General features: G+C 44.5%; 49 protein-coding genes. 45 read left to right on the top strand and 4 right to left on the bottom strand.

What is annotated here, in order from left to right; translation table 11 throughout:
* The first annotated feature begins 168 nt into the window (after window positions 1–168).
* The 19 genes from asnS to WKT01_RS12135 all read left to right on the top strand — a co-directional run bounded on the left by asnS (window position 169) and on the right by WKT01_RS12135 (window position 20,088).
* Window positions 169–1,560 carry an asparagine--tRNA ligase gene (gene asnS, locus WKT01_RS12225; RefSeq protein WP_340312539.1) on the top strand — a complete coding sequence of 464 codons (1,392 nt, stop codon included), beginning with the start codon at window positions 169–171 and terminating at the stop codon, window positions 1,558–1,560.
* Between the two features lie 90 nt (window positions 1,561–1,650).
* Window positions 1,651–2,748, top strand: a complete 1,098-nt coding sequence (locus WKT01_RS12220; protein ID WP_340312537.1) for a metallophosphoesterase family protein — start codon at window positions 1,651–1,653, stop codon at window positions 2,746–2,748.
* Window positions 2,745–4,382 (top strand): ATP-binding protein, encoded by a 1,638-nt coding sequence (locus tag WKT01_RS12215; protein WP_340312535.1) that lies wholly within the window; start codon window positions 2,745–2,747, stop codon window positions 4,380–4,382. The genes WKT01_RS12220 and WKT01_RS12215 overlap by 4 nt, the downstream gene beginning before the upstream one ends.
* A gap of 3 nt (window positions 4,383–4,385) precedes the next feature.
* Entirely contained in the window at window positions 4,386–5,720 is a 1,335-nt protein-coding gene (locus tag WKT01_RS12210; RefSeq protein ID WP_059066313.1) for a CCA tRNA nucleotidyltransferase, read from the top strand.
* A gap of 65 nt (window positions 5,721–5,785) precedes the next feature.
* On the top strand, window positions 5,786–6,793 hold the full coding sequence (locus tag WKT01_RS12205) for a CotS family spore coat protein (protein WP_340312540.1): 1,008 nt from the start codon (window positions 5,786–5,788) through the stop codon (window positions 6,791–6,793).
* A 51-nt stretch (window positions 6,794–6,844) separates the two neighbouring features.
* The gene (locus tag WKT01_RS12200) at window positions 6,845–8,575 is read left to right on the top strand and encodes a phospho-sugar mutase (RefSeq protein WP_340312534.1); all 1,731 of its coding nucleotides are present in this window, start codon (window positions 6,845–6,847) and stop codon (window positions 8,573–8,575) included.
* A 179-nt stretch (window positions 8,576–8,754) separates the two neighbouring features.
* Window positions 8,755–9,027, top strand: a complete 273-nt coding sequence (locus WKT01_RS12195) for an HU family DNA-binding protein (RefSeq protein WP_059066316.1) — start codon at window positions 8,755–8,757, stop codon at window positions 9,025–9,027.
* 134 nt (window positions 9,028–9,161) lie between these two features.
* Window positions 9,162–9,401, top strand: a complete 240-nt coding sequence (locus WKT01_RS12190; RefSeq protein WP_059066317.1) for an RNA-binding S4 domain-containing protein — start codon at window positions 9,162–9,164, stop codon at window positions 9,399–9,401.
* 64 nt (window positions 9,402–9,465) lie between these two features.
* Window positions 9,466–9,750, top strand: coding sequence for a sporulation protein YabP (gene yabP, locus WKT01_RS12185; protein WP_059066318.1), 285 nt, complete (start codon window positions 9,466–9,468; stop codon window positions 9,748–9,750).
* Between the two features lie 10 nt (window positions 9,751–9,760).
* Window positions 9,761–10,093: a spore cortex biosynthesis protein YabQ gene (gene yabQ, locus WKT01_RS12180; protein WP_059066319.1), complete on the top strand. Its 333-nt coding sequence runs from the start codon at window positions 9,761–9,763 to the stop codon at window positions 10,091–10,093.
* 49 nt (window positions 10,094–10,142) lie between these two features.
* The gene (locus tag WKT01_RS12175) at window positions 10,143–10,478 is read left to right on the top strand and encodes an FtsB family cell division protein (RefSeq protein ID WP_059066320.1); all 336 of its coding nucleotides are present in this window, start codon (window positions 10,143–10,145) and stop codon (window positions 10,476–10,478) included.
* Between the two features lie 93 nt (window positions 10,479–10,571).
* Window positions 10,572–11,969 carry a SpoIIE family protein phosphatase gene (locus WKT01_RS12170; RefSeq protein ID WP_117975164.1) on the top strand — a complete coding sequence of 466 codons (1,398 nt, stop codon included), beginning with the start codon at window positions 10,572–10,574 and terminating at the stop codon, window positions 11,967–11,969.
* A 46-nt stretch (window positions 11,970–12,015) separates the two neighbouring features.
* Window positions 12,016–13,452, top strand: a complete 1,437-nt coding sequence (gene tilS, locus WKT01_RS12165; protein ID WP_340312529.1) for a tRNA lysidine(34) synthetase TilS — start codon at window positions 12,016–12,018, stop codon at window positions 13,450–13,452.
* On the top strand, window positions 13,421–13,948 hold the full coding sequence (gene hpt, locus WKT01_RS12160) for a hypoxanthine phosphoribosyltransferase (protein WP_059066850.1): 528 nt from the start codon (window positions 13,421–13,423) through the stop codon (window positions 13,946–13,948). The genes tilS and hpt overlap by 32 nt, the downstream gene beginning before the upstream one ends.
* Window positions 13,949–14,011: 63 nt before the next feature.
* A complete protein-coding gene (ftsH, locus tag WKT01_RS12155) occupies window positions 14,012–15,832 on the top strand; it encodes an ATP-dependent zinc metalloprotease FtsH (RefSeq protein ID WP_205408515.1) in 1,821 nt (606 codons plus the stop codon).
* Between the two features lie 36 nt (window positions 15,833–15,868).
* Window positions 15,869–17,932, top strand: coding sequence for a glycoside hydrolase family 13 protein (locus tag WKT01_RS12150; protein ID WP_117975138.1), 2,064 nt, complete (start codon window positions 15,869–15,871; stop codon window positions 17,930–17,932).
* Window positions 17,933–18,079: 147 nt separating this feature from the next.
* Complete coding sequence (locus WKT01_RS12145) at window positions 18,080–18,943, top strand: pyridoxamine kinase (RefSeq protein WP_059066324.1); 864 nt, start codon at window positions 18,080–18,082, stop codon at window positions 18,941–18,943.
* Window positions 18,940–19,461 carry a TIGR04002 family protein gene (locus WKT01_RS12140; protein ID WP_059066325.1) on the top strand — a complete coding sequence of 174 codons (522 nt, stop codon included), beginning with the start codon at window positions 18,940–18,942 and terminating at the stop codon, window positions 19,459–19,461. The genes WKT01_RS12145 and WKT01_RS12140 overlap by 4 nt, the downstream gene beginning before the upstream one ends.
* Before the next feature lie 30 nt (window positions 19,462–19,491).
* Window positions 19,492–20,088 carry a TIGR04100 family radical SAM protein gene (locus WKT01_RS12135; RefSeq protein WP_059066326.1) on the top strand — a complete coding sequence of 199 codons (597 nt, stop codon included), beginning with the start codon at window positions 19,492–19,494 and terminating at the stop codon, window positions 20,086–20,088.
* A 51-nt stretch (window positions 20,089–20,139) separates the two neighbouring features.
* Here WKT01_RS12135 and hydA read toward each other — a convergent pair whose 3' ends face one another.
* Window positions 20,140–21,525, bottom strand: coding sequence for a dihydropyrimidinase (gene hydA / locus WKT01_RS12130; RefSeq protein WP_059066327.1), 1,386 nt, complete (start codon window positions 21,523–21,525; stop codon window positions 20,140–20,142).
* 151 nt (window positions 21,526–21,676) lie between these two features.
* Between hydA and WKT01_RS12125 the strand changes: the two genes are divergently transcribed.
* The 23 genes from WKT01_RS12125 (at window position 21,677) to WKT01_RS12015 (ending at window position 49,579) form a co-directional block, all read left to right on the top strand.
* Window positions 21,677–25,258, top strand: coding sequence for an ABC transporter ATP-binding protein/permease (locus tag WKT01_RS12125; RefSeq protein ID WP_059066328.1), 3,582 nt, complete (start codon window positions 21,677–21,679; stop codon window positions 25,256–25,258).
* A 32-nt stretch (window positions 25,259–25,290) separates the two neighbouring features.
* Window positions 25,291–26,247: a leucine-rich repeat domain-containing protein gene (locus WKT01_RS12120; protein WP_059066329.1), complete on the top strand. Its 957-nt coding sequence runs from the start codon at window positions 25,291–25,293 to the stop codon at window positions 26,245–26,247.
* 14 nt (window positions 26,248–26,261) lie between these two features.
* Window positions 26,262–27,596 carry a vWA domain-containing protein gene (locus WKT01_RS12115; protein WP_059066330.1) on the top strand — a complete coding sequence of 445 codons (1,335 nt, stop codon included), beginning with the start codon at window positions 26,262–26,264 and terminating at the stop codon, window positions 27,594–27,596.
* Window positions 27,597–27,611: 15 nt separating this feature from the next.
* On the top strand, window positions 27,612–29,123 hold the full coding sequence (locus WKT01_RS12110; protein ID WP_270395744.1) for an ATP-binding protein: 1,512 nt from the start codon (window positions 27,612–27,614) through the stop codon (window positions 29,121–29,123).
* Between the two features lie 118 nt (window positions 29,124–29,241).
* On the top strand, window positions 29,242–29,877 hold the full coding sequence (locus WKT01_RS12105) for a lactate utilization protein (protein WP_059066332.1): 636 nt from the start codon (window positions 29,242–29,244) through the stop codon (window positions 29,875–29,877).
* A gap of 15 nt (window positions 29,878–29,892) precedes the next feature.
* Complete coding sequence (srtB, locus tag WKT01_RS12100) at window positions 29,893–30,732, top strand: class B sortase (RefSeq protein WP_082667419.1); 840 nt, start codon at window positions 29,893–29,895, stop codon at window positions 30,730–30,732.
* A gap of 20 nt (window positions 30,733–30,752) precedes the next feature.
* On the top strand, window positions 30,753–30,950 hold the full coding sequence (locus WKT01_RS12095; RefSeq protein WP_059066333.1) for a DUF951 domain-containing protein: 198 nt from the start codon (window positions 30,753–30,755) through the stop codon (window positions 30,948–30,950).
* Window positions 30,951–31,074: 124 nt separating this feature from the next.
* Window positions 31,075–31,362: a 30S ribosomal protein S6 gene (gene rpsF, locus WKT01_RS12090; protein ID WP_059066334.1), complete on the top strand. Its 288-nt coding sequence runs from the start codon at window positions 31,075–31,077 to the stop codon at window positions 31,360–31,362.
* Between the two features lie 14 nt (window positions 31,363–31,376).
* On the top strand, window positions 31,377–31,820 hold the full coding sequence (locus WKT01_RS12085) for a single-stranded DNA-binding protein (protein WP_340312527.1): 444 nt from the start codon (window positions 31,377–31,379) through the stop codon (window positions 31,818–31,820).
* A 25-nt stretch (window positions 31,821–31,845) separates the two neighbouring features.
* Window positions 31,846–32,112, top strand: coding sequence for a 30S ribosomal protein S18 (gene rpsR, locus WKT01_RS12080; RefSeq protein WP_015527519.1), 267 nt, complete (start codon window positions 31,846–31,848; stop codon window positions 32,110–32,112).
* Between the two features lie 141 nt (window positions 32,113–32,253).
* Window positions 32,254–33,975 (top strand): hypothetical protein, encoded by a 1,722-nt coding sequence (locus WKT01_RS12075; RefSeq protein WP_340312523.1) that lies wholly within the window; start codon window positions 32,254–32,256, stop codon window positions 33,973–33,975.
* A 261-nt stretch (window positions 33,976–34,236) separates the two neighbouring features.
* A complete protein-coding gene (locus WKT01_RS12070; RefSeq protein WP_340312522.1) occupies window positions 34,237–34,947 on the top strand; it encodes a FadR/GntR family transcriptional regulator in 711 nt (236 codons plus the stop codon).
* A gap of 274 nt (window positions 34,948–35,221) precedes the next feature.
* Window positions 35,222–36,301, top strand: coding sequence for a Gfo/Idh/MocA family protein (locus WKT01_RS12065; protein ID WP_340312521.1), 1,080 nt, complete (start codon window positions 35,222–35,224; stop codon window positions 36,299–36,301).
* Window positions 36,302–36,317: 16 nt separating this feature from the next.
* Window positions 36,318–37,178: a sugar phosphate isomerase/epimerase family protein gene (locus tag WKT01_RS12060; protein ID WP_340312520.1), complete on the top strand. Its 861-nt coding sequence runs from the start codon at window positions 36,318–36,320 to the stop codon at window positions 37,176–37,178.
* A gap of 45 nt (window positions 37,179–37,223) precedes the next feature.
* On the top strand, window positions 37,224–38,657 hold the full coding sequence (locus WKT01_RS12055) for a GntP family permease (protein WP_059066340.1): 1,434 nt from the start codon (window positions 37,224–37,226) through the stop codon (window positions 38,655–38,657).
* A 36-nt stretch (window positions 38,658–38,693) separates the two neighbouring features.
* Window positions 38,694–40,442 carry a dihydroxy-acid dehydratase gene (ilvD, locus tag WKT01_RS12050; protein ID WP_340312518.1) on the top strand — a complete coding sequence of 583 codons (1,749 nt, stop codon included), beginning with the start codon at window positions 38,694–38,696 and terminating at the stop codon, window positions 40,440–40,442.
* A gap of 369 nt (window positions 40,443–40,811) precedes the next feature.
* A complete protein-coding gene (locus tag WKT01_RS12045; protein WP_059066342.1) occupies window positions 40,812–42,857 on the top strand; it encodes a DHH family phosphoesterase in 2,046 nt (681 codons plus the stop codon).
* A 1-nt stretch (window position 42,858) separates the two neighbouring features.
* The gene (gene rplI, locus WKT01_RS12040; protein WP_059066343.1) at window positions 42,859–43,308 is read left to right on the top strand and encodes a 50S ribosomal protein L9; all 450 of its coding nucleotides are present in this window, start codon (window positions 42,859–42,861) and stop codon (window positions 43,306–43,308) included.
* A 24-nt stretch (window positions 43,309–43,332) separates the two neighbouring features.
* Window positions 43,333–44,682 (top strand): replicative DNA helicase, encoded by a 1,350-nt coding sequence (gene dnaB, locus WKT01_RS12035; RefSeq protein ID WP_059066344.1) that lies wholly within the window; start codon window positions 43,333–43,335, stop codon window positions 44,680–44,682.
* Between the two features lie 221 nt (window positions 44,683–44,903).
* On the top strand, window positions 44,904–46,829 hold the full coding sequence (locus tag WKT01_RS12030) for a PfkB family carbohydrate kinase (RefSeq protein WP_340312516.1): 1,926 nt from the start codon (window positions 44,904–44,906) through the stop codon (window positions 46,827–46,829).
* A gap of 2 nt (window positions 46,830–46,831) precedes the next feature.
* Window positions 46,832–47,749, top strand: a complete 918-nt coding sequence (rbsK, locus tag WKT01_RS12025; protein ID WP_340312514.1) for a ribokinase — start codon at window positions 46,832–46,834, stop codon at window positions 47,747–47,749.
* Complete coding sequence (locus tag WKT01_RS12020; protein WP_340312512.1) at window positions 47,742–48,458, top strand: BCCT family transporter; 717 nt, start codon at window positions 47,742–47,744, stop codon at window positions 48,456–48,458. The genes rbsK and WKT01_RS12020 overlap by 8 nt, the downstream gene beginning before the upstream one ends.
* Complete coding sequence (locus WKT01_RS12015) at window positions 48,458–49,579, top strand: MFS transporter (RefSeq protein WP_340312511.1); 1,122 nt, start codon at window positions 48,458–48,460, stop codon at window positions 49,577–49,579. Before WKT01_RS12020 ends, WKT01_RS12015 begins: the two co-directional genes overlap by 1 nt.
* Before the next feature lie 109 nt (window positions 49,580–49,688).
* Here the strand turns inward: WKT01_RS12015 and WKT01_RS12010 are convergent, their stop codons facing one another.
* On the bottom strand, window positions 49,689–50,291 hold the full coding sequence (locus WKT01_RS12010; RefSeq protein WP_117975839.1) for a helix-turn-helix domain-containing protein: 603 nt from the start codon (window positions 50,289–50,291) through the stop codon (window positions 49,689–49,691).
* A 185-nt stretch (window positions 50,292–50,476) separates the two neighbouring features.
* Window positions 50,477–51,418: a hypothetical protein gene (locus WKT01_RS12005; RefSeq protein ID WP_117975840.1), complete on the bottom strand. Its 942-nt coding sequence runs from the start codon at window positions 51,416–51,418 to the stop codon at window positions 50,477–50,479.
* Between the two features lie 152 nt (window positions 51,419–51,570).
* Here WKT01_RS12005 and WKT01_RS12000 point away from each other — a divergent pair, with 152 nt between their 5' ends.
* The 3 genes from WKT01_RS12000 (at window position 51,571) to WKT01_RS11990 (ending at window position 54,228) form a co-directional block, all read left to right on the top strand.
* Window positions 51,571–52,374 carry a hypothetical protein gene (locus WKT01_RS12000; RefSeq protein ID WP_270395089.1) on the top strand — a complete coding sequence of 268 codons (804 nt, stop codon included), beginning with the start codon at window positions 51,571–51,573 and terminating at the stop codon, window positions 52,372–52,374.
* Window positions 52,375–52,511: 137 nt separating this feature from the next.
* A complete protein-coding gene (locus WKT01_RS11995; RefSeq protein ID WP_270395088.1) occupies window positions 52,512–53,186 on the top strand; it encodes a hypothetical protein in 675 nt (224 codons plus the stop codon).
* On the top strand, window positions 53,149–54,228 hold the full coding sequence (locus WKT01_RS11990) for a hypothetical protein (RefSeq protein ID WP_147337207.1): 1,080 nt from the start codon (window positions 53,149–53,151) through the stop codon (window positions 54,226–54,228). Before WKT01_RS11995 ends, WKT01_RS11990 begins: the two co-directional genes overlap by 38 nt.
* Before the next feature lie 100 nt (window positions 54,229–54,328).
* Here WKT01_RS11990 and WKT01_RS11985 read toward each other — a convergent pair whose 3' ends face one another.
* Window positions 54,329–55,099: a MurR/RpiR family transcriptional regulator gene (locus tag WKT01_RS11985; RefSeq protein WP_117975844.1), complete on the bottom strand. Its 771-nt coding sequence runs from the start codon at window positions 55,097–55,099 to the stop codon at window positions 54,329–54,331.
* Window positions 55,100–55,190: the final 91 nt, after the last annotated feature.

Below are 55,190 nucleotides of genomic sequence, written 5' to 3'. Positions count from 1 at the left end.
TCTATTTGCCTACTATGAGAGTATCCGGTAATACGAAAAATCCGATTCGGCAGGTTTTGCCAGTTTTTAGGTTTATAGTTGTATTTCATGCGGGTTCAGTGTTATAATAATACCATTACCCAAAACAGCCGTTCTTGGGCAGCTTAAAAAGAAGAAGGAGTATTGGTTATGGAATTGGTAACGATTCGGGAGTTATTTAAAAACAGAGAGAAGTATCTGGACCAGAAAGTGACCGTAGGAGGATGGATACGCAGTATCCGCGACTCGAAAACTTTTGGCTTTATCGTAGTAAATGACGGTTCTTATTTTGAGCCGCTTCAGATCGTATATCATGATAAAATGGAGAATTTCGGCGAGATCTCGAAACAGAATGTAGGCGCGGCGATCATCGTGACAGGTACGTTGGTAGCGACACCGCAGGCAAAACAGCCTTTTGAGATCCAGGCGGATGAGGTGACGGTAGAGGGAACTTCCGCGCCGGATTATCCGCTGCAGAAGAAACGCCATAGTTTCGAATATCTTAGAACAATTTCGCATCTTCGTCCTAGAACAAATACATTCCAGGCGGTGTTCCGTGTTCGGTCGCTGGCCGCATATGCGATCCATAAGTTTTTCCAGGAGAGAGGCTTCGTCTATGTGCACACTCCGCTGATCACAGGGAGCGACTGTGAAGGCGCCGGAGAGATGTTCCGTGTGACAACACTGGATATGGGAAACGTGCCGAAGAATGAGGACGGAACGGTTGATTACACGAAAGACTTTTTCGGAAAAGAGACAAGCTTGACTGTAAGCGGTCAGTTAAATGGCGAGACATATGCGCAGGCATTCCGCAGTATTTATACCTTTGGTCCGACTTTCCGCGCGGAGAATTCGAACACGACAAGACATGCGGCGGAATTCTGGATGATCGAGCCGGAGATTGCGTTTGCTGATCTGGAGGATAATATGGATCTGGCAGAGGCAATGCTGAAGTATATTATTTCCTATGTGTTAGAAGAAGCGCCGGAGGAGATGAATTTCTTTAATTCTTTCGTGGATAAGGGTCTGCTGGAGCGTCTGCACAACGTGGTGCATTCAGATTTTGCCCGCGTGACATATACAGAAGCCGTAGAGATCCTTGAGAAGAATAATGATAAATTTGAATATAAAGTATCCTGGGGCTGCGATCTGCAGACAGAGCATGAGCGTTATCTGACTGAGCAGGTATATAAACGTCCGGTATTTGTCACGGATTATCCAAAGGAGATCAAGGCATTTTATATGAAGCTGAATGAAGACGGAAAGACGGTCGCTGCGGTAGACTGTCTCGTACCGGGGATCGGAGAGATCATCGGGGGCAGCCAGAGAGAAGACGACTATGAGAAATTAAGAGCCAGAATGCAGGAATTAGATCTGTGCGAGGAGGATTATAAATTTTATCTTGACCTTCGAAAATATGGTTCTACGAGACATGCAGGATATGGACTTGGATTTGAAAGATGTGTCATGTATCTGACAGGTATGTCCAATATCCGTGATGTCCTTCCGTTTCCGAGAACGGTCAATAACTGTGAGTTATAAGCAGAAATATAAAAAGCAGGAAGTACAGAAACGACCAGAGAGGCGCGGCGGATTGCCGCGCCTTACGTGTATAAGAAAGGAAAAAGAGCAATGCGGTTTATTCATATAGCAGATATACATCTGGGGGCGACCCCGGACGCGGGAAAGGCATACAGCGCAATACGTCCAAAAGAACTTTGGGATACATTTGAATATGTCATAGAAGTCTGTGAAAGAGAAAAAATAGATTTGCTGCTCATCGCCGGGGATTTATTTCACCGTCAGCCGCTGCTTCGCGAACTGAAAGAAGTGAATTTTTTATTTTCCAGCCTTTCCCATACAAAAGTGGTGCTGATCGCAGGCAATCACGATTATATCGGAAGAGATTCTTATTATCGTACATTTCAATGGAGCGAAAATGTATATCCGTTGTTTGGAGAAGAGATGGAATATGTTGCATTTCCGGAGTTTCAGACAGCAGTGTACGGCTTTAGTTATTACAGTAGGGAGATTTTGGAGGCGAAATATGATACGGCGGTAGCATGCGGCGTACAGCCCTTTGAGATCCTGCTGGCACACGGAGGAGATGAGAAGCACATTCCTATACACAGAGAGAAACTGGAAAAAAGTGGTTTTGCCTATGTGGCGTTAGGGCATATCCACCAGACAGCGGAAAAACAGGAGAGAGGCTCTGGCTTTCTGAAACGACAGCGGATCTTGTATGCTGGTTCATTGGAACCTATCGATAGAAATGATATAGGCATACATGGTTTTGTCGAAGGCGAGATACGACAGGAAGGGGTATGCTGCCGCAGGGTGCCATGTGCAAAGAGGCAGTATATACATATGCAGATCCCAGTCGATGAGAGACAGACGGCAGGAAGCCTGTACAGGCTTATGAAGCAGGTGGTAGAAGAGACAGGCGTGGAAAATATATACAAGATCACCCTTAGGGGCAGCCGGGATGCGGACATCGTATTTGACACGGCAAATATGGATGCATATGGAAATATTCTGGAGATCCTGGATGAAACACATCCAGTATACGACTTTGCCCGCCTGGCTGAAGAAAATTCCCATAACCTTTTGGGAGTATACATCCGCATGCTGCAGGGCTGTCCCGAAAACAGTGTGGAATATAAAGCACTCTGTGAGGGCGTAGAGGCCATTTTGACAAATATGCATGGAGAAAAGGAAAAGCAGATATGATCATCAAAGAAGTGTACATACAAAATTTTGGAAAATTTTCAGAACAGCATTTTTGGTTTGAACCCGGAGTGAATATCATCTATGGGGAGAATGAATTTGGGAAAAGTACGCTCTGCGCTTTTATACGTGCCATCTTGTTTGGCTTGGAGAGAGGAAGGGGAAAAGCGGCGGCAAGAGATGATTTCAGCAGGTATGAGCCGTGGGATAACCCGAATCACTATGCGGGGAGCATGCGGTTTACCTGTGGTGGGAGGAATTTCCTGCTGGAGAGAAATTTTGACAGATATAGAAGATCTGCTGTTTTGATCTGCGAGGATGATGGGGAGGAATTGTCTGTAGAACAAGGAGACTTGGAAATCCTTTTGGGAGAGATGACGCCGGCTGTGTTTGACAACACTGTCCTAATCCGACAGATGTCGGCAAAGCCAGGACAGGAGTTAGCGGATAGTCTGCGGAATTATGCGGCCAACTATTATGAAACCGGAAGTGGAGAGGTCGATCTGCAGGGGGTGCTTAAATGCCTGAAGGAGAAACAAAAAGAGGCAGAGAGAAAGGTACAATATATAAGCAAAGAAGAGGAGCAAAAAAAAGAAAAGATCCGGCAGGAATGTAGATATATCGAGCAGGATATGGAAAAGATCCGGCAGGATTTCGCGGAAAATCAAAGCAGATATAATGTACAAGTCCGGATCGAAGCAAGCTTGCGTACCCGGCAGGAGCAGGCTGCAAAAAGCCGGGAAGAGGAGGTGCCAGGTGCTGAAGATCCTAAGAAAGGACAGGAAAACAGGACTCTTCTTGCAGAAGGAGCTGCCGGGATCCTGGTCGGACTGATAGCAGTGATGGCAGGCTACTTTCTCAAACAGCAGGAGTGGTTTCCGGGCAGTGTGCCGCTCATGGTGCTGTCCAGCGTGATCCTGGTGATCGGCATAATCCTGCTTGGTGTGGGGCTGGTAAGAGAGATATATGCAGATAGATCTGCCGGACGCCAGAAGATGCAGGATATACAAAGGCAAGAGCAGGCTGAGGAAGAAAAAAGAGAGGTAAAGCAGGAGTTAAGCAAGGCGGAAGAAGAGAAGAAGAAACTGATGTGGCAGCGGGAAAAGCTGCAGTCTGACTGGAAAGAAAAAGAAATACGTCTGGAAAATCTGCGTGAGGAAGCCATGGATTTTTCTGTGCCGGAAGAATTGGCCCTGTCAGAAGAAAGTGTAAGAGCATTGAAATTGGCGGAGGAGACGATGCTTACAGCGTCGAAAAAACTGCGATACAGCATAGATGAGAGGATGAATGACAAGGCTTCTGAAATTTTAAGCATTGTGACAGGCGGACGTTATAAAGAATTGAAAATAACAGAAACGTTTGACATATCTGTGTGGGACGGAAAGCAGAGGATCCCTCTGTATCGTCTGAGCAGAGGGACGGTGGAACAGATCTACTTTTCTATAAGAATGGCAGCCTCTGCATTCTTAGGAGAAGAGGAGATGCCAGTCATTTTAGATGACGTATTTGCGTTTTATGATGAGAAAAGAGTAAAAAGTGCATTAAAATGGTTGAGGGATACGAAAAAGCAGGCTATAATATTTACTTGCCAAAAGAGAGAACAAGAAATTTTTTATAGACATATGGAAGGAAGATAGTAGATGAAAATAGCATTGCCGAAAAAGGTGCAAATGATCATTCAGAATCTGCAGCTGCATGGATATGAAGCGTATGCGGTTGGCGGCTGTGTGAGGGATTCTATCTTGGCACGGCGGCCGGAGGATTGGGATATTACGACGTCTGCTAGACCGGAAGAAATCAAACGTCTGTTTAGAAGAACAGTAGATACGGGGATCGAGCATGGGACAGTTACTGTGCTTATCGGAAAAGACAGTTTTGAAGTTACAACATATCGGATAGACGGGCTGTATGAAGACAGCCGTCATCCTAAAGAGGTCATTTTCACTAACCAATTAGAAGAAGACTTGCGCAGACGAGATTTTACGATCAATGCCATGGCATATAATGATGAAGTACGCCTGGTGGATGTGTTTGGAGGAATGCAGGATTTAAACCGCCATCTGATACGCTGTGTGGGAAATCCTAAGGAACGATTTTCAGAAGACGCGCTCAGAATATTGCGGGCAGTCCGGTTTTCTGCGCAGCTTGGGTTTCCGATCGAGGATAATACGGCAGAGGCGGTAAAAGAACTGGCGCCTACGCTTAAAAACATCAGCGCGGAGCGTATCCAGGTAGAATTAGTCAAACTTTTGACCTCGAATCATCCGGAAAAAATAAAAGATGCGTATGAACTAGGGATCACCAGGGTAGTTTTGCCGGAATGGGACGCAATGGTCGGTGTAAAGCAGAATACGCCGCATCATAAATACGATGTAGCAGAGCATACGCTGCATGCTTTAAAAAATGTAAAAAGAGATAAGATATTAAGGCTTACAATGTTGTTCCATGATATGGGCAAGCCCTCCATGAAAACGACCGATGAAAAGGGAATCGATCATTTTAAGGGACATGCGTTGGTGAGTGAAGAGATCGCGCGGAAAATACTGCGTCGTTTGAAATTCGATAACGATACAGTGAAAAAGGTGACCCGTCTGGTGTGCTACCACGATTACCGTATCGAGGCGACGCCTAAGAATGTTCGGCGCGCCATGAACCGGATAGGGGTGGAACTGTTCCCATATTATCTGGCAGTGCGGATGGCAGATGCGAAAGCCCAAAGTCCATATAAGAGAAGAGAAAAGATTGAGAATATTGTCGCCATGCGAGAAGTATATCAGGAGGTACTTCTTAATCAAGAGTGTGTTACACTCAGAGATCTGGCGGTAAGTGGAAGAGATCTGATGGCGCTTGGCATGCAGCCGGGAAGAGAACTGGGCAGCATGCTCTCAGAACTTTTGGAATGGGTCATCGATGATCCAGAGTGCAACAAAAAAGAGATTTTGTGTGAATATGTGAAAGAAAAACTTGGTTTATAGCATACTTGGGCTGTTCCCTTCATAGATTAGAAAGAACTATGAATCGTATAATGCAGGGGGCAGCCATGAAGGAGTATGAATTAGAAGTATTGGAACAATATGACATGGAAGTGAGAAGCACCCGCAGGATCAGGGGTGCGTTTTTTTGCGAAACAAATGAGGGGACGATGTTGCTGAAGGAGACAAAGATATCTGCGCGTCGTGCTCCTCTTTTGTATAAGTTGTTAAGCCGTCTGGAAGAGGAATCAAAGCTTAAAGTAGATACGCCGGTTTTTACAAAAAATGGCGAGCTGTTATGTTTGGGCAGAGACGGTACAAAATATATGCTGAAAAAGTGGTTCTCCGGGCGAGAGTGTGAGGTGAAACGAGAAGCAGATATTTTAGAAGCAGTCCGACAGTTGGCACGCTTGCATGAAGTGTTAAACTGGGATGAAAATTTTGGAGTTTCAAAAGAATGTATTCCGTTTACAAGCCGCGTGCCCGAAGAGGAAGTAAAAAGACACAATAGAGAATTAAAAAAAGTACGCGCCTTTATCAGAGGCAGAGTAACAAAAAATGAATTTGAATATTTGTTTCTGGAGCATTTTGAGCGGATGTATGAACTGGCAGAGAAAGTGACTGTCCGGCTGGGAAGTGAAACGTGCAGAAAGCTGTATGAGAAGTGTATAGAGAAAAAATATCTCATACACGGTGACTATAATTATCACAATGTTTTACTGCCCGGAACGGGCATGCCTGCAGTGACAAATTTTGAACATTTCCGGATGGATGTCCAGGCACAGGATCTATACTATTTTCTGAGAAAAGTGATGGAAAAGCATCAGTGGAATGAACGGCTTGGCAGGAAAATGTTGGATTGCTATCAGGCGGTAAGACCCCTGTGCAAAGGAGAGAAGGAGTATATTGCTCTACATCTTGCGTACCCGGAAAAATTTTGGAAAACAGCGAGCGGATATTATCATTCTAATAAAGCATGGATACCGGAAAAGAGTGTTGAAAAATTGCAGTTGTCTGTTTTGCAGGCAGAAGAAAAGTTGGAATTTATAGAAAATATATTTACTTTAAATTTATAAAGGCCTGTTGTATAATAAAAATAGATTTATTATATGTCAGGAGGTACCAGTATGGACTACAGAAAAGGCTATGAGCAGTGGCTTTCCGATTCTTATTTTGACGATGAGACAAAGGCAGAATTAGAAGCTATCAAAGAAGATGATAAGGAGATCAAAGAGCGTTTCTATACGGAACTGGAATTTGGAACAGCCGGGCTGCGCGGCGTGATCGGCGCAGGAACGAACCGGATGAATATTTATACAGTGAGAAAGGCTACACAGGGGCTGGCAAACTATATTTTGAAAAAGAACGGGGAGAAAAAAGGTGTGGCGATTGCTTTTGATTCCCGCCGGATGTCGCCGGAATTTGCGCAGGAAGCAGCCTTATGCCTGGCGGCAAACGGAATCAAGGCATATGTGTTTGAGTCTCTGCGTCCTACGCCGGAACTTTCGTATGCTGTGAGAAAATTAGCGTGTATTGCCGGTATTAATATAACGGCAAGTCATAATCCGCCTGAATATAACGGATATAAGGTATACTGGGAAGATGGCGCGCAGATCACCCCGCCTCATGATAAAGGGATCATGGATGAGGTGAAAGCGGTAGAAAGTTATACAGAAGTAAAGACGATGTCACTGGAAGCGGCGAAAGAAGCCGGACTTTATGAGACGATCGGGGCACAGATAGACGATGCTTATATTGCGGAACTCAAAAAGCAAGTATTGCATCAAGATGCGATAGACGCAGCAGGAAAAGAACTGAAGATCGTATACACGCCGCTTCACGGAACCGGAAATATTCCTGCGCGCCGTATTTTGCAAGAACTCGGTTTTGAAAATGTCTATGTAGTGAAAGAACAGGAACTTCCAGATGGAGAATTCCCAACCGTATCCTATCCGAATCCGGAAGCGGAAGAGGCATTTGATCTGGGATTGAAACTGGCAAAAGAGGTGGACGCGGATATCGTCCTTGCGACAGATCCAGACGCAGACCGTCTGGGTGTACGTGTGAAGGATAAAAATGGCGAATACCATACGCTGACCGGTAATATGTCGGGATGCCTGCTTGCAGATTATGAGATCGGACAGAGAAAGGCGATCAAAGGACTGCCGGAGGACGGTTTCCTGATCAAAACGATTGTAACGACGAATATGGCAGACGCGATTGCAGACGACTATCACGTAGGGCTGATCGAGTGTCTGACAGGATTTAAATATATAGGACAACAGATCCTGGGATTTGAGACGAGCGGAAAAGGTGAGTACGTATTTGGTTTTGAGGAAAGCTATGGCTGTCTGATCGGAACACATGCAAGAGACAAAGACGCGATCGTTGCCACAATGGCGCTGTGTGAGGCGGCAGCATATTATAAGACAAAGAATATGACACTGTGGGATGCGATGATCGATCTCTTTGAACGTTATGGATATTACAAAGATGATATCAAATCTATCACGTTGAAGGGGATTGAAGGGATCGCGAAGATCCAGGAGATCTTGGAGACTCTCCGAAAGGATCCGCCTACAGCGATCGCAGGCTTAAAAGTATTAAAAGTAAGAGATTATAAGGCAGATACGATCAAGGATATGCAGACAGGAGAGGTGACAGGAACAGGGCTGCCGAATTCCAACGTACTTTACTATGATCTTGCAGATGGAGCATGGGTGTGTGTAAGACCTTCCGGAACAGAGCCAAAGGTAAAATTCTACTATGGAATAAAAGGAAATTCCCTTGCAGATGCAGATGAAAAGGCGGAAAAGATGGGAAAAGAAATCCTTGCTATGATCGATACCATTATGTAAATGTTTATTATTGCGAAAAACAGTTTAAAAAGGCGCAAAAACAGTAAAACTTCTTGACAAAGAAGAACGAAACCGTTATAACATACATAAGGGTGCTTCGTGTGGCCGTTTATACACGAAACCTTTATAAAAGGGCAGAATATTTGTATTCTAGTACAATTAAGAGGAGGACATGATCCATGAACAAAACAGAATTAGTAGCAGCGATCGCTGAGACAGCAGAAATTTCTAAAAAAGACTCTGAAAAAGCATTGAAGGCTTTTATCGATGTAGTAACAGAACAGATGAAAAAAGGAGATAAAGTACAGTTAGTAGGTTTCGGAACATTTGAAGTAAGCGAAAGAGCTGCAAGAGAGGGAAGGAATCCTCAGACAGGCAAGACAATGAAGATCGCTGCTTGCAAGGCTCCGAAATTCAAAGCAGGAAAGGCATTAAAAGACGCTTTGAACTAATGAGTGTATAAAAAGAGGACAGGTTGTTGTCCCCTATAAGAAAGATATAAGAGCACTTATGATGTACGGCATTGTAAGTGCTCTTTATTATGACAGCGACAGAGTTGTCCGATTGGTTTTAAGGGAGGAGAAAGATGCGACTTGATAAATTCTTGAAAGTATCCCGTCTGATCAAAAGAAGGACGGTAGCCAATGAGGCTTGTGACGCAGGCAGGGTGTTGGTAAATGGGAAATCTGCAAAGGCATCCGTAAAGGTAAAACCGGGAGATGTCATAGAAATCCAGTTTGGAACAAGATCTGTGAAAGTGGAAGTTCTGGCTATACAGGATACAACAAAAAAGGAAGAAGCAAAAGAACTGTTCAAATATCTGTAAATTACAGACATAATCGAACATAACCCCTCATATATATAAAAAAGCACAGGAAGGGGGCGTCTGTATGGAAGAACAACGGATCATGAAAGCACATAAATTGATCATAAATAACCGAAAAACCAGTATGGTGACAGGAGTACTGGATGTCCTTTCATTTGATTTGAACGAGATATTGCTGGAGACAGAGATGGGAATGCTAATGGTAAAAGGAACAGACCTGCATGTGAACCGGCTGAGCGTAGAAAAGGGAGAGGTGGATCTGTCCGGGAATATTGACAGTGTCGCATATTCCAATGCAAATCAGGCGAGCAGACAGAATGAGAACTTTTTTGCGAAATTGTTTAAGTAGGTGAGCGCCTATGATGCTGGGAATAGAGACAGAAGCAATGATCTTTCTTTTTGCCGGGTTGTCTGGGATCACGGTGATGCTTGTGTATGATATACTTGTGTTATTCCGCAAACTGATCCGGCACAGATATTGGGCAGTCAGTGTGGAGGATTTCCTTTTCTGGTTTTTTGTCAGTATTTATCTTTTTTATCAGATGTATAGGACAACGTATGGCAGTATACGCTGGTTCTTTATTTTAGGGATCGTGTCAGGATGTCTGTTTGTATATTTTTTTCGTATGTTTTTAAAAAAAATATGGATGAAAGAACAGAAAAATCTTGAAAAGTATAAAAAAAACAGATAGAATATTTTTTATAACAAGGGGAAAATATTTTTAAATAGGGTGAGTATAAATGACGAAAAAGAAAAGCGGAAAAGTGGACAGGCAGCGTTCCAAGAAGATGTCACAGCTTCGCCATCATAAGAGAAGTATGATCGGGATCGGTTTTATTCTTTTGCTTTTAGCAGGGGTACTGACAGTCAATTCTTTCATGCTGCAGGCGAAAAATAAAGAATACAAATCGCAGGAAGCGGAATTGGAAGCAGAGATCCAAAAGGAAAAGGAACGTTCCGAGGAAATTGAAGATTACGAAGAATACGTGAAGTCAGACGAATATATAAAAGAGACGGCGGAAGAAAAATTGGGGCTTGTCGACCCTGATGAAGTGATTTTTAAGCCGGCGGAATAAGAACAAGTACGAAAGAAAACTCCAGGAGAAATTCTCCTGGAGTTTTTGCGTGCATGTGCAGGCGACAGGCCAAGAGGAAGGAGTATGAATACAATGAATGAAGGACAAGTATTACACAACAGCCCGTATGTTGCCCAGATAGAGAAATTTGCGGATTCTTTGAAACAGCTGTCTCGTACTTTTCTGGAACTGGAAGAAAAAAAGCAGGCATTTTCCAACGAAGAGATCGAGGATATGTTTCGGCGGGTAAAAGAAAAAGTATGCGGAAACTGTGAAAAATGCAGTTGGTGCTGGGGAGAAAATTTTGTACATACCTATCAGATGGGATATGAAATTTTATCTGCAATAGATCATTATGGCAATGAGATGAATATGGAAACAAAAAGAAAACTACAGCAGAAATGTATCATGGCACCCAGGTTCCTGCGGGAGATGCTGGAGGCATTTCATGATGCTAGACAGAATATGATCTGGGTCAATCGAATGGCAAGAAGCAGAGAAGGATGTGCGATCCAGATGGATACATTTGCGGATATGATACGCGTGACGGCGAAAGAGCTGGAAGACAGTATGTTTACGGATGAACGGTTGGAAAAGAAGATCAGTTCCGGATTAAAGAAAAGGGGGATCCGTGTATTATATACGCATTTTTTTATGAACCGGGAAGGAAAATATGAGATACACGTTACTGCGAGAGCTGTACAGAATCGTTGTGTCACGCAGAGAGAACTAGTAAAAGGTGTGTCAGATATATTGGGAAGAAGATTTATTTTGGAAGAAAACAGTGGGCAGATGCTCGGAAAAGAATATGCCACAGTCGTCTGTATAGAAGGCCCGGCCTATTATATCATGCACGGAGTAGCTCGGATCGGCAAAGGATGCAGTCAAGTGTCAGGGGACAATTTTATGATGATGGAACTGCCGGGAGGAAAACTGGCAGCGGCGCTCTCTGATGGAATGGGTTCCGGTGAGAAGGCATGCAGGGAAAGCACGCTGGTGATAGAATTGCTGGAGGAATTGTTGGAAGCGGGGTTTCCGGAGAAAACAGCGATCCAGATGATCAATACGACTTTGGTGATGGGCAGAGAGGAGATACAGTATTCGACGATCGATATGAGCGTGTTTGACCTGTATACAGGGGAATGCGAGCTGATCAAGGCGGGCGCGTCTTCCACATTTATCAAGAAAGGAGACGTGGTGGAGCATCTAAGTTCTACCAGTCTGCCGATCGGAGTCCTTCATTCGATTGAGATCGACACTGTAAAGAGAAAATTACAGGCAGGGGATTTTGTTATTATGGTGACAGACGGAGTACTGGATGCGCTTCCGGTGGGGGAACAGGATATTCTTCTGGAGACGATCATACAGGGCAGCGCGATCGTGAATCCCAAAGAAATGGCTCATCATGTACTGGAGCAGGTTTTAAATTGGACGGGAGAGGCGCCGACAGATGATATGACTGTGCTGGCGATTGGGTTATGGGAATGCTAAGGCAGAGATTCTTGCAATTTTGTCATAGATTGAGTATAGTTTACATATGATGAAAAAAATACAAGAGTTTATTCAAAAATATCATATGATACAGGAAAAAGATGTGGTGGTCACAGGCGTATCGGGCGGTGCGGATTCGGTATGCCTGCTTTTCGCGCTTTTAGAGCTGAAGCAGACATTGGACTTTCAGATCGTGGCATGTCACGTCAATCATCAGCTCCGTGGGGAAAGTGCAGATGCAGACGAAGCTTTTGTGAGACAGTTGTGCCGGGAGAAAGAAGTTCCCCTCAGAGTTTTTCGGGAAAACGTAGAATTAATCGCAGCAAAAAGGAAACAATCTCTTGAGGAAGCAGGACGCACAGTACGCCGAGAAGCCTTTTGGAAAGTATGTCAAGAGGTCGGCGGTACAAAGATCGCGACAGCGCATCATCGGAATGACAATGCGGAAACGATGCTTATGAATCTGGCAAGAGGGAGTGGGCTAAAAGGGATGCGTGGGATATGCCCGGTAAATGAGATCTTTATAAGACCACTGCTTTGCCTAGAGCGAACGGAAATTGAACAATGGCTTGCCGGTCAGAGGCTCTCCTTTTGCACAGATGAGACAAATGATGAGGATGCATATACAAGAAACCGTATACGGCATAAGATCATACCGGAGCTTGAAAAAGGGGTCAATGCCCGTGCTGTCCGGCATATATGTGAAGCTTCCGAGCAGATACAGGAGGTATGGGAATATCTGGAAGAGCAGACGGAGCGGGCGTACTGCGATTGTATACGGCGTCAGGAAGAAGGTATTTTGATCTGCAAAGAAAAATGGGAAGCTCTGTCCGCCGTTATCCAAAAGCTTCTGGTGAAAAAAGTGATGGAACGCACAGCAGATTCGTGTCGGGATATTACTTCTGTCCATATTGAGGCAGTGCAGGATCTGCTTGCCGGTCAAGTGGGAAGACAGATCGATCTTCCCTACCACATAACCGCACGCCGTGTTTATCCGGGTGTTCTTATCAGACAGAAAAAGTCCGGTAAGGACAATACAGGAACAAAGGCATACAAAAAAGAACTATGCATACCGGGGGAGACGGAAATAGCAGAGCGAAGATTAAAAGTTTCATGTAGGATTTTTAGGAAAGAAGCGGATTTTTCTTTCTCTTCTATACCACAAAAAGGCTACACTAAATGGTTTGATTATGCTATAATTAAGAATAGGCTGCTTATCAGAACTCGTGAACCTGGAGATAGGATCGCGATTGACAAAAAGGGCAGCACACAGAAGTTGAAGAAGTATTTGATCAATGAAAAGATCCCGGAAGAAAAGAGAGGAACTCTTTTATTTATAGCAGATGGACAGCAGGTCATATGGATACCGGGAATGCGGCAAAGTCAGGTTTATCAAGTGACAGAAGAGACAAAACAAATATTAGAAATAAAAATAACGGAGGAAAAAGCAGATGTCAGAGACAATTCGAGTATTAATATCTGAGGAAGAAATAGAGGATAGAGTCCAGACATTGGGAAGACAGATCAGTGAAGATTATGCGGGAAAACAGGTGCATTTAATCTGCATCTTAAAAGGCGGCGCTTTCTTTATGTGTGAACTGGCAAAGAGAATCACAGTGCCGGTTTCTATGGATTTTATGAGTGTTGGAAGTTATGGAGACGGTACGGCGTCGAGTGGAGTTGTGCGTATCGCGAAAGACCTGGATGAGGCGATCGAAGGAAAGGACGTCCTGATCGTAGAAGATATTATCGATTCAGGCCGTACTTTGTACTATCTGATCGATGTTTTAAAACACAGAAATCCGAAAAGTGTGCGTTTATGCACCTTGTTGGATAAGCCGGACCGCAGAGTGAAAGATGTAAAAGTGGATTATGTCGGGTTTGAGATACCAGATGAATTTGTAGTAGGATATGGTCTGGACTATGCCCAGAAATATAGAAATCTGCCCTATGTAGGTGTGGTAGAAGGCGTAGAATAAACAGGAAGGAGACAAAACGGATTGAACAATAAGAAATACAGGGGCGTAAGCGGAGTTACGGTCATGACGTTTGCCCTTATCGTCGTGCTTGCATTTTGGTTGATGAACCGTATGCAGATGCATCAGCAGGAGCTGACTTACACCCAGTTTGAACAGGAAGTAGAAGACAAAAATGTGACAGATGCTGTGATCGGCCAAAATAAGGCTGTTCCTACAGGTTCTGTAACAGTCACTTTAAAAAATGAAGACAATGCCAGGACAGTATATGTGTCGGATGTAAAAGAAGTACAAAAACTTCTGGAAAAATACGGCGTGGATTATAAAATGTCTAATGTGCAGCAGGATTCTGTTATGACGACAGTCATGCTGCCGCTTTTGATCACATTTGCGGGGATCGCGCTGATCTTTTTCCTTATGAATCGGCAGGGCGGCGGCGCTAATGCCAAGGCGATGAATTTTGGGAAAAGCCGTGCAAAAATGAGCACGCAAAGCGATATAAAAGTGACCTTTGCAAATGTGGCAGGTCTCAAAGAGGAAAAAGAAGAACTAGAAGAAATTGTCGATTTTTTGAAAGCGCCTAAGAAATATATCCAGGTCGGGGCGAGAATCCCCAAAGGCGTCTTGTTAGAAGGACCTCCGGGAACGGGAAAGACACTTCTGGCAAAAGCAGTTGCCGGAGAGGCGGGAGTACCGTTTTTTAGTATTTCCGGTTCGGATTTTGTAGAAATGTTTGTAGGTGTGGGAGCTTCCCGTGTCCGTGATCTATTCCAGGATGCAAAGAAAAATGCCCCCTGCATCATTTTCATTGATGAGATCGATGCTGTTGCGAGAAGGCGTGGAAGTGGTCTGGGCGGCGGACATGATGAAAGGGAGCAGACATTGAACCAGCTGCTTGTGGAGATGGATGGTTTTGGTGTAAATGAAGGAATCATCGTAATGGCAGCGACGAACCGCAAGGATATCTTGGATCCGGCGATATTAAGACCGGGTCGGTTTGACAGAAACGTGATCGTGGGTCGTCCGGATGTTGGAGGACGTGAAGAAATCTTAAAGGTGCATGCAAAGAATAAACCCCTGGGGGATGATGTGGATCTGAAACAGATCGCGCAGACAACAGCAGGTTTTACCGGTGCTGATCTGGAAAACCTTTTAAATGAAGCGGCGATACTGGCAGCAAAAGAAAACAGAGTATATCTCCAGCAGTCAGATATCCGCCATGCATTTGTAAAAGTAGGGATCGGGCCGGAGAAGAAGAGCCGTATCGTCTCTGAAAAAGAACGCCGTATTACAGCGTATCATGAGGCAGGGCACGCCATCTTATTCCATGTACTTCCAGATGTGGGGCCGGTGTACAGTGTATCCATCGTTCCTACAGGGGGAGCAGGCGGTTATACGATGCCGCTTCCTGAACGGGATGATATGTTTAATACAAAGGGGCATATGCTGCAGGAGATCACGGTATCTCTCGGCGGCCGTGTGGCGGAAGAAGAGATTTTTGATGATATTACAACAGGGGCTTCACAGGATATTAAGCAGGCAACAGCGATAGCCAAATCTATGATCACAAAATTTGGTATGTCAGAGCGTCTGGGACTTATCAACTATGATAATGACAGCGACGAGGTATTTATAGGAAGAGATTTCGGTCATACTTCCAGAGGATATGGAGAAAAGATCGCAGGTACGATAGATGAAGAAGTAAAGCGTATCATTGACGAGTGCTATATAAAAGCAAGAGCGCTGCTTAAAGAATATCATGCGGTATTAGAAGCTTGCGCACAGCTGTTGCTGGAAAAAGAGAAAATCACAAGAAGCGAGTTTGAAGCGCTTTTTGAAGAAGATAAGCTGGAAAATAAACCACAGCTTTCCGGCGGGGAATCCTAAGAGCGATTCCCTTGTGCCGGATGAGGAGGTTTGTATATGAACAAGGACGCACTATTTAGCGACGGCACATCAGGATATGTATGCCCTGCCCAGCCGGCTGAAAATGAGAAAGTCAGGCTTCGTTTCAGGACAGCCAAAAATGATGTGGATGAAGTGCGTATTCTGTTGAAAACCGGGAAAGATATTATGCGGAAAGTGTGTACAAAAGGAAGCTTTGACTATTATGAGATAGAATGTCAGCTTACAAAAGAACCTTTCCGCTATTCTTTTGAAATCCAGAAAGAAAATAGCGTCTGTTATTATAATCGGTGCGGTGTGTCAGAGGAAATAAAACCGTTTTATGATTTTGCCATCGTTCCAGGTTTTCAGACGCCGGATTGGGCAAAAGGCGCTGTAATGTACCAGATATTTGTCGATCGGTTTTATAATGGGGATACGTCGAATGATGTAGAAGACAGAGAATATATCTATATAGGGGAACCGTGCGGGAAAGTATGCGATTGGAACCAGCCGCCGCAGGCAATGGATATTCGTCGTTTTTATGGCGGCGATCTGGCAGGGGTTCTGGAAAAATTAGATTATCTGCAGGAATTGGGAGTAGAAGTGATCTACTTTAATCCGCTGTTTGTTTCTCCGTCTAATCATAAATATGACATTCAGGATTACGATTATATCGATCCACATTATGGAAAGATTGCAGAGGACGGCGGCGAAGTACTTTCAGAAGACAGCCGCGATAATCTGCGGGCGACAAAATATCAGGTCCGTACAGGAAAAAAGGAAAATTTAGAGGCAAGCAATGCTCTGTTTGCAAGGCTTGTGGAGGAAATGCACCGGCGTGGGATGCGTGTGATCTTAGACGGTGTGTTTAATCATTGCGGTTCTTTTAATAAGTGGATGGACAGAGAGAGGATCTACGAACAGCAGCCGGAATATCCAAAGGGGGCTTATGTGGATGCGAACAGCCCGTATCGTAAATTCTTTCATTTTTTTGATGAAAGAGACAGTGCATGGCCATATAACGAGAAGTATGACGGCTGGTGGGGGCATGAGACATTACCGAAACTGAATTATGAAGACTCACCGGAGTTGGAGCAATATATTATAGAGGTAGGAAAAAAGTGGGTCTCTCCGCCCTATAATGTGGATGGATGGCGTCTGGACGTAGCAGCAGATCTAGGTTACAGTAATGAGTTTAATCATATGTTTTGGAAGCGGTTCAGAAAAGAAATCAAAAGCGTGAATCCGGAGGCTCTGATTCTAGCAGAGCATTATGGCGATCCGGCAGAATGGCTGCAGGGAGATGAGTGGGACAGTGTGATGAACTATGACGCTTTTATGGAACCGGTCACGTGGTTTCTGACTGGTATGGAAAAGCACAGCGATGAGAGAAGGACGGATCTGTGGGGCAATGCAGACAATTTTGTCAACACAATGAATCACTTTATGGCCTGCATGCTGACCCCTTCCCTCCAGGTAGCCATGAACCAACTTTCCAATCATGATCATTCTCGTTTTTTAACACGGACGAACCATATCGTAGGAAGAGTAGAGAACCTGGGGACAAAGGCGGCAGAAGAAGGAATCAATACAGCTGTTATGCGCGAGGCAGTCGTCGTGCAGATGACCTGGCCCGGAGCTCCTGCCGTTTATTATGGAGATGAGGCAGGTGTCTGCGGATTTACAGATCCGGACAATAGGCGAACCTATCCATGGGGGCATGAAGATAAGGAGTTGATCGCTTTCCATAAAGAGATGATAGGTATACACAAAGAAGAAAAACCACTGCGCACAGGCTCTTTGAAGATGTTGTATTGGGGAAAAAATATTCTTGCTTACGGAAGGTTTCAGGAAGAGGAGCAGATTATTGTTGTATTGAATAACAGTAAAGAGTTAAAGGAGGTAACTGTGCCGGTATGGCAGGCAGAAGTTCCGGAAAAGGGCAGAATGATCCGTCTCGTGTATTCATATGAGGAAGGATATACAACGGAACAAGATGAATATATTGTGGAAAATGGCGAAATCGTACTGAATATGGGACGTCACTCCGCAATTGTGCTGAAGCCTTTGCATTTACAAAAAGCAGAGGGAGATTTTTGATATAGATTTTATTATATAAAACTGGACTGTATAAATATGATAGAACTGGTTATTTTGATATAACCAGTTCTATGTTATTATAACAGAAAATGCATAGTCGGATACAGAGTTGATTGCTGTGACGATGAAAGAGTCAGGAGATAAAATATGACAAAAAAGATAGCGGTTATTAATGATTTATCGGGATTTGGAAAATGCTCTCTTACAGCGGCGATCTCGGTGATCGCGGCAATGGGAGTACAGCCATGTCCTCTGCCTACGGCGGTTTTAAGCGCGCAGACAGGATATGACAGTTATTTCCTAGATGATTATACAGACAAAATGGAACCCTTTTTTCGAGAATGGGAGAAGATGGGGGCTGCCTTTGACGGTATCTATACCGGCTTTATGGCAGGAAGCAGACAGATAGAGCAGGTATTTGCCTTTTTAGACATATTTTATAAAAGAGATACATTTTTGCTAGTCGATCCGGTTATGGGAGATAATGGGAAGCAATATGCTATTTTTACGCCGGAGCTTTTGCGTCTTATGAAGCAATTAGTTTTACGGGCAGATATCATTACACCGAATCTGACAGAACTTTGTCTTTTGACGGATACAGATCACCGTATGATAGAAAATATGACAGAAGAAAGGCATTTGTTGACAGTTATTTCTCAAATGGCGCGAAATATCATGCAAAAAGGACCGAAGATGGTGATAGTGACGGGAATACAATTTTTGGATGAAGCGGACGGAAAGGAGAAAATGGGCAATCTGTCTGTCACAAAAACAGAGGAACATCTCTGTGCATTTCCGTATATAGGAGGCAGTTATTCCGGAACGGGTGATATTTTTGCTTCCGCAGTGGCAGCAGGGACTGCGAAGAAAGAAGAAATCACATCTGTAATGGAAAAGGTGGGAGCAATGATCGAATGTGCCATGCGGGATGCTGTACAGGAACAGATTCCGAGAAATGATGGTATAGAATATGAAAAATATCTTTGGATGCTGAAAGGAGAACAAGAATGAAATCTAATACTTCAAAAATCGTAACTACCGGTCTTTTTGCGGCGATGATCACGGTGATGACAGCGTATATTTGCCATATACCATATGGGGCAAACGGGGGATATATCCATTTCGGAGACACATTGATCTATCTGGCGGCAGTATTTCTGCCAAGACCATATGCCCTTGCCGCGGCGGCGATCGGAGGAGGTATGGCGGATATTCTGACAGCGCCTATGTGGGCGCCGGCGACTATTGTGATCAAGATGCTGATCACCCTTCCTTTTACAAGCAGACAGGAGAAAATCCTGACGGCCAAAAATATAGCGGCTCCTTTTATTGCACTGCCGATCTCAGCCGCAGGCTATTATCTGGCTGAGGGAATTTTATTTGGTTCTTTTATTGCTCCGATTGCATCGCTTACGGGCAGCCTGATCCAGTCGGGAGGAAGTGCCTTGATTTTCTTTGTGCTCGCCTCAGCACTGGATAAAGCTCACGTAAAAGGGAAAACAAGACAGATGCTACATTTACAGGACTGACAGGAAACAGCATGAGGAGGATTAAATAAGATGGCAGATATATTATATACATATAAAGAAAATGTCTATGTAAATTTGACAAATAAATGTGACTGCAGCTGCAAATTTTGTATTCGCAGCCATCGGGACAAAGTAGGAGATGCAGATACACTGTGGCATGAGAAAGATCCTACATTGGAGGAAGTGATTTCTGCGATAGACGCATTTGATTTCAGCGGATATAAAGGATTGGTTTACTGCGGATATGGAGAACCCACCTGTGCGTTGGAAAATCTTCTGCATTCTGCAAAATACGCAAAGGAAAAATATGGGCTTAAGATACGGGTGAATACAAACGGACTTGCAAATCTATATTATGGAAGAGACATCATATCAGAACTGGCAGGAATTGTTGACAGTGTATCTATCAGTTTGAATGCCCCAGATAAAGAAAAATATATGGATGTTACAAGACCCCAGTTTGAAAATGCGTTTGAGGGTATGCTGAAATTTGCGGAAGAATGCAAAGAATATGTGCCGGAAGTCAAATTTACGGTAGTAGATGTACTCTCGGAAGAAGAAATCCAAAAAAGCAGAGAATTGGCAGAAAAAATAGGGGTCGATCTGCGTATCAGGAAGTTTGTATAAAAATATAAATAAGGAAGAATAAAAGTTAGAGCTGGTATAGGAGAAAATCTCCTACACCAGCTCACTTTTATGCCGCCTCAGATAGTGCCCATCGCCTTTTTTTCCTAGAAATTGGTTATTCTTTACGATAGTATTCCCCCGGAGCATGACAAGTTCTATATCGCCTTTGACCTTCCAGCCTTCGTAACAGGTATAATCTCCGGCTCCGTGCATATCTGCCTGGGTAAGGATACGTTCTTTGGACGGATCCAGAATCACGATGTCTGCGTCTGATCCGGGCAGCAGAGTTCCTTTTTGCGGATATAGGCCATACAAGCGGCTTGGATTGGTGCACAGATATTTTACCATCTGTGGCAGTGTGATGCGCTTTTTCAGGACACCTTCGGAAAACAGGATGCGGAGGCGTTCTTCTACGCCAGGCGCTCCGTTGGGACAAGCGGTAAAATCATCTGCTCCAGCCTGTTTTTCTCTAGAGAACAAGAAAGGACAGTGATCGGTCGCCACGACGTCGAGTACATCGTCGTGAAGCGCCTGCCACAGAGCCTGTGTATCTTCTTCCTTTCTAAGAGGCGGGGACATGATGGCTTTGAGCCCTTCTTGATCGTCCTGATAGAGTGCGTCGGTTAAGGTAAGGTATTGCGGGCACGTTTCCACTGCAAAATGCTTTTGCTGGGCAGCCTTTGCCTTTTGAATTTCTAAAAGTCCCTCTTTGCTGGACAGATGTACGATATAGACAGGTGCGTCCCCGGCCATTGCCGCTAAGTGCAGCATACGGTTTACAGCCTCGGCTTCACAGCGCGCCGGACGGCTTAAAGGATGGTATTTCGGCTGTGTGCAGCCTTGTTCTATGTAAGAGCGTCGGAGATGATTTACGACGCCGTCATTTTCACAATGTACGGCAATGACGATGTCCTCCTTTTTCGCTTGTTTTAGCACCTGGTATATTTCGTCATCTTTCAGCATAAAATCGTAGGTCATATAGATTTTAAAGCTGGTGATCCCTTCGTTGTCAGCGATTTCTTTCATTTCTTTTAGAACAGAGGGATCCACATGCTGTATAACGCCGTGAAAACCGTAGTCCACGACGGCTTTGTTATCAGCCAGGCGGTGATATTCTTCTACCTGATGCCAGAGACTGCATCCTTGCGGACCGAACGCCATGTGATCGACGATCGAGGTCGTACCGCCGCACGCGGCTGCTACAGTTCCGCTGAAAAAGTCATCTACAGCACGGTATTTCCCTGCCTGCAGATCCATATGAGTGTGTACATCTACAGCGCCCGGGATCACATATTTTCCGGAGGCATCTAGTATTTCGGCGTCCGGGGCGGACAGAGATTCTCCGATTTCCCGGATGATACCGTCTTCTATCAGAATATCACTTTGAAATATATGAGAGTCTGTCGCGATGGTTCCGTTTTTGATTATTTTTTTCATATTGCGTCTCCTTTCAACAGATTACTTTAGAAATATCATACCATTTTTCGGATATATATGTATATGTAAAAATTATATTATCTTCTTGATTCACATTTTAGTGAGTATTATAATGCAAAACATGAGGATATAAGACAGAAAGGGAAATGACATGCTTCAGATTCAACACATATGTAAAGAATACAGGACAGGCAAATTGGTGCAAAAGGCGCTGGACGACGTAAGCTTGAATCTGCGGGACAATGAGTTCGTGGCGATCTTAGGTCCCAGCGGTTCGGGAAAAACGACACTTCTAAATATTATCGGGGGACTTGACCGTTATGATAGCGGAGATCTGATCATTAACGGTATTTCGACGAAAGAATATAAGGATAGAGATTGGGATTCTTATCGAAATCATACGATCGGCTTTGTGTTTCAGAGCTATAATCTGATCCCGCATCAGACGATACTGGCGAATGTGGAACTGGCGCTGACAATTTCCGGGATTGGCAAAGCAGAGCGCAGGGAGCGTGCGCAGAAGGCATTAGAACAAGTCGGATTAGGAGAACAGGTGCATAAGAAGCCCAGTCAATTATCGGGCGGACAGATGCAGCGAGTGGCGATCGCAAGGGCGCTTGTCAATGACCCGGATATCGTACTTGCGGATGAACCTACAGGTGCGCTGGACAGTGAGACCAGTATCCAGGTCATGGAACTCTTGCGTAAAGTCGCTAAGGATCGGCTTGTGGTGATGGTCACGCATAATCCGGAACTGGCCGATGCATACGCTACCCGTATCGTGAAATTAAAAGATGGGAAGATACGTGCGGATTCCGATGCGTTTACAGTGGAGGAGAGGCTCCTGGAAGCGCCGGAGCATAAAAATATGGGAAAAGCGTCCATGTCTTTTCTCACGGCGCTGTCTCTGAGTTTCCATAATCTGCGGACAAAGAAGGCAAGGACTTTGCTTACCTCCTTTGCAGGTTCGATTGGGATCATAGGGATTGCACTGATCCTAGCTCTTTCTACAGGCGTGAATAATTATATTCAGTCGGTGGAAGAAGAAACTCTTTCAGAATATCCGCTGCAGATACAAAGTACAGGAGTCGATCTGACGACTATGATGACAGGCGGAGAAGGACAAGGCACGGCCGCAAAGCCAGATGACGGAGAGGTGCATGTGATCCAGATGGTCACGGATATGTTTTCTACCATGGATTCCAATGATCTAGAATCACTAAAGCAGTATCTAGACAGCGAGGAGAGCGGCATTGAAAACTATACGAATGCAGTAGAATATTCTTATAATATCATGCCCCAGATATACAGGCAGGATGGGAGCGAGATACGGCAGGTCAATCCAGACAAGACGTTTTCCGCGTTAGGGCTTGGATCTTCCACATCTTCAAACAGCCTGATGTCCTCTATGATGAGTACGGATGTGTTCTATGAAATGCCGGAAAATGAAAGTCTTTACAAGGGACAGTATGATGTGAAAGCAGGACGCTGGCCCAAGAATTATAACGAATGTGTGTTAGTGCTTACTTCCAGCGGAAGCATCAGTGATTTCATGTTATATACCATGGGTCTGCGTGATGTAGAGGAATTACAGGATATGATTGAGCAGTTCCTGGCAGAAGAAAATATCGATGTACCGGAAGATATGGGAACATACACCTATGAAGATATTGTAGGGATCACATTCAAGCTGGTAAACAGTGCAGACTATTATGCCTATGACAGTCAATATAAAGTCTGGAAGGATAAGTCCGACAATAAAGAGTACATGAAGCGGCTTGTGGAGAATGGAGAAGATCTGACCGTTGTAGGTGTGGTACAGCCTGCAGAGGATGCCAATGCAGTGTCCCTAACCCCGGGTATCGGTTATCCGGTATCTTTGACAAAACATGTAGTGGAACAGGCAAAGGAAAGCGAGATCGTAAAGCAGCAGATAGCAGATCCGGATGTGGATGTGTTCACAAATGAGCTGTTTGGAACGGAGAGCGAGAAGGAAGAATTTGATATGAATTCGCTTTTTACTGTAGACGAAGCGGCGCTTCAGAAGGCCTTTCAGTTTGATGAGAGCGCGCTTTCCGGCGGAATGGAAAACAGCAATATCGCAGAGGCCTTTACAGTGGATAGTGGAACGTTTGATATGTCCGGCATGCTTGACCTGGACGCAATCTCGTTAGACACACCGGATATGCCCGGTATGAGCCTGGGAGATATGCTGGAGGATCTGGAATTGACGGTTACAGAAGAAGGGATGGCAAACTTGTCTGCGGGTCTGGTGGCGGGATATCAGGCGTATGCGGCACAGCACCCGGAAGCAGATTATTCCCGGCTAAATGAATTTTTTCAGGCGTATCTGCAGACGGAGGCTGCACAGCAGATTTTAAAAAATGCGGTTGCAGAGATCATACAGGCCAATGGAAATGTTGCCGTCTCTACAGAGCAGCTTAAGCAGATGACCCAGGATATCCTGACAGGGTATCAGAGTTATGCAGAAGGCGCAGGATATACACAGACAGAGGATTTTGGAAAATATCTTGCAGAATATTTGCAGACAGAAGGGGCGCAGGGGATCCTTTCACAATATACAGGCGGTATTTTTCAAGTTAGCCAGGATGTAGAGATCACACAGGAGCAGATCGCAAAACTGTCCAAAGAACTGACAGACGGATACAGCACATATGCGGCAGAGAATCACTTTCCGGATCCGGCTATGATGGACGATCATTTTATGGAATATCTAAACACGGCAGAAGGAAAAAAGATACTTTCCTATGGCGTGATGGGGATGTTGGATATGGAGAGTCTGGGCGATCAGATCTCCGGCGCCGTAGGCAGCTACATGCAGGAGGCAATGGGAGTTTATACAAGCGCTTTATCAGAGGAAATCTCCGGTCAGGTATCTTCTGTAATGCAGCAGGTGATCAGCCAGATCAGCGCAAACCTGCAAAGCGCGATGCAGCAGGCGCTTAACCAGGTAGGCAGCCAGCTGCAGGAGAGTATGGGAAAAGCGCTCCAGATCGATACCACTGCTTTCGCAAACGCTTTTCAGATGAATATGAGTGAGGAAGAACTCACAGAGCTTCTAATGTCCTTTGCGTCCAAAGAAGATGCTTCCTATGATGGAAACCTGCAGAAACTGGGATATGTAGATTTTAACAGTCCCAGCGCGATCGACATTTATCCGACGGATTTTGAGAGTAAGGAACAGGTTGTAAAGATACTGGATGCGTATAACAGCCGTATGGAGAAGGAAGGAAAAGAAGAACAGGTGATTACCTATACAGATATGGTAGGAACTCTGATGTCCTCCGTGACGGATATTGTTGATATTATCAGTTATGTACTGATCGCGTTTGTGGCGATCTCACTGATTGTTTCCTCGATCATGATCGGAGTCATTACCTATATCAGTGTGTTGGAGCGAAAGAAAGAAATTGGAATCTTACGGGCGATCGGCGCGTCAAAAGGAAATATTTCTCAGGTGTTTAATGCAGAAACCTGTATTATCGGTCTGTTTGCGGGTTTGATGGGGATCGCGATCACGCTGCTGCTCTTGATCCCGGGGAATGCTTTGATCCACCATTTGGCAGGAAATCAGGATATCAGCGCGGTGCTTCCGGCAGTTCCGGCGGTCATATTAGTTGTGCTGAGCATAGTGCTTACGCTTCTCGGCGGTTTGCTTCCCTCCAGGAAAGCGGCAAAGAGTGATCCGGTCGCTGCGCTGCGGACAGAGTAGTATGGGAAATCACGGAAAATAAAGGAAAAGATATGAAAATTCAGTATAGGATACAAAACCAGGAAATCGAAGTGGTCAGGTGCTTTGGGACAGACAGTAAGATCTGGGTGCCGGCAGCGATAGAGGGTATGCCGGTGACAAAGATTGCCGCATATGCTTTTTCGGCGAGGAAAGATAAAGAGGAAGAGGACGTACTGCTCTATGAGACAAAAGGAGTCTTAGCATTTGTAGAAGAACAACGTGTATTGGCAGGGGAAGAAGTAGAAGAAGTCAGGCTGCCGGATACATTGAGAGAAATTGGAAATTATATTTTCTACGGCTGCAAAAATTTAAGAACCTTAGCATTTTCCGATAGCCTTACACAGATCGGAAGCGGCGCGTTCACAGGGTGCAGCGGTCTTTCTAAACTACATGTACACATGCTGACGGGAGACAAATCTTGTGTGAAAGAGATCCTGGGTGATCTATGGCAGCGGATAGACGTTGTATTTTCCTATATAGATGGACGCAGGATACAGCTTGTATTTCCAGAACATTATGAGGAAGCTGTGGAAAATACTCCTGCCCGGATTTTATTTACACAGCACCATGGTTCCGGCAATAATTACAGACAGTGTTTCTATGATAAGAAAGTGGACTGCCGGAAATATGATGAACTGTTCCCGGTTGCAAAGGCGCGGGATAAGATTCCTGTCCTTACAGACTTGGTGTTTAGCCGTCTGTGTTATCCGGCAGAACTTACAGAAAGTGCGCGCCAAAGCTATGAACAGTTTGTAAGGGACAGGCAGAAAGAAGTACTTACTTATCTGATCGAGGCGGAGAAGATAGAGGAGTTAAGGGAGCTGTCCAGGCGGAGACTCTGGACTAAGGAAGGAATGGAAAGGGGAATTGAGGCGGCGGCAGGACAGCAGAAAACAGAAGTCATGAGTTTTCTTATGCAGGAGAAGCATAAGGCGTTTCCGGAGCAAAGAAAGAAATTTATACTATAGAACAGGAGGACTCTATGGAAAAATGGAAAGAAGGCGCAGAAGAGAGAATACAGAAAGAAGCGGCTGAGAAGCTTCAGCAGATCGGCTGTCAGATCCTGCGGGCTTCCAGAGATGAACTGTATCTTGGCATGCGTTTTCTGGATGTGGCTCTGAGCAGTTTTTTGTATGTGATGGATCCGTCTGTCACACCTTTTGGAACAGACGGGTATACGATGTATTTTCATCCGTCTCAGCTGGGTGGAATGTACAGACAGAATCGTATCCTCGTCAACAGAGGGTACCTGCATATGGTTCTGCACTGTATTTTCCGTCATATGGTAAAACGGGGGATGGACAACAGATACTGGAATGTAAGCTGCGATATAGCGGCAGAACATATCATAGATGGATGTGATCAGCGGGCGGTGCGTTTCTCCAGAAGCCTTTTGAGGAGGGAGACGTACCGGCGGTTAGAAAAAGAACAAAAAACACTTCATGCGGAACGAATCTATCAGCTGTTAACGGAGTGGGAACTTTCGGGAAAAGAGATAGAAAAATTGGAACAGGAGTTCTGCGTGGATGACCACTGTTATTGGGAAAATCAAGATCCACAGAAGAAACCGGATTCCAATCTGCAGAAAAAGTGGCAAAAGATCGACGAGAAGATGGAGACAGATCTGGAGATATTTTCAAAAGAAGCCTCAAAGAAAAGCGGAGATTTTTTAGAACAGCTGAAGGTACAGAATAAAGAACGCTGCGATTATAAAGAATTTTTGCGGAAATTCTCTGTATTTCGGGAAGAAGTCTCGGTAGATCCGGACACCTTTGATTATCATTTCTATAGTTACGGATTATCTTTGTACGGCAATATGCCGCTTATTGAGCCCCAGGAGACAAAGGAGGTCAAAAAGGTCAAGGAGTTTGTGGTCGTCATTGATACTTCTATGTCTTGTTCCGGCAGTCTTGTAAAGAGATTTTTAGAGGAAACATACAGTGTACTGACAGAGACGGACGGTTTCTTTCAAAAGGTCAATGTCCATATCATACAATGCGATGAAGAAGTACAGTCTGATGTAAAGATCACCTCCGCAGAAGAATTAAAAGAATATATGGAACATCTGCGGCTTTTCGGAGAGGGCGGGACGGATTTCAGACCGGCATTTTCCTATTGTACACGTTTGCTTGAGTCCGGCGAATTTGAAAACTTGAAGGGGCTTATTTATTTTACGGACGGATATGGTATATATCCGCATAAAATGCCGCCCTATCAGACTGCGTTTGTCTTTCTGGAGGAGGAGTATGAGGATGTAGATGTGCCTCCCTGGGCGATGAAATTAATATTGACCGAAGAAGAGTGGGAACAAAAATAGAAAGGGAGAAACAAGATGGATATAAAACGGGCAAAACAAGAGATCAAAGACTCTATAGAAGCTTATTTGAAAAAGGATGCCTTTGGGGAGTATGTGATCCCTGCTGTGCGCCAGCGTCCGGTCCTTTTGATGGGGGCGCCGGGGATCGGGAAAACACAGATCATGGAGCAGATCGCCAAAGAGCTGCATATCGCTCTGGTGGCCTATACGATCACACATCATACGAGGCAGAGTGCTGTGGGCCTGCCGTTTATCAAAGAAAAAGAATTTCAGGGACAGACGGTTTCTGTGACGGAATATACGATGAGCGAGATCATCGCCTCTGTCTATGAGAAAATGGAAAAAACAGGGATGAAAGAAGGCATTTTGTTTATCGATGAGATCAACTGTGTGTCAGAGACTCTGGCACCTATGATGCTGCAATTTTTACAGGGCAAAACATTTGGAAATCAGGCGGTACCGCAGGGCTGGATCATTGTAGCGGCGGGAAATCCGCCGGAATATAATAAATCTGTGCGTGAATTTGACGTGGTGACGCTGGACCGTTTAAAGAAAATAGATGTAGAGCCGGATTTTGCCGTCTGGAAAGAGTATGCTTACAGACAGGAAATACATCCTGCCGTCATTTCCTATCTGGAACTTCGCGGAGAAAACTTTTACCGGATTGAAAATACAGTAGATGGAAAACTTTTTGCGACAGCACGGGGATGGGAAGATCTTGCCAGATTCATAGAGGTGTATGAACAGCTTGGGAAAAAGGTGGATCGAGACGTGGTATCCCAATATATCCAGTATCCTACCATCGCAAAAGATTTTGCCAACTATCTGGAACTCTGGTATAAATATAAGCAGGATTACGCTGTGGAAGACATACTAAAAGGCAGGTGGACGGAGAACGTTTTAAAGAAGATCAAGGAGGCGGCTTTTGACGAGCATTTAAGTATCATCAGCCTGTTAAACGGAAAACTTTCCTCTCTTTTTACAGAGTGTTTTAAAATAGATGCATTTGTATCTAAACTGTATGAATATCTTGTATATTATCGGGACAACAAGGCGGTAATGCTGCTGGAGGATGTAAAGAATCTGGCGCAGAAGGATCTGGAAGGGCAGAAAAAGGCGGAGAGCCTGACAAAGCGGGAAGAACAGATCTTTCTAAAAGTGATCGATACGCTGGAGCGGTATGCACGGGACCTGAAAGGGGAACTTTCTATCGGAGACGCCGCTTTTGACAAAGTGCGCAAATTCTTTGCGCATGAGACAGAAGAAAGAGAGATATATGTGGAACAGACCGGCGCGGCGCTGACTCATGTGTTTGATTTTATGGAAGCAGCATTTGGAGAAAGCCAGGAAATGGTTGCTTTTATTACAGAATTAAACGCGAACTATTACAGCGTCTGGTTTATCAAAGAAAATGGATGTGATCAGTATTACAGATATAACAAAGGTCTGTTATTTGATAACAGGCAGCAGGAGATATTAAGTCAGATGGATGAAGCGGAGGAGCTTTTGAATATGGGAATCAAATAGATTCCATTTGCAGGATGTGCTATAATATAGAAACAGGCGCATAGCGTGTGAATATGCAGTTGACGAGTATATCTGTCAAAGCGCCGATCGGGTTGTAGAATAGAAAGGAGCAGGGAAAATGGATGTCAGAGAGAAGAGAAACGACGCATTGGGAAAGCGGGTCGTAAAGGCGCTGGAATCCCGGAATATGGAAGCATATTATGTGAAAACAAAAGAAGAGGCAGTCTGTAAGGCACTGGAGCTGATCCCAAAAGGAAGTACTATCAATATGGGCGGTTCTGCGTCTGTCCGTGAAATCGGACTGACAGATGCGCTTTCCGGAGAAGAATATAGATTTGATGATCGTGACAAAGCGGGAAGCCCTGAAGAAAAACAGGCGATCGCAATGCGGGCATTTACCTGTGACTACTATCTGGGCAGTGTCAACGCCATGAGTGAGGACGGTATTCTGATCAACATTGATGGAAATGCAAACAGGATTGCGGCATATTCTTTCGGACCTAAGAATGTGCTTTTGATCGTTGGCATGAATAAGGTTGTAAAAACCGAGCAGGACGCCATGAGCAGAGCAAGAAATGAAGCTGCGCCTGTCAATGCGCAGAGGTTCGGGATCGATACGCCTTGTGTAAAGAACGGGAGCTGTTTTAATTGTAAAAGTGAGCAGTGCATCTGCTGTCAGATCTTAGTTACGCGGTTTTCGAGGATACCCAAAAGGATAAAAGTGATATTAGTAGGAGAGGACCTGGGATTTTAAGGAGCAAGAGATAAGATGGATAGAAAAAAAAGAAGCGGCGCACAGGATAACAGACAGCGCAGAAAACATGCACATTCTTCCGGACAGAAGAAAAAAGCGCAGGGTGGCAAAAAGACCTTTAATGTCATATCTACGATCGTTTTACTGGCAGCAGTCTGTGTCTTTGTTTTTTCGGCATATCAGTTGATCATGATGTTGGCGCCGTATTATGTAGGCGGAAAAGAATATGATGAGATCAAAGAGTTGGCGATCACGACAGATGATAAGGGGCAAGGATTTTCAGTAGATTTTGACGCGCTTCTGAAAGAGAATCCGGATACAGTGGCGTGGATCCGGTTTGACGAACCTTCTGTCATCAGCTATCCGGTGGTCAAGAGCAAAGATAATGAGGAGTACCTCACAAAGACCTTTACGGCCAACGACAATAAGTTGGGCGCGATCTTCATGGATATGAGAAGTAATTCCAGCTTTTCAGACAGGAATACGTTTATATACGGGCACCATTTGAACAGTGGAGGAGAAATGTTCTCCAAACTCAATGAATATGAAGAAGAAAGTTTTTGCAAGGAGCATCCATATTTTTATATTTATACACCGGATGGAAAAACAAGGACATATCAGGTATTCATGGCGGGGGTTATAAAAGATACAGCAGAAAACTATACAATGATGTATGCTACAGAAGAGGACTATGTAAAATATCTGGAAACCTGCCGGCAGTCATCGAATTATACAGTGGATGTGGAGCTGAACGCGCAGTCCAAAGTCGTGAGTCTTTCGACCTGTACGAATGTCCGGGATGATGAAAGATTTCTGGTACAAGGTGTGTTGGTAGAAGAAACAGGCGGAGAATAAAGGCGGGAGAGTAAAAGAAAATGGCAGAAAAAACAGAAAAATATGAAGTCGGCGATACGATCCGGATGAAAAAACCGCATCCCTGCGGCAGCCATGAATGGGAAATCCTGCGGGTAGGGGCTGACTTTAGATTAAAGTGTACAGGATGTGGACATCAGATCATGGTGCCGCGCAGACTGGTAGAAAAAAATACAAAAGAAATTAAGAAAAAGGCTTGAAACAAACGGAACCTTATGGTATGATAGTTAACCGTGACATACTGTCGTTTAATGACAGAATTTAACAATCCTTGCTCCCGGTTTATCCGGGGGCCAAAAAGACCATAAGGAGGTGCAAGAACACATGAACAAGTATGAATTAGCTGTTGTTGTCAGCGCAAAACTTGAAGATGAGGCGAGAGCAGACGTCATCGAGAAGGTAAAGGCATTGATCGCACGTTTCGGCGGCAATGTAACAGATGTTGACGAATGGGGCAAGAGAAGATTTGCTTACGAGATCCAGAAGATGAAAGAAGGATATTACTATTTCGTCCACTTCGAATCTGACGCGACTGTTCCGGGCGAAGTGGAACAGCGTATCCGTATCATGGACAATGTTGTCAGATATTTGTGCGTGAAACAGGAAGCATAGAGAAAGAGGTATATATGAATAAGGCGATTTTGGTAGGAAGGTTGACAAGAGATCCTGAGATTCGTTATTCACAGGGTGAAAATGGAACAGCAGTCGGCAGATATACAGTAGCTGTAGACCGCAGATTTAAGCGGGACAATGAACCTACTGCAGATTTTATCCCGTGTGTTGTATTTGGGCGTTCGGCGGAATTTGCGGAGCGATATTTCCGCCAGGGAATGAGAGTTTCTGTTTCCGGGCGTATCCAGACGGGAAGTTATACGAATAAAGATGGCATCAAGGTGTATACGACGGAAGTTATCGTAGAAGAGCAGGAATTTGCAGAGAGCAGAGCCGAAAGTGAAGCAAATAGAGGCGCTTTCCAGCAGTCAGTTCCGAGTCCGGCGCCAAGTGTTGACGCAGGAGACGGATTTATGAATATTCCGGACGGAATTGACGAAGAATTGCCGTTTAATTAGAGAATTGTGAAAGGAGAGACTGATCATGGCTTACGAAAAAGGAAGCAGACCAGAGGGCGGTTTCAAGAGAAGAGGCCCGGCGCGCAGAAGGAAAAAAGTATGTGTTTTCTGTGGAAAAGAAAACAATGAAATTGACTATAAAGATGTAGCAAAATTAAAGAAATATGTCTCTGAAAGAGGCAAGATCCTTCCTAGAAGGATTACAGGAAACTGTGCAAAACATCAGAGAGCTCTTACAGTAGCGATCAAGAGAGCAAGACATATCTCTTTGATGCCGTATGTACAGGACTAATTCTATAAGAAATATAGCAGGATACTATATGGAAATAAAATTCCGTATAGTATCTTTTTTTGGTTGACAAAAATTTGAGGGGGGGGGTATACTAAAATTATTATGGATAAAGAGCTATTAAGAAAGGGGAATTTTTAGGGTATGAGAAAGAAAGTATTACCGATGCTGTTGGCTCTATGCATGCTGGTAGCACTTCTTCCTATTACAACACATGCGCAGGACTATACCGAGTGGAATGACAGTGCGAACCTTCCGACGAGCGACGGCGTCTACAAGCTGACGACAAACGTGACTTTAGAAACAGAATTTTCCAAGTATCCCAGTGTTAGGGGAAATGTCGTTCTGGATTTGAACGGACATACGGTAACGGTTGCGGGATATGGACAATATGCATATTTTCTGTATTCCGGTGCGAGCCTGACGATCGAGGATAATCTGGGCGGCGGAAAGATCACGAATGCAGGAACGGGATCCATGAAAACGCTGATCCAGGTAAATGGCGGCAGCCTGACGTTGGCAGGGGGAACTCTGGAAAATGGCAGCGCTAATGGGTATGCACTCTTTGCAAACAGCGGAAGTGCGGTACAGATATCCGGCGGAACCGTGATCAACAACGCATCCGGCGGACATGCCCTGCAGGTAAACGGAGATGGTACGGCTGTCACAATGACAGATGGTGTCATTGAGAATACGGCAGAAGGCGCAGATGCAGTATATGTCAATAACGGCTCCTTTGCTCTGGGAGGAGGCACAGTTAAGACAAGCGCGACCTATTCTTCCAAAGCAGCAATTTATGCAAATAACGGTGCTGCGGCTGTGACGATCTCAGGAGGAAATATTGAGTCTGCATCAATGGGTGTCTATGCAGCGCTTACGCCTGTTTCCGTGACCGGAGGAACGATCACTTCTACAGGACATCCGTTCCAGACGCGATATACAACGATCGAACCGGCAGATGGCAGCGAGGTTATTGTCAACAGTGACAAAGAATTGTTCTATACATTCAGCGGTTCGAACAATAGTGTGCATGGCGGCGATTTTTATGTGCCGGGGATAACAAAGGCATATACAAGTGAGAACCCAAGTACGACTACGATCACAGCAGGTGTATTTGAGACGCCTCCGACGGACTATGTATCCGGGGATGAGATTGTATTGGGATATACAGGAGAAAATGGGAATCTGTATGTTGTCGGAACGGAAGATCTGATCAACGCAGCGATCGATGTGATGGCAGAACCAGGGTCTCAGCTGGAGATTTTAAAGGGAGACGCAGATCTGCAGATTGATAAAGCGGGAATAACGGTATCCAATTCCGGCGGCGGTTCTGTAAGTGTCAATGGTCAGGAAGTAACAGGACAGGATCCTGTTGTTACACATGTCAATGTAAAGAAAGTTGAGAGAAAAGAAGCTACTTGTACAACAGACGGGAATATTGCATACTGGTATTGTGAAGATTGCGGAAAGTATTTCAAAGATGCCCAATTGACAGAAGAGATCACGCAGGAAGAAACCGTCCTGAAGGCAAAAGGACATACGGCGGTAAAAGTATCGGCAAAAGCAGCTACTGCGAAAGAAGCAGGAAATATTGAATATTGGTACTGCAGTGCTTGTGACAAGTATTTTAAAGATGCGGCTCTTACACAGGAAATCTCACAGAAAGATACGATCCTTCCGGCAACGGGAAGCAAGGACCCGGGAAAAGATACTGGCAAGACAGAGGAGAAAGCACCGGCTAAGACTTCCTCCGTGCCAAGCACGGGAGATCATGCGAACGTATCCGTTTTGTGGATCTTACTGGCGGCAGCAGCGGTGTGTGGAACAGGGGCTTTCGTAGGTATCAGAAAGAACAGAAGAAAATAAAACATATATGGCTCCGCCAAAGATGGAGTTGAAATATGCGGCCCTTGTCGTCTGAAAAATACAGACGGCAGGGGCGTTTTTCTTCTTGTTTTTTTATTTTGTATACACTGCGGCGACAATGGGTAGTTCACAAGTGTTTGTTTTGTGGTAAAATAATGGCGTCAGCATATAGCGGCGCCGACGATTTTTTATACAGGCAGAAGAAAGTGAAAATGTTACATTCCGACTAGGGAGTGAGAAGAAAAGGAGCAGGGCGGGAATATGGCAAAGAACTTAACGGGTATACAGCATATATTGCTGGCCGAACAGGTAGAAGAACAAATTTATGAATATATCACACAGCAAGATTTAAAGAGTGGAGAACGTCTGCCAAACGAGTTTAAGCTTGCTGAGAAATTTGGGGTTGGCCGCAGTACGATACGGGAGGCGGTGAAACTCCTTGTTTCCCGTGGAGTACTGGAGACGAGGCGGGGATCAGGAACCTATGTGCAAAATCTTGTGCCCTCGGATCTGGATCCGCTGAATCTTAGAAACGTCGAGGATAAGGTGGCTTTGGCCATGGAGCTGGTAGACCTGCGTATGATATTGGAGCCGGGGATTGCGGAACTGGCAGCCTACAATGCTACCGAAGAAGAAATTCAGATACTGCTTGCGAAGTGTGATGATACAGAGGAACGTATACGAAATAAACAGCCGTATATCCAGTCAGATATTGCTTTTCATACACATATCGCGCTTTGCAGCAAGAACAAAGTGATCGAGCAGTTGGTGACGATCATTGAGACGGCAGTCATGATGTTTGTGAATGTGACCCATAAACAGCTGAGAGACGAGACAGTCACTACGCACCGCGCGATCGCGGAGGCGATCGCCGAGCATGATCCGATCGGAGCGAGAGCGGCGATGACGATGCATATCACGTATAACCGCAGTCTTATAAAAGAGATACTGAAAAAGGAAAAAAGGGTATGATAGTGAGAACGCTGGATTTAGAGTTCCGAGTCAGGAACTCTTTTTCTTTGCGTAAAAGTAGTCAGACTAATTTCACACTAGAAAAGGATAAAATATATCAAAAAATACAAAAATTAGCGAAAAGTACTAAAATAAAGCGGCGAAAACAGGAGAAAAACAAATTTTTTTAGTCATAAAGTAGAACGAATATGTGACAACTTGATATGACAACTTTGAGATGTTATATTTTTTTTGAACAATATATATAACAGAATGAGAAAGGAAGGGAAAGGCAATGAGCTTGAAAACAGGAATCATAGGCTGCGGAAAAGTGGGAGATTTTCATGCGAAGGCGTATGCGGGACTGGAAAATAGTACTTTTACTGCTGTATGTGACGCAAATTACGAGCGTGCAAAGGCTTTTGCGGATGCATATCATGTAAAGGCATATACAGATATTGCAGAGATGATCCAGGCAGAACACTTGGACGTAGTCAGTGTCTGTACACCGCATCCGTTACATGCGAATCCGGCAGTCATAGCAGCAGAAAACGGTTGTAATGTACTGATCGAAAAGCCCTTGGCTTCTACTCTTGCTGATTGTGATAAGATCATTGAAGCAGGCGACAAGAATCATGTGACGATCGGCACGATGGTACAGCGGCGCTTCTATCGTCCATGTATGCGTATCCATCAGGCGATCGAAGACGGCAAGATAGGCAAACCTGTGTTGGGCATGGTCACAATGCTCGGATGGAGAGATGAGGCCTATTACCAGAGTGACGCATGGAGAGGCACATGGGATGGCGAAGGCGGTGGTGTGCTGGTCAACCAGGCGCCTCATCAGTTGGATCTGCTTCTGTGGTATATGGGGGATGTAGATGAGGTCTACGGCGTATGGAAAAATCTGAATCACCCATACATTGAAGTGGAAGATACGGCAGTGGCAGTCGTGAAGTTTAAGAGCGGCGCGATTGGAAATATCGTGACAAGCAACAGTCAGAATCCGGCGCTGTACGGAAAAGTACATATCTTTGGCGAAAATGGAGCCGGAGTCGGTGTGCAGACAGACGGAGGAGCTATGTTCATCGCAGGTATGTCTACGATCACAGAGCCGCCGTATAACGACTTATGGACGGTGCCCGGTGAGACAGAGATGCTGGAAGAGTGGAAGAAAGGGGACTGTGATTTCTTCAATAGTGTAGATTCCATGTATCATTACCACCGTGAGCAGATAGAAGACTTCCTAAAAGCTGTGGAAAATGGTACGAAACCGCTTGTAGACGCCAGAGACGGACGCAAGACAGTAGAACTGTTTACAGCGATCTATCGCAGCACAGAGAGTGGAATGCCGGTGAAATTTCCGTTGAAATAAAGAAAAGAGGAAGACTATGTATACATCTTATAATGAAGCCTGCGGCAGAGACTGTTCAGATCTGATGACGGATCTGCAATTATGCGAGAAAGCAGGGATGGACTATATCGAGATCCGACTGGATATGCTCAGAGATTTTCTCAAAACGGGAACAATAGAAGAATTACAGAACTTTTTTGCAAAAAGCCATGTAAAGCCACATGCGATCAATGCTGTATATCTGCGTCAGGATTTTTTGAGAGAAGGACAGGAGGGAGCGGAGGATCCGGTTATGCAGGATTTCCTTTTATCCTGTGAAGTGGGAAAAGCAATCGGCAGCCATTATGTGATCATTGTGCCGCCGCTTGATCCAAGCGGAATATTCACAGGCGATGTACAGGAGACAGAAAAGGATTGTGTACGCATCCTCAAAAAACTTTCCCAATTGGCGCGTCCGTATGAAATGAATCTTTGTTTCGAGCTGGTGGGATTGAAAAAGAGCTGTGTACGGACGATCGAGGCTGCAGACCGTATTGTACGAGCCGTGGACGAAGACAATGTAGGGTTTGTCTTTGACTCTTACAATATCTATCTATGTGGGAAATGCAATGATTTCTCCAAGATAGAAGAGGTACAGTCTGAAAAGATATTTGCCGTTCATCTGATGAGCGCGGATGATGTGCCGGAAGAAGAGATGGGACAGGATAAGCGCTGTTTCCCAGGTGAGGGAGTTGTCGATACAGACGCTTTTTTGAAGACTCTGAAAAAGGTAGGGTACAACGGAATGGCATCTGTGGAAACGTTCCGGCCGCAGTATTGGCAGCAGACACCCGAATGGGTGATCGAGAATGCCTACAGGACAGTATATGCAGCTTTGCAGAAAAATGACTGCCTGTAGAAGTATATATAATTATCTAAATCAAGAAAGAGAGGAATTAAAAAAATGACACCATTACAATTTGTGATCATGTTGGCCGTAGCCATTGTTATTTTGACGATACTGACGTTGAAATTCAAAATGCATCCGGTCATGGTACTGTTTCTGACCGCTACATTCTGCGGTCTTGCATCTGGAAAAGGAATCGTAGATACGTTTGCTTCCATAACAGAGTATTTTGGTTCAACATTAGGCTCCATCGGCGTTATGATCATCTTTGGAGCGATCATCGCATCCGGTATCAACGATACAGGCGCTGCTACCAGTATGGTAAACTACTTTATCCGCCTGTTTAAAGGAAAATGCCTGGAGCTTGCTCCATCTTTGACAGGCTTCATCATGAGTATCCCGGTATTCGGCGATATCGCTATCATCCTGAACGCACCGATCTCTGCAATCCTTGCAAAGCGTAAGAAAATGGGTATGCAGCAGGTGGCTCCTTTTGTCAACTTAGGTCTGACACTGACACATGGACTTGTACCGCCTACACCGGGTATCCTGGCAGTATCTGTTCTGTTGGGCGCGGATATCGGTACAGTGATCATCTTGGGCCTGATCTGTTCTGTTATCTCTTTTGCAGTTGTATACCTTGGACTTCGTCCAATCTACGCAAAGAGCGAGTATGTAGCTCCATTGCCGCAGTATACAGAAGGAATAGAAGAAGTAGAAGATACGAAAAATGTAGAAGCGCTGCTGATCAAAGAAGACAATGTTCCAAAATCTATCGCAGCATTTACACCACTGCTTTTGCCGGCAGTTATGATCGCGGTTGGTTCTATCGGTAAGTTGTTCTGTGAAGAGGGATCTGGCTTATACACATTCTTTAACATTTTCGGAAACACGGTACTGGCCCTGTTTGTTGGTATCTTGGCTGTAGGCTTCATGGCGCTTGGACGTAAGAAGAAAGTCATTGACAAAGCAAATGAGGATGGAAATGGCTGTGCATTGACAGAAAAGAGCAGCTGGTTTGAGATTGTTATGAATAACTGGGTAGAGCGTGCGTTAAAGATCGCTATCGGCGCCCTTCTTATTACAGCTATGGGCGGCGCTATGGGCGGTATCCTTCGTGAAAATGAAGCGATCCAGACAATCGGAGAAATGATCGGAGGAAGCTCTTTCCCTGCACTTCTTGTACCATTTATCATGGGTGCGATCCTGATGACAGTATGTGGTTCTATGACAACAGCGTCAATGACAGCAGCCGGACTGATGGCTGGATTGATGCCGGTTCTGGGATTGAACCCAGTCGTTACAAGTCTTGCTATCGGATGTGGCTCTATGGTAGGATGGCATGTAAATAACAGTGGATTCTGGATTTTCTCTTCACTGTATGGATTCAACGCGAAACAGGGACTCAAATATTTTACGACAACAAATGCTCTTGGCGGAATCGTTGCATTTATTGTTTTAGCTATCCTGGTCATGGTAGGTATAGCGTAATAGGGAAATAAGGCAGGAGGTTTAGAAGAAAGACACATGGAATTAGTAAGTCAGAAAATGAGGAAGTTAGCTCCCGAATTAGATCCGCTGCGGATCGGAACAGGCTGGAAAAAGGAGGAGCTGGATAAACCACAGATCATAATTGAAAGCACTTTTGGAGACAGCCATCCGGGAAGCGGACATCTTGACAAGCTGGTAGAACAGGTACAGCGTGGTGTCCAGGATGAAGGAGGCAAAGGAGCGCGCTACTTCTGTACAGATATCTGTGATGGAGAGAGTCAGGGAACAGACGGTATTAATTATAGTCTTGCAAGCCGTGAAATCATTGCGGATATGATAGAGATCCATGAGAAAGCGACCCCTTTTGACGGCGGTGTTTTTCTTTCCAGCTGTGACAAAGGAATGCCGGGAAATCTGATGGGAATGGCGCGGGTCAATGTGCCGTCTCTGATGGTGACTGGCGGTACTATGAGCGCAGGACCTAACCTTCTGACTCTGGAGCAGCTGGGCATGTACAGCGCGAAATATGAGCGCGGTGAGATCGATGAGGAGACATTTAACTGGGCAAAATGCAACGCTTGCCCAAGCTGCGGCGCATGCAGTTTTATTGGTACGGCGTCAACTATGCAGATCATGGCAGAAGCCTTGGGACTTGCTCTGCCGGGAAGCGCTCTGCTTCCGGCGACCAGCCCAGATCTGCTGGAATATGCGTACCGCGCCGGCAGACAGGCAGTGCGCCTTGCATTGGCAGGATTAAAGCCGTCTGATATTGTGACAGAGAAGAGCTTTGAAAATGCGATCCTCGTACATGCAGCTATTTCTGGAAGTACGAATGCACTTTTACATGTACCGGCGCTGGCACATGAGTATGGGCTGGAGATTACAGGTGAGACCTTTGACCGGCTGCACAGGGGCGCTCATTATCTTCTGGATCTGCGTCCGGCAGGACGCTGGCCGGCAGAATTCTTCTACTATGCAGGCGGCGTGCCGGCTATTATGGAAGAGATCAAAGATATGCTGCATCTGGATGTGATGACTGTGACAGGAAAAACACTGGGTGAAAATCTGGAAGAACTGCGTCAGAATGGCTTTTATGAAAAATGTCAGAAATGGCTGGAGCAGGCAAATGAGAAATATGGCATATCTCTGACGAAAGAAGATATTATCCGGCCTTACGATCAGGCAATCGGAACAGAAGGCAGCATTGCCATTTTAAAAGGAAATCTGGCTCCGGAAGGGGCGGTGATCAAGCATACCGCCTGCCCGAAAGAGATGTTCGAGGCTACACTGTATGCTCGTCCTTTTGACAGTGAGGAAGAATGTTTGGATGCCGTACTGCATCATAAAGTACAAAAGGGAGACGCGGTTATGATCCGATATGAAGGACCGAAAGCCAGCGGTATGCCGGAAATGTTCTATACATCAGAAGCAATCAGTTCAGACGCAGAACTGGGAAAAAGCATTGCCCTTATCACAGACGGACGTTTTTCTGGGGCATCTACAGGTCCCGTAATTGGACACTGCAGTCCTGAAGCAGCGGACGGCGGTCCGATTGCACTGGTAGAGGAAGGCGACCTGATCTACATTAACGTGCAGGAGAGAAAACTGGAGATCGTAGGAATAAAAGGAGAACGCCGTACTCCAGAGGAGATCGACGATATCCTGGCAGAGCGCCGCGCAAAATGGACGCGCCGTGAGCGTAAGTATAAAAGCGGCGTACTTCGGATGTTCAGCGAGCATGCAGCTTCTACAATGAAGGGAGCATATCTGGAGTTTGATGATTAGAGAAAAGTTCTTTTGGTAGGATATAGCGTATATTTTACAGACACTTACGGGAATGACAGCTGTGAGTGTCTGTTTTTTTGTGCGTTCTGGGAATCAACTTGTGTAGGTGCGTGATAATAAAAGAAAAAGGAGTGCTGTTATGGTACAGATTAATAAGAGAGCATCGGCTCCCTTTTGAATTGTCAGCAGAGCCCTTGAAAGGGAATTTATCTGGCTTTGGAATCGGTTATGACGAAAAAGTAGAATAATTATAAAAAAGGTGGTATAATAGGAGCACTTGGCAGGAGACTGCCTGTATGGGGAGCAGCGGCGGACTTTGAAGAAGAAAGGCGCCGGTAAAATGTCTGTACTTGAAATGAGGAAGGAACAATGAAGAAAAATAAGATGCGTTTAAAAGGGCAGCTTAGGATGTATATGCGCTGGCCGCTGATCATGACGATCCTATTGCTTGCTATGGACATATGGATGTATGTGATAGACAAAAAAGCCGGAGTGATGCTGTCTATATTTATCATAATCTATTTTGTGATCGCAGGTGTGCTGTATTTTTACAATCGTTCTCTTATACTGGCTGATCTGATCCAGTTTTCTACACAGTATAAAGGCATACAAAATACACTTTTAAAGGAACTGGCTCTTCCGTATGCGATCGCATTGGAGGATGGAAGGATACTCTGGAAAAATGACAGCTTTGCGGCGCTTGTAGAGAGCAGGAAACGAGAGCAGTATTTAAATAAGATCATTCCAGAACTAAACAGAGGTGTGTTTCCTAAGGATGATATAGAGCACGTGGAACTGGAAGTTGCTTTTAAAGAAAGAAACTATCAGGCGGTACTTAAGAGAGTTTCGCTGGAAGGCTTTAGTAAAACAGAACAGCTTTTGCAGCTGCCGGAAGAAAAAGAGTATTTTATCGCCGTATATTTAAAGGATGTCACCGAACTGAATGCATATATCAAGGAAAATGAAGAACAGCGGTTGATTGCCGGCCTGATCTATATTGATAATTATGACGAAGTGATGGAAAGTGTGGAGGAAGTGCGTCAGTCTCTATTGGTCGCGCTGATCGACAGGAAGATCAATAAATATATCGGAGATCTTGACGGTATTGTTAAAAAACTGGAAAAGGATAAGTATTTTATTGTCATTAAAAAGAAAAGCTACAGGCAGATAGAGGCAGACAAATTTTCTCTTTTAGAAGAAGTAAAACAGGTCAATATTGGAAATTCCCGCTGTGCGACTTTAAGTATTGGGTTGGGATTAAATACTGCGACCTATGCGCAAAGTTATAATTACGCACGTGTTGCGATCGATCTTGCACTCGCCAGAGGCGGGGATCAGGCGGTTATTAAAGACTGCCGCGGCATTACGTATTTTGGAGGCAAGAAGGAGCAGACGGCAAAGAATACCCGCGTGAAAGCCCGAGTCAAAGCAGAGGCGCTAAGGGAATTTATAGAAGCCAATGATCAGGTCATTGTCATGGGACATAAGATCGCCGATGCGGATTCTTTCGGCGCCTGCATGGGTATCTACCGTGCTGTCGTAAGTCTGGAAAAGAAGGCACATGTCGTCATCAATGAAGTGACAAGTTCTATTCGTCCGCTCTATGATGAGATTGCAGAGAGTCCGTCTTACGAGGATGATATTTTCCTGACATCCGAACAGGCGCTGGACTGCATTTCAGATAATACGATGGTTATTGTAGTGGATACGAATAAGCCGCAGATGACAGAATGTCCGGAACTTTTGAAGCGTTCCAGGATGACAGCGGTATTAGATCATCACCGGCAAAGCAGCAATATTATCGAGAATGCGGTATTGTCTTATGTGGAGCCGTACTCCTCGTCTACTTGTGAAATGGTAGCGGAAGTACTGCAGTATATGGTAGATGATATTAGATTTCCGTCGGTGGAGGCGGACTGTCTGTACGCAGGTATTATGATCGATACACGAAACTTTATGAACCGGACAGGCGTGCGCACATTTGAGGCAGCGGCTTTTCTCAGGAGATGCGGAGCGGATATTACAAGAGTACGTAAGATGTTCCGTGATGACATGGCATCCTACCGGGCGAAAGCGGAGGCTGTCAGACAAGCAGAGGTATATCGGAAAGAATATGCCATCGCGGTATGTCCAAGTAATATAGACAGTCCTACCGTACTTGCGGCGCAGGCAGCGAATGAACTGCTGGATATAGGCGGTATTAAGGCATCCTTTGTGCTTACAGTATACGAAGGGAAGATTTATTTAAGCTGCCGTTCCATAGATGAAGTGAACGTGCAGATCATTGCAGAAAAACTGGGCGGAGGCGGACACATCAATGCTGCGGGCGCGCAGTTTGAGCATACAGATATAGACGAGGCAGTCAGTGCCTTGAAAGAGACAATAGACCAGATGATTGAGGAAGGAGATATTTAAAATGAAAGTAATTTTACTGCAGGATGTGAAATCTCTTGGAAAAAAAGGAGAGATTGTCAATGTGAACGACGGATATGCCAGAAATTTTATTCTGCCTAAAAAAATGGGAGTGGAAGCTACAGGAAAGAACCTAAATGACCTGAAACTTCAGAAGAACAATGAGGAAAAAGTGGCAAAAGAACATTTAGAAGCTGCGAAGGAACTGGGGGCGAAGATAGCAGCGGGAAAGGTAACACTGCAGATCAAAGTCGGGGAAGGCGGAAGAACTTTTGGCTCCGTATCCAGCAAAGAGATCGCAGCAGCGGCAAAAGAACAGATGGGACTGGATATTGATAAAAAGAAGATTCAGCTCAAGGAGACGATCAAGATGCTTGGCACGCATATTGTGCCGGTGAAACTACACCCGCAGGTGACGGCGGAATTAAAGGTTGTTGTGACAGAGGAAAATTGACAGGTACAGTAAGGAGATACATGCATTATGGAAGCAGCCATAAAGAGAATACTTCCGCATAGTGCGGAAGCGGAGCAGGCAGTTGTCGGTGCCATGTTGATGAACAAAGACGCGATTATCGCGGCTTCCGAGATCGTGACCGGCGACGACTTCTATCAATCAGCATATGGGATCCTGTTTGACGCTATGGTGGAATTGTTTCAGGCAGGGAAGCCGGTAGATCTGATCACCCTGCAGGAACACTTAAAAGAAAAGAATGTACCGCCGGAAGTAAGTGGGATGGAATTCGTCAGAGAGCTGATCGCAAATGTACAGACCTCTGCCAATGTGAAATACTATGCGCAGATCGTGCAGGAAAAGTCGATCTTGAGAAAGATGATAAAGATCAATGAAGAGATCGCCAATACCTGTTACCTGGAAAATCAACCGTTAGAAACGATTCTGGAACGGGCGGAAAAAGGGATCTTTGAGCTTGCGGAGCATGGAAGTGTACAGGAATACACACCGATCAAGCAAGTTGTGCTCAATGCGCTGGACGTCATAGAAAAGGCTTCTAAGACAAAGGGCACCGTGACAGGGATTCCAACAGGTTTTATTGATCTGGACTACAAATTGTCGGGTCTGCAGCGTTCTGACCTGGTTCTGATCGCAGCCCGTCCTTCTATGGGGAAGACGGCGTTTGTACTGAATATCGCGCAGCATGTGGCTTTCAGGCAAAATCTTGCTGTTGCTATCTTCAGTTTGGAGATGTCAAAAGAACAGCTGGTAAACCGTTTGTTTTCATTGGAGTCCCATGTAGATGCGCAGGTGTTGCGTACGGGGAATCTAAAGGATACAGACTGGGAAAAGCTGATCGAAGGGGCCGGTACGATTGGAAAATCCAAAATGATCATCGATGACACATCAGGCATATCTATTGCAGAGATGCGTTCAAAGTGCCGCAAATATAAGCTGGAGATGGGGTTGGATCTGATCATCATCGACTACCTTCAGCTGATGAGCGGAAGCGGTGGGAGAAGCAATGAGAGCCGCCAGCAGGAGATTTCGGAAATCTCCCGTTCTTTGAAGGGTCTGGCTAGGGAACTCAATGTCCCGGTCATTGCGCTGTCACAGCTGAGCCGGGCGGTGGAGCAAAGAACAGATAAGCGTCCCATGCTTTCGGATCTGCGTGAGTCTGGGGCGATTGAGCAGGATGCGGACGTATGTATGTTTATTTACAGAGAAGATTACTATATTCCGGATACAGAAGATAAAAATATTGCAGAGATCATCATTGCGAAGCAGCGCAACGGCCCGGTAGGAACCGTGCGGCTTGCCTGGATGCCGCAGTACACGAGATTTGGGAATGAACTGCGGCAGCAGGATCGTATGTGAAAAAAGTACAGCTGACAGAGTGCGAACTTGTCGGCTGTGCTTTTTATTTTACGAAAAAATGTACGAAAAATATTAGCGAAAATATTATAGTAATGACTGAAAAGTTGTGTGATTTGTCGGAAAATACTTTCGTTATTTGCAGATATTGCAATATAAACTGCGCAATAATATAATCGGAATTGTTAAAAGACAATAAAAATTTTAACGGAAAAGGATACAAAATGAATATTCAGGAAATTGCAAAACTGGCTGGTGTTTCGGTCTCAACTGTATCGAAAGTGATGAATGGAAAAGACAAAGATATCAGTGAAAAAACAAGGAAAAGAGTTTTACAGATCATTAAAGATAATAGTTATATGCCTTATGCGAAATATAGAGCGAAGGAAGGATTGATCAATCGATTTATCGGTTTGATCATTGAGAAAAATAATCCGTATTACGCAGAACTGATAGCGTTTGTAGAAGAAGCACTCCGTGTACGTGATTTTTATCTTATTGTTTATACGATAGATTCTAGTGAAGAAGAAATCGAAAAAACTCTCAATGAATTACAGAAGCGAGGTGTGCCGGGGGTCATCATAGACAGTCCAAAGGTGATCCTAAGCAGTACGGAAGAATGTAAACTGGTTTACTTAGCTCACACAGGGAACTTTGAAAGCGAGCAGAAAAATACATTTTACTATCGTTGTTATGATGCCGGAAGACTTGCGGCGAAAACGCTTTTTGAAGCGGGGCATCAGAAAATCAGCTGTATGCTTCTGGAAACAGAAAAAACGATATTGGATGGTGTGGAAGCTGTTTCCAGAGAAAGAAACCATCGAAAAGAGTTTATTACTTCATACATTGCAAATTCAAAAGAGGAGATTTATCAAAACGCGCTTGAAATCTGTGTCGGCGACAATGCAACGGCTGTAATTTGTTCAGATGCCGAAATGGCGGGAGCGATTGTCGAGTATGCAAAGAAGATCGGTTTGAAAATACCAGAAGAATGTTCCCTTCTCTGTACAAGAGATCAAGAAGTTTTGAAATATCTTGCGGGAGGGATCTCAGCGATTGATTATCCGATTCATCAGATGGCGGAAGACGCTGTGTCGCATTTATTGAAAATGATAATTGAGAAGCAGGAAAGCGAGATCGCAAGACGATTTTTTCCGGAACTGCATGAGAGAAACAGCATTTGGAATATTTGCGCAGAATCTAAGACGGAAAAGATCATTGTTATTGGAAGTATGAATATGGATAACAGCATTGAAGGCACGCTTACACCTGTAAATGGAGAGACAACGATCGCGACAAATATTCTGATGATGCCGGGCGGCAAAGGCGCCAATCAGGCAGTCGGTGTTGGAAGGCTGGGCGGGGCCTCCTATATGATAGGGAAAATCGGTAAAGATGTTGATGGCAGAAGAATATACAAAAGTCTGATCGACAATAGTGTTCGAACAGAAGGAGTTGAATTTGATGAGCATGCATCCAGTGGCAAAGCATTTGTCCATATTGATAAAAAAGGCGAAAACGCAATTGTCGTATATAGAGGAGCCAATGGAAATCTGGATGAAGCACAATTGAGAAGACATGAGGATCTGTTTAAAAGCGCGAAGTATTGTCTGCTATCTTGTGAGTTATCCGGGGATATTTTAATTGCTGCAAAAAATATATGTAAAATAAATGGTGTTGAAATTATTTTAAAGCCTTCAGCGATAGAAAACATCGGAGAAGATTTTCTTGAAGGAATTGAGTATATTGTTCCAAATGAAAAAGAGATGGAAAGGATTTATCCAACAGACGACCTGAACCTGGAGGAAAGAGCCGAAAAACTTTTAGAACTTGGCGTGAAAAATATAATTGTTACACGCGGCAGACAGGGAGTCTACTTAAAAAATAAGCAGTATTCAAAATATTTTGATAAAAATCCATTTACTGCGATAGATTCGACAGGAGGCGCTGATGCATTTATCAGTGCGATGGCGGTTTCCCTCAGCGAAGGAAGAGATTTGATATATTCAATTGTATATGCATCATATGCAGCCGGTATAACGGTAACACGTTATGGTGTACAGGAAGCACTGCCGGATCGAAAGACAATGCATATCTATCATGATGAAATTGAAAGGCAATATAGAAAGGAAAAGGACGGAGGGGACTGAAAATGAAAAAGATAATGGTACTGGGAAGCTTGAACATGGATTTTGTGATTAGCGTAAAAGAGATGCCCCAGGTCGGTGAAACGATTCTTGGAAAAGATGTTCAGTTGGTTCCGGGCGGAAAAGGAGCGAATCAGGCATATGCTGCTGGTAAATTGGGCGGAAATGTTATGATGATGGGCGCTGTGGGAAAGGATCTGTATGGGGACAAGCTTTTAAATAATTTAAGCCGGGTGCATGTGGATACGAGCGCCATCCAGAAATTGGATGATGTTCCGACAGGCCAGGCGTTTGTATCCGTTTATGACACCGGGGATAATTCCATTATTGTAATACAGGGTTCAAATGGCTGTGTTGATCGAGCAATGGTTGATGCGAATAGGAAATACCTTGATGAATGCGAATACATTATTATGCAGTTGGAGATACCGCTGGAAACAGTTCGATATGTGAAAGATCTGGCGGTGAGCAAAGGAAAGAAAGTGATAATCGATCCGGCGCCGGCAGTGCCAGATCTGCCGGATGAGTTTTGGAAAAATGTTACATTGATCAAGCCGAATGAAACAGAGATCGGAATACTTACAGGGCGAAAAGTTTCTACAGTAGAAGACGCAAAAGAAGCCGCTGAAATTCTCGTGGAAAAAGGGGTTGAGACTGTCATTGTTACATTAGGCGGAGATGGCTGCTTATTGGTAGATAAAAAAAATGAAAAATATTTTCCAGCCAATAAAGTTGAATGTATAGATACAACAGCTGCAGGCGATAGTTTTATTGCATCTCTGGTTGTAGCATTGAGCGAAGGCAAAGATTACGAAAACGCGATCGCATTTGCGCAGAAGGTTTCGGCAATTGTAGTCACAAGACAGGGTGCGCAGACATCTATTCCGTGCAGAACAGAGATACAGGATGGTGAAAATGATTGAAGATCAGAAAGAACGTATTCTTTCCAACTGTGTTTGTGATCTTGGCGTTTTTAACTCTTTATGTAGTAGATGCGAAACGCTTTTATCAACCGTAAACTGGTTTACAGTTGTTCTCTGTACAACAATAGCGGCCGGTTTGATCTTCTGGGGATCTTCAGAGCCGGTGTTTCACCTGATGGCGCCGCCTGAATTTGCAGGTGTTGAACCGGGCACACATGCTTCGGCAGTATTTTCGATGACAACGATGTTTCTGCATTGGACGATCACTCCGTATGCGATATATGGAATACCGGCATTGATGTTTGCAATTGCGGTATACAACGAGAAGAAACCGTTTAGCTTTTCATCTTGTATTTCAGGAGTATTTCCGAAAGCAGGCTCTCCGGCAAGTGCATCCATCATAGATTCTATGTGTGTGTTTGCAACAGTTATGGGAATGATCGCATCCTTAGGCCAGGGAATTCTGAGTATTGCAGGAGGAATTACACAGATCACAGGATATAACAGCACAAAGGCGATGTGGACACTGATCGGTGTTGCGATCGCGATCGTTTTCACATTATCGGCATGTAGTGGTGTGTTGAAAGGAATTAAATGGATCTCCAATATTAATACGGGATTTCTGTTGGCATTGCTGGTCATGGTATTTCTGGCAGGACCTACATCTACATCTTCCCATATTTACAGTATACGTTTTATGACAGCATGATGGCAGAATTGAATTTCACACATACACAGATGGGAAATATCATGTCTGTATATGGAGCATTGAACTTAATTGCTTATTTTATGGGTGGAATTATAGCAGACCGTTTTTCAAGCCGTAAATTGATTACATTTTCATTGGTAGTGACAGGTATTACAGGCTTTTGGTTCGCAACTTTCCCATCGTATATTTCTATGATGGTCATCAGTGTGATCTGGTCATTTACAACAATTTTCACATACTGGCCGGCGGTTATTAAAGCAGTCAATCAGTTGGGAGAAAGTGATGTACAGGGAAGACTTTTTGGATTCCGTGAAGCACCCAACTCTTTGGGAGCATTGATCTTCTCTTCAACAGCAATGTGGATTTTTACAAAGAGTGGAGAAAACTTCAAAAACGTCGTTATTTTCTATAGCGTTGTATACGTAGTGATCGGTATCTTTAGCTTTATCTTCCTTCCACACGACAAGGGGGAAGAGAAGAAGGAAAAAGTAAATCTTTTCGCAGGTTTAGGTTATGTTTTAAAGAGCCCTATGATCTGGACGATCGGATTTGTAATTTTCTTCGGTTACGCAGTGGGTTCTATCATGGGAAGACTTACACCATATTTGACTTCTGTATTTAAGATGGGTGTCACAACAGCAGGAATTGTTGGAATTATCAATACATATGGCGTGGGAAATGTCGGAGCTGTTGCAGGTGGTCTCATTACAGATAAAATGAAATCCTCAACAAGATTCCTTAGATGGTGTTTCGCGATCATGGCAGTTCTCCTCGTTATCTTCGTTGCAGTACCTGGCATCCCATCACTCCTTATGGTTGCTATTATCATGGGACTTTCGATCAGACTTGTGCAGACAGCTGTCAGAGGAGTGTACTTCGTACCATTGGATGAAGCAAAGATTCCGGCTAAATATATGGGAACAGCAGCAGGTGTTGTAAGTGTTATCGGTTTTGCGCCGGACGCATTTTTGTTTACTGTATATGGAAAAATAATTGACAGCATGTCAGAAGTTGCCGGATATAAAGTAATGTTTGGTTCATTGATCGGCTTCTGTGTAGTTGGCTTTGTTTTAACAACTATATTGATAAAAATGTTTAAGAAACGTATTGCAGAAGCATAGATGGCAAGAGTGAGATAAAGCATATGAAATCGTGGGCTGCCGCATTAAAGCGACAGCTCCGTTTTTTTATGATATATACGAACAGCGTGCTTTTTATTCTATATATGGTCTAGGTAAGCATCTTTTTGAACTTCATGAGAGGATTGGCTTTTACAGCTTCTTTGCGGCTTGCCTGCTGCTGACGAATCAGGCAGTCGAGTTTGCGGAAGTGCTCTTCTTCCTGCCGTTCTTTTGCCTGGAAAAGAAAATCCATTTCACGTATCACATCTGTAGTGACAGATCTGCTGATTTCTTTTTTAAGTGTTTCGTTGTTGGCAGACACGACGTCTGTCAGAACATCACCGATCAGAGAGCGTACTTGTTCTAACTGTGTGATCGGAATGACCTCGGCTTCTGTGTCCGTTGATATTGCCGCAGCAGGTAATGCAGATCCTGTCGAGATTTTTTCTTTTTCTGTTTCCGCCTCTTTTAGTTTCATGCGGGTCCTGGTCAGTTCGGGTATCAAAGGTTTTAAATCTTTTAAAAGCATACCTTCATCTTTTAGTTTTTTTATACAGCAAAATAGTTGTATATCCTCTTTGGTATAATATCGGTGTCCCATTTCCGTGCGCCCGATCTTCAGATCCAGTTCTTCTTCCCAGTATCTTAATACATGAGATTCCACTGCAACTTGTTTGGCCGCTTCGGAAATCATAAATCTGACTTCACCCATTCACTATTATACCTCCTTAAAACAATCTGAGAGCATGTCCATCAGTCTGGTACTATTATAGCATAGGAATCCGCGCCATATAGAGGGAATCGTTCGTCAAATTCTGTCAGCAGAGGACAAGAAACGAAACAGGACTCCAAAGAGGCTTGGAGTCCTGTTTCAGACAGTGATAAGAACAGGCAATCTTAACTTTCAGGCGTTTCTGCCGGAGGAACCGGGACTGGTTCAGCCGGTTCGGTATAGCAGGGGGTACAAGATTGGCACTGGGTACATTCGTTTTTTAAGTTTTCCTCATATTTTGGAGGTCCTAATTCTAAGGGTTTGATCTCATAATCCAATAGGTCTCCGGATACAAAATCAAGACATACGCTGTCTTCATCCGGGACTACGCTGCCTTTTGGCACAACAGCTCTTCCGTTGTGTGGGATCAGGTACTGTGAGAAGTATACGCTTTTTATATAGAAGGTGATCCCCACGGTGAGGGAAGGCGTTGTAGTATCAAAATGCAATATTTTCGGGATCGCGATCATATTGAGTCCCTGCTGTAGCGTATTATTGGTCGTGCTGAAACCAATATAGTTGATGGCAGGATCCGCTGTATTGGCGTCCTGGTAAGTCAGACCATAGGGGGCAAAGATCTCAAGTTCTACATTGGAAGGATTGGTGTCCTCGTCGTGATATTGATAGTCCGGAACAGAAGAACCGGAAGCCAGGTATGTCGCCGTTTCGGTCAGGACACTGACCGTACGTTTGGAACAGTCGTAGATGGTTACGGCGAAAGTTACGGCAAGGTTTGTCAGCGTGATAAGGTAACAGTTCGGACGCCCCGGTATCCGTTCTATGGAAGCAGCTGCCCCGCCCTGTGGCGCAAAAGATACATTTAAGACCTGCGCAGAAGCGCTCAGTGGAAGCCCGGCTGTAGGAAGCGTGCCGGTGAGGGGAATCTCGCGGCACAGGTTAATACCGATCTCATCATACACAACGGGCGCCAGCAATGTCAGAGTATCCGCAGTTCCACATATAGGATTTGTGCAGACGTCTATACAGTCGGGATAATTGGCGATACCGCTGCTTACATACCGTTTTTTAGAAGCGCATTTGCAGCCTTTTGGCATATATTTTGGCATAGGAAAAATCCTTTCTCGAATATTTCTTTGGTATAGTTTATGCATAGGAAATCTTTTCGTTCCGGCTTTTCTCTTTGCACAGCAAAAAAATGTGTTTTCTGCATGCCAGGCAGAAAATAGAATATACTTAAAAGAAAACGGGTGTATCAGCCATGAACAGTGTGTATGATCTGCCGGATGGAAGAAAGAGCGTTATATATACAGAAGGGAACCGTATTATGCTGTATACCTTTCCGGTACGCAGAGGAACTTCGGCTTTTGTATTAAAAGACGATTATTTATCGGATCTAACCTCCGTATCTTTTTATGGAATCCTCTATTTTGCTTATATCAATCTTCAAGGGCAGGTGGTCTTTGACGGGATAGGAGAAGGGGAAGAAAAGGTTTTTGCGTATCAAAGCAGACAAGACGGAGGGGGATGGCAGGAGTGGTCTCACCTGGCACTTATTGCAGTGGGAGGGGAACTTTATCTTCTGTATAAGCGATATGAGCCGGAACAGAAGAAATGGGAATTAAGAGGCATGCCGCTTTTTGAGGAAACGAGAAGCTGTAAAATCCTGGAACGGGAGACGGACTTTGTGTATCTGGCGGGAGAAATAGGAAAAAGAAAGATCGTCTGGGTCTTAACAGGTGCGGATCTAGAAGCCTATATCTGGGAAAAACAGCATTTTCGGCTATATAAGGATGAGAAGCAGCGGACGCTGTTGGCAGAGATAAAAGAAGCAGCCGTCAAGGCAGAAGAACAACGAAAAAGAGAACGAAAAGAAGAGGCTGTGCTGCGGGAAAAACTGGAACAGGAAAATGAGATATTAAGAAATAGGTTAAGGGAAACAGAGGAGAATCTACAATATGCAAAAGAAAGATATGATGATCTTGCATCTATCGCAGTGAAATTACAGGAAGCGTGCCGTAGATGGCGGGAAGCATATGGAGGAGAAGAAGAGTGGATGATATGACGTATTTTATATTTTAACGGTATGGAGTTCTTCTGTTTTTAACAGCATTTTGATTGACAAAAATATAAAGGAAGGAATAAAATTAAAACGTATTAATGCTTGTATGTGTATAAACAAAGGAACGAAAGGGGAACAGGATGAAGAAAACAAGGTACGGAAAATGGTCGGTATGTCTGGCAGCTGCCGCTGTGATCCTTACAATGGCTGCCGGCATGACGGCAGACGCAGAAGATGCGGATACACAGAATGATAATATGCAGAAGGCTCCGGGTGAGACGATCTGCAGTGTAGACGGAGTGGGGTATCCTTCTTTGCAGGAGGCAGTGGATGCGGTTTCCGGCAGCGGAGTGGTTGTATTGGAAAAAGCTGTTACGAACTTGAAAACGGCAGATATTGTGACTATACCGGAAGGAAAGGACGTAACTTTTGATATGGCAGGCAAAAGTATTGCCATAGATCCTTCAGATTTCGACGGACGTGTGTTCGTGAATCGAGGAAGTCTGACGATTACGGGAAATGGTACGATCGATACGACAGGGAACGTAAACGGACTTGGTCCGGTAGAAAATTACGGGACGCTTACCATAGAAAATGGCACATATAAAGGCTCCAGAGATACGAATGCTGTAGGTATCTGGAACCGTGCAGGCGGAACGGCATATTTTGAAGGCGGCACCTATGAGAACTTTCCAACGGTGATCCGTACGGCTTTTGGTTCTACAACAGTGATCAGCGGCGGAACGTATACCAACGATCTGTATCCGGCAATTGAAAATGACGGGGGAGATGACGATCACAGGAGGAACATTTAAAAATACATCCTGCAGTTCCTGTGATTCTGTCAGATGGGGCTATACGGTGCGAAATGGTACTGGCGGGCAGGCATCACATCTTGTGATCGAAGAAGCGGCGGCAGGTTCGGTTTCTGTTACAGGCGTACAGGGCGCCTTGGCCAATTCCTGCGGACTTTTGGAAGTAAAGAGCGGTTCTTTTGAAACGATTGCCTGTGCGGCGCATGGAAGTGGTCCTTCTCACTATGCGCTCTATGTAGCGGGAGAACGAGGAGATTCAAAAGCAGTGGTGACAGGCGGCACGTTCCGCTCTGTATCTAAGACGGCTGTCCTGGTAGGAAATGACAATACGAACGGCGACGGTGGGATCAATGCCAACGCCACGACAGAGATAAAAGGCGGTACCTTTATTGCACCGGAAGGAATAAAAGCAGTTACAGGAGCGCCTAAAACAGGAAATCCCAGCGTGACCGGAGGAACATTTTCCAGTGATGTAAGTGAATACATACCGGAAGGGGCAGAGGCAATTCCGAATGAAGACGGTTCTTTTGATGTACATGTCCATCAGATCGTGTATGTGGAAAGCACGAAAGCGGATTGTACACAGGATGGTTACGGAGCCCATTGGGAATGTACGGAATGTAAAAAGTATTTTCGGGATGAAAAGGGCGAAACAGAAATCGATCCGGACAGTATAAAGGAAGCGGCAAAAGGACATACGCTTCAATATGTGGCAGAGAAAAAGGCTACAGAGAAAGAAGCGGGGAACAAAGCGTATTGGCTTTGTTCCGCATGTGGAGGATATTTCCTCGACAAAGAGGGAAAACAGGCAACTACACTGGAAGCGGTTACGATTCCGGCATTAGGAGAACAGAAACCGGGTACAGACGGAAATTCCGGCGCAGTGGGACAGAAGGAAAGGGAACCGGATAAAGATAACGCTCAGTTATCGAAAACTGTGCAGACAGGAGATGCGGCACACCCTATTTTGTGGGTCGCTCTTGCAGTATTGGCAGTAGGCGCCGCAGTGTGTGTGGTGATTATAAAAAGACGCAGGAAGTAAGAAAGATAAGCAACATAAAAAGGGGATGCATATATAAGTGCATCTCCCTTAAATTAGGCGGACCTTCAAACAGATATAAGGACATCTGTTTGAAGGCTTTTTATTTGCTTGTCAGTTTTTCTCCCAGACAGGAGATCAGGATTTCTATAAAGATCATATTTATCGGCTGAAGATCAAAAAAGTAATCAGAGCTAAAAGCCTTTGTAGTCGGAAGCTGTATGAGAAGATCCGTATACTTTTTCATTTTTGTGTTTCCATTCATTGTGATCAGTACGGTATATACTTTCTGTTGGCAGCTTGCTTTGATCGCTTCAAAAATGATCGGTGTCTCACCTTGTGTGGAAAAATACAGATGCAGATCATCAGGGCGTCCTTGGCTGGCAATTTCCGGGATCAGCACATAATCGGTGACCGCTTCGGCGTCGAAATTAATTTTATGGAAACGTTGACGTAATTGTTGGGCAGAGTGTCCGGTACGGTTTAATCCGAATATTTTAACCCGGTTAGCAAGAATTAATTTTTCGGCCAGCAGGTTCACGTCGCTATCGTGTAGGAATTCTCCCATCAGACCAATCGTTTTTTGATAAATATCGGCAATTTCTTCCGTTTTTTCTCGATTTTCTGCTGGCGTATGAAAGGAACCGCCATGGACGTAACGGGAGAAGTCATATTTGAATTCAGAAAAACCATTGTAACCGATCTTCTGGGCAAAGCGTAATATAGCGGATCGGGAAACACCGGTCCATTTAGCAAGATCGTAAATATTACTATGAACGACACGGATAGGGTCAGCAAGGATATAATTGTAAATAACAAAATCGGTCTTGGTAAAATTGTGGGAAGCTAGGTTCATTTTTTCAATAGGGGTCATTTTCTATCCTCATTTCTAAAAATCATATATATGTTAAATATACGTCTTGTTTTTCCTTTTTACAAGAATCTAAAGAGAAAAATCTTTCTTA

The sequence above is a fragment of the Mediterraneibacter sp. ICN-202921 genome (assembly GCF_037890075.1).
Taxonomy (GTDB): domain Bacteria; phylum Bacillota; class Clostridia; order Lachnospirales; family Lachnospiraceae; genus Mediterraneibacter; species Mediterraneibacter massiliensis.
Note: the sequence above shows the minus strand (reverse complement) of the source record. Positions and strands in the feature narration are given on the sequence as shown.

Excerpts from the sequence above, each read along its gene's own strand:
- asnS (WP_340312539.1), top strand. The coding sequence starts at position 169 with ATGGAATTGGTAACGATTCGGGAGTTATTTAAAAACAGAGAGAAGTAT.
- WKT01_RS12220 (WP_340312537.1), top strand. The coding sequence starts at position 1,651 with ATGCGGTTTATTCATATAGCAGATATACATCTGGGGGCGACCCCGGAC.
- WKT01_RS12215 (WP_340312535.1), top strand. The coding sequence starts at position 2,745 with ATGATCATCAAAGAAGTGTACATACAAAATTTTGGAAAATTTTCAGAA.
- WKT01_RS12210 (WP_059066313.1), top strand. The coding sequence starts at position 4,386 with ATGAAAATAGCATTGCCGAAAAAGGTGCAAATGATCATTCAGAATCTG.
- WKT01_RS12205 (WP_340312540.1), top strand. The coding sequence starts at position 5,786 with ATGAAGGAGTATGAATTAGAAGTATTGGAACAATATGACATGGAAGTG.
- WKT01_RS12200 (WP_340312534.1), top strand. The coding sequence starts at position 6,845 with ATGGACTACAGAAAAGGCTATGAGCAGTGGCTTTCCGATTCTTATTTT.
- WKT01_RS12195 (WP_059066316.1), top strand. The coding sequence starts at position 8,755 with ATGAACAAAACAGAATTAGTAGCAGCGATCGCTGAGACAGCAGAAATT.
- WKT01_RS12190 (WP_059066317.1), top strand. The coding sequence starts at position 9,162 with ATGCGACTTGATAAATTCTTGAAAGTATCCCGTCTGATCAAAAGAAGG.
- yabP (WP_059066318.1), top strand. The coding sequence starts at position 9,466 with ATGGAAGAACAACGGATCATGAAAGCACATAAATTGATCATAAATAAC.
- yabQ (WP_059066319.1), top strand. The coding sequence starts at position 9,761 with ATGATGCTGGGAATAGAGACAGAAGCAATGATCTTTCTTTTTGCCGGG.
- WKT01_RS12175 (WP_059066320.1), top strand. The coding sequence starts at position 10,143 with ATGACGAAAAAGAAAAGCGGAAAAGTGGACAGGCAGCGTTCCAAGAAG.
- WKT01_RS12170 (WP_117975164.1), top strand. The coding sequence starts at position 10,572 with ATGAATGAAGGACAAGTATTACACAACAGCCCGTATGTTGCCCAGATA.
- tilS (WP_340312529.1), top strand. The coding sequence starts at position 12,016 with ATGATGAAAAAAATACAAGAGTTTATTCAAAAATATCATATGATACAG.
- hpt (WP_059066850.1), top strand. The coding sequence starts at position 13,421 with ATGTCAGAGACAATTCGAGTATTAATATCTGAGGAAGAAATAGAGGAT.
- ftsH (WP_205408515.1), top strand. The coding sequence starts at position 14,012 with ATGACGTTTGCCCTTATCGTCGTGCTTGCATTTTGGTTGATGAACCGT.
- WKT01_RS12150 (WP_117975138.1), top strand. The coding sequence starts at position 15,869 with ATGAACAAGGACGCACTATTTAGCGACGGCACATCAGGATATGTATGC.
- WKT01_RS12145 (WP_059066324.1), top strand. The coding sequence starts at position 18,080 with ATGACAAAAAAGATAGCGGTTATTAATGATTTATCGGGATTTGGAAAA.
- WKT01_RS12140 (WP_059066325.1), top strand. The coding sequence starts at position 18,940 with ATGAAATCTAATACTTCAAAAATCGTAACTACCGGTCTTTTTGCGGCG.
- WKT01_RS12135 (WP_059066326.1), top strand. The coding sequence starts at position 19,492 with ATGGCAGATATATTATATACATATAAAGAAAATGTCTATGTAAATTTG.
- hydA (WP_059066327.1), bottom strand. The coding sequence starts at position 21,525 with ATGAAAAAAATAATCAAAAACGGAACCATCGCGACAGACTCTCATATA.
- WKT01_RS12125 (WP_059066328.1), top strand. The coding sequence starts at position 21,677 with ATGCTTCAGATTCAACACATATGTAAAGAATACAGGACAGGCAAATTG.
- WKT01_RS12120 (WP_059066329.1), top strand. The coding sequence starts at position 25,291 with ATGAAAATTCAGTATAGGATACAAAACCAGGAAATCGAAGTGGTCAGG.
- WKT01_RS12115 (WP_059066330.1), top strand. The coding sequence starts at position 26,262 with ATGGAAAAATGGAAAGAAGGCGCAGAAGAGAGAATACAGAAAGAAGCG.
- WKT01_RS12110 (WP_270395744.1), top strand. The coding sequence starts at position 27,612 with ATGGATATAAAACGGGCAAAACAAGAGATCAAAGACTCTATAGAAGCT.
- WKT01_RS12105 (WP_059066332.1), top strand. The coding sequence starts at position 29,242 with ATGGATGTCAGAGAGAAGAGAAACGACGCATTGGGAAAGCGGGTCGTA.
- srtB (WP_082667419.1), top strand. The coding sequence starts at position 29,893 with ATGGATAGAAAAAAAAGAAGCGGCGCACAGGATAACAGACAGCGCAGA.
- WKT01_RS12095 (WP_059066333.1), top strand. The coding sequence starts at position 30,753 with ATGGCAGAAAAAACAGAAAAATATGAAGTCGGCGATACGATCCGGATG.
- rpsF (WP_059066334.1), top strand. The coding sequence starts at position 31,075 with ATGAACAAGTATGAATTAGCTGTTGTTGTCAGCGCAAAACTTGAAGAT.
- WKT01_RS12085 (WP_340312527.1), top strand. The coding sequence starts at position 31,377 with ATGAATAAGGCGATTTTGGTAGGAAGGTTGACAAGAGATCCTGAGATT.
- rpsR (WP_015527519.1), top strand. The coding sequence starts at position 31,846 with ATGGCTTACGAAAAAGGAAGCAGACCAGAGGGCGGTTTCAAGAGAAGA.
- WKT01_RS12075 (WP_340312523.1), top strand. The coding sequence starts at position 32,254 with ATGAGAAAGAAAGTATTACCGATGCTGTTGGCTCTATGCATGCTGGTA.
- WKT01_RS12070 (WP_340312522.1), top strand. The coding sequence starts at position 34,237 with ATGGCAAAGAACTTAACGGGTATACAGCATATATTGCTGGCCGAACAG.
- WKT01_RS12065 (WP_340312521.1), top strand. The coding sequence starts at position 35,222 with ATGAGCTTGAAAACAGGAATCATAGGCTGCGGAAAAGTGGGAGATTTT.
- WKT01_RS12060 (WP_340312520.1), top strand. The coding sequence starts at position 36,318 with ATGTATACATCTTATAATGAAGCCTGCGGCAGAGACTGTTCAGATCTG.
- WKT01_RS12055 (WP_059066340.1), top strand. The coding sequence starts at position 37,224 with ATGACACCATTACAATTTGTGATCATGTTGGCCGTAGCCATTGTTATT.
- ilvD (WP_340312518.1), top strand. The coding sequence starts at position 38,694 with ATGGAATTAGTAAGTCAGAAAATGAGGAAGTTAGCTCCCGAATTAGAT.
- WKT01_RS12045 (WP_059066342.1), top strand. The coding sequence starts at position 40,812 with ATGAAGAAAAATAAGATGCGTTTAAAAGGGCAGCTTAGGATGTATATG.
- rplI (WP_059066343.1), top strand. The coding sequence starts at position 42,859 with ATGAAAGTAATTTTACTGCAGGATGTGAAATCTCTTGGAAAAAAAGGA.
- WKT01_RS12030 (WP_340312516.1), top strand. The coding sequence starts at position 44,904 with ATGAATATTCAGGAAATTGCAAAACTGGCTGGTGTTTCGGTCTCAACT.
- rbsK (WP_340312514.1), top strand. The coding sequence starts at position 46,832 with ATGAAAAAGATAATGGTACTGGGAAGCTTGAACATGGATTTTGTGATT.
- WKT01_RS12020 (WP_340312512.1), top strand. The coding sequence starts at position 47,742 with ATGATTGAAGATCAGAAAGAACGTATTCTTTCCAACTGTGTTTGTGAT.
- WKT01_RS12015 (WP_340312511.1), top strand. The coding sequence starts at position 48,458 with ATGGCAGAATTGAATTTCACACATACACAGATGGGAAATATCATGTCT.
- WKT01_RS12010 (WP_117975839.1), bottom strand. The coding sequence starts at position 50,291 with ATGGGTGAAGTCAGATTTATGATTTCCGAAGCGGCCAAACAAGTTGCA.
- WKT01_RS12005 (WP_117975840.1), bottom strand. The coding sequence starts at position 51,418 with ATGCCAAAATATATGCCAAAAGGCTGCAAATGCGCTTCTAAAAAACGG.
- WKT01_RS12000 (WP_270395089.1), top strand. The coding sequence starts at position 51,571 with ATGAACAGTGTGTATGATCTGCCGGATGGAAGAAAGAGCGTTATATAT.
- WKT01_RS11995 (WP_270395088.1), top strand. The coding sequence starts at position 52,512 with ATGAAGAAAACAAGGTACGGAAAATGGTCGGTATGTCTGGCAGCTGCC.
- WKT01_RS11990 (WP_147337207.1), top strand. The coding sequence starts at position 53,149 with ATGACGGGGGAGATGACGATCACAGGAGGAACATTTAAAAATACATCC.
- WKT01_RS11985 (WP_117975844.1), bottom strand. The coding sequence starts at position 55,099 with ATGACCCCTATTGAAAAAATGAACCTAGCTTCCCACAATTTTACCAAG.